The following is a 57,266-nucleotide window of genomic DNA, read 5'->3' as shown; positions in this document are numbered from 1 at the left end:
CGAATCGAACACCATGGAGAAGTTGGCCCGGCCCTGGGTCTTCGACCGCAGGTCACCGATGTAGCCGAACATCTCCGAGAGCGGAACCAGCGCCTTGACGACACGGGCACCACTGCGTTCCTCCATGGCCTGGATCTGGCCACGGCGGGAGTTCAGGTCGCCGATCACTTCGCCCATGTAGTCCTCGGGCGTGGTGACCTCGACAGCCATCATGGGCTCGAGGATCACCGGACCGGCCTTGCGGGCCGCTTCCTTGAGGGCCTGCGCACCCGCGATCTTGAACGCCATTTCCGACGAGTCGACCTCGTGGTAAGCGCCGTCCAGCAGCAGGGCCTTGACGTTGACCAGCGGGAAGCCGGCGAGCACACCGTACTGCATGGCGTCCTGGATACCGGCGTCGACCGACGGGATGTACTCGCGCGGAACGCGGCCACCGGTGACCTTGTTCTCGAACTCGTAGGTCGCGCCGTCCTCACCCGTGAAGGGCTCCAGGCCGATGATGACCCGGGCGAACTGACCCGAACCACCGGTCTGCTTCTTGTGGGTGTACTCGTGCTTCTCGACCGGCTTGGTGATGGTCTCGCGGTAGGCCACCTGCGGCTTGCCGATATTCGCCTCGACCTTGAATTCGCGCTTCATGCGGTCGACGTAGATATCGAGCTGGAGCTCGCCCATGCCGCCGATGACGGTCTGGCCGGTCTCCTGATCCAGCTTCACGTTGAAGGTGGGGTCCTCCTCCGCGAACTTCTGGATGGCGGTGCCCAGCTTCTCCTGGTCGGCCTTGGTCTTCGGCTCGATGGCCACCTCGATGACCGGATCCGGGAAGGTCATGGACTCCAGCACGATCTGGTTCTGCGGATCGCACAGGGTGTCGCCGGTCGTGGTGTCCTTCAGACCGATGACCGCGTAGATGTGGCCGGCCTGGGCCTCGGTGACCGGGTTCTCCTTGTTGGAGTGCATCTGGAACAGCTTGCCCAGACGCTCCTTCTTGCCCTTGGTCGAGTTGATGACCTGGGCGCCGGAGTCGACCTTGCCCGAGTACACCCGGACGTAGGTCAGCTTGCCGAAGAACGGGTGGGTGGCGACCTTGAACGCCAGCGCGGCGAACGGCTCGGTGACGCTCGCGTCGCGGTGCAGGATCTCCTCTTCCTTGCCCGGGACGTGACCGTCGGTGCCGCCGTCGTCCAGCGGGTTCGGCAGGTAGTCGATCACGGCGTCGAGCATGGGCTGCACGCCCTTGTTCTTGAACGCCGAACCGCACAGCACCGGGTAGAGCTCGGAGTTGACGGTCATCTTGCGAATCGCGCCCTTGATCTCCTCGATGCTGAGCTCCTCGCCGCCGAAGAACTTCTCCAGCAGCGCCTCATCGGACTCGGCGACGGTCTCCAGCAGCTCCTGGCGGTACTGCTCGGCCTTCTCGGCCAGGTCGGCCGGGATCTCGACGACCTCGTACTGCTCGCCGAGCTTGGTCTCGCCCTTCCAGACCTTGGCGTTCATCTCGACCAGGTCGACGACGCCCTCGAAGGTGTCCTCGGCGCCGATCGGCAGCTGCAGGACCAGCGGCTTGGCGCCCAGGCGGTCCTTGATGGTCTGGACGGTGAAGTAGAAGTCCGCGCCCAGCTTGTCCATCTTGTTCACGAAGCAGATGCGCGGCACGTCGTACTTGTCCGCCTGGCGCCACACCTGCTCGGACTGGGGCTCGACACCCTCCTTGCCGTCGAAGACGGCGACGGCACCGTCGAGCACGCGCAGCGAGCGCTCCACCTCGACGGTGAAGTCGACGTGACCCGGGGTGTCGATGATGTTGATCTGGTTGTCTTTCCAGAAACAGGTCGTCGCGGCCGACGTGATGGTGATGCCGCGTTCCTGCTCCTGCGCCATCCAGTCCATGGTGGCGGCGCCGTCGTGCACCTCACCGATCTTGTAGGTGATACCGGTGTAGAAGAGGATGCGTTCGGTGGTCGTCGTCTTACCGGCATCGATGTGGGCCATGATGCCGATGTTGCGGACCTTGTTCAGGTCGGTGAGCACGTCCTGTGCCACGGAAATCTTCCCCGCTCTTAGCTAGTGGGATCTTCGGGTACGACCCTGGCTTTGCTCCGGGTCATCTCTGTCTCAACGTCCGGCGCGACCATGAGGTGCCGCGCCGGACCGTGACTCGACGCCCGGGCATCGCCGGGCACCGAATCACCAGCGGTAGTGCGCGAAGGCCCGGTTGGACTCGGCCATCTTGTGGGTGTCCTCGCGACGCTTCACCGAAGCGCCCAGGCCGTTGCTGGCGTCGAGGAGCTCGTTCGCCAGACGCTCGACCATCGTCTTCTCGCGACGGGCGCGCGAGAAGTTGACCAGCCAGCGCAGCGCCAGGGTGTTGGCGCGGCCCGGACGGACCTCGACCGGCACCTGGTAGGTGGCGCCACCGACGCGGCGGGGCTTGACCTCGAGCGACGGCTTGACGTTGTCCAGCGCGCGCTTGAGGGTCACGACCGGATCGGTGCCGGTCTTCTCGCGAGCCTGCTCGAGGGCACCGTAGACGATGCGCTCGGCGGTCGACTTCTTGCCGTCCAGGAGGATCTTGTTGACCAGCTGGGTCACCAGCGGGGAGCCGTAGACCGGGTCGTTGATCAGCGGACGCTTGGGAGCGGGGCCCTTGCGCGGCATATCAGCTCTTCTCCTTCTTGGCGCCGTAGCGGCTGCGGGCCTGCTTGCGGTTCTTCACACCCTGGGTGTCGAGGGAACCGCGGATGATCTTGTAGCGCACACCCGGGAGGTCCTTCACACGACCGCCACGAACGAGCACCATCGAGTGCTCCTGCAGGTTGTGACCCTCACCGGGGATGTAAGCCGTGACCTCGACCTGGCTGGTCAGGCGAACACGGGCGACCTTGCGGAGCGCCGAGTTCGGCTTCTTCGGGGTCGTGGTGTACACGCGGGTGCACACGCCACGACGCTGCGGGCTCCCCTTGAGGGCCGCAGTCTTGGTCTTGGCGACCTTGTCGCGGCGACCCTTGCGGACCAGCTGGTTGATGGTTGGCATAGACCGGCTTTCCTTATTAGTAACCAGGTGTCTGGAACTTCATGTCTGTGTCATTCGAGCTTTCCGCCCAGTTCCCGCGACATTTCGTTGTCACGAGGTCGGGCGTGTCGTGCGCAGCTTACACGCCCTGTTCAGGGCACGCTGAAACGGTCAGCCGCTCTCGCTGGCCTACGTACTGCGCACGAACCTGCCCGCATGCTTCCGGGCACAGCGATCCACGATACCCGCCGGCGTTTCCGGGGGCAAAAACGGGGTCCCGGAGTGGTATGGAAGCGGGCAGGTAGATCGACTAGCGGGCCAGGTTCAAGGTGAGCTCCACCAGCTTGCGCGCGGCCTCGCAGGGATCCGGATGTGACCCTCCCGCACGGTAGTTCACCCACCAGCCCACGATTCCGGCATCGGCGGCCGGGGCGAAGACACCGCACGAATCGGGGTCGTTCGGCCGCCGGGTCTCCAGCGAGCGACGACCCTGCACGGTGATGTCGTTGGTCACATAGCCGAGGCGATCGTTGTTCTTCTTCTCGTTGGCCAGCGACCCGAGCTCGTACCAGCTGAGCGTCACCATGCCGCTGCCCGAGGAGCCGCCGTCCAGATCCCACATGCAGACCGCGCCGTTGAAGGACGGGTTCACGTAGGTGCCCTCGCCGACGGTCTTGCCGATGTCCTCCAGCGAGACCACCTCGCATTCCCGCAGCAGCTTGTCGAAGTTGGTGTTGATGCGCCCGCCGCCGTCGTCGGTGGTGCCACCCGCCGGGAGGGCGGTGCCCTCGATGGTCCGGCCGCAGCCGGCGAGGGTCGCGGTGAGTGCCAGGGCGGCCAGCGCCGCACCGGTGAGCCGGATGCCGCGCCGTCCGCGCGTGCGCGCCGTGCCACCGCCCGTCATGCCGCTGCCCGTCATGCCGTTGCCCCTCATCCGAGTCGCTGCACGGTCAGTTCGGCCAGTCGGCGGCTGCGATCGCACGGATTGCCGAGCCCCTCGCTGCCGAACAGGCCGTAGGAGATGGACCATTCGAAGAAGTCGTCGTCCAGCTGCACCGCCAGGTCGCACACCCGGTTGCTGGGGTCCAGGGCCTGGAAGCCGGTCTTGCCGCCGACCTCGATGGTCTCCGGATCGCGACCGACGCTGGCCACCCACGCCTTCTCGCGGTCGATGGGACTGCCGCGGTAGGAGGCGAAGGTGACGCTCGCGCCGCCGACGCCGCCGCCCTGCCAGTTGCAGCCGACGGAGTTCTTGAACACCCGGGTCACCGCGCCGAGGGCGCCGATATCGCGCACCTCGTCGTCGGTGACGTGACCGCATTCGCCCACGAAGGGGCCCAGCGTGGCCACCCTGGGCGGTGGGCGCAGCCCGGTCGGTGCATCGGATTCCTGCTTCCCCCCGCACGCCGACAGCAGCAGAGCGAAGGTCATCCCCGTGACAATCGCCGACGTCATCCGCATGGCACGAACTCTACCGACATCGCGGGATTCGGCTCGTCCGAGCGGTTCGCCACGGCGTTGCCGCATCCGTTCAGAGGTTGCCGCGGGCCTCCTGTTCGCGCTCGATGGCCTGGAAGAGGGCCTTGAAGTTGCCCTTGCCGAAGCCGAGGGAGCCGTGGCGTTCGATGAGTTCGAAGAAGACGGTGGGGCGGTCGGTGACGGGTTTGCAGAAGATCTGGAGCAGGTAGCCGTCCTCGTCGCGGTCGACCAGGATGCCGCGACGCTGGAGTTCCTCCACGGGGACGCGGACGTGGCCGATGCGGGCGCGCAGTTCCGGGTCCTCGTAGTAGGTGTCGGGCGTGGCGAGGAATTCGATGCCCTCGCGGCGCAGGCAGTCCACGGCGGTGAGGATGTCATTGGTGGCCAGGGCGATGTGCTGGACGCCCGGACCCCGGTAGAACTCCAGGTATTCGTCGATCTGGGAACGCTTGGGGCCGTCGGCGGGTTCGTTGAGGGGGAACTTGACGCGGTGGTTGCCGTTGGCGACGACCTTGGACATGAGCGCCGAGTAGTCGGTGGCGATATCGTCGCCCACGAATTCGGCCATGTTCTCGAAACCCATGACGCGGCGGTAGAACTCGACCCACTCGTCCATGCGTCCGAGCTCCACGTTGCCGACCACGTGGTCGATGGCCTGGAACAGGCGGCGCGGTGCGCCGGGGCGCGGTTCGTAACCGGAGGTGCGCGCGATATAGCCGGGCAGATAGGGGCCGGTGTAGCGGGAACGGTCGATCAGGGTGTGCCTGGTCTCGCCGTAGGTGGCGATGGCCGCGGCACGCACCGTGCCGAATTCGTCTGTCTCGTCGTGCGGTTCGACCAGCACGGTCGCGCCCTGGGCGCGGGCGTGGGCGATGCAGCGGTCCACGTCCGGGACCTCGAGCGCGATGTCGACGACACCGTCCCCGTGCCGATCATGGTGCGCCACCAGGGAACTCGCCGGATCCACCGCCCCCTTGACGACGAATCGGACGCCACCGCTGCGCAGTACGTACGCCTTGTGGTCGCGGTTGCCGGTCTCGGGACCCGAGTACGCCTCCAACCGCAGCCCGAAGGCGGATTCCAGATAGTGCGCGGCCTGGGTGGCGTTGCCCACCACCCACACGAGCGCGTCCCAGCCCAGCACCGGGAACGGGTCGGCGGCCGCGTCGTGGTCCACCAGACCGACGAGGCGACGCAATTCGTCCTCGGGCGGCAGGTCGGTGGCCGTGGGCCGATTCGGCGGTTGAACAGGTGCGGCGGTTGCCTCGATGCTCATGAAACCAGGAAAGGCCGACGGCCGCTGATGGGCAATATCGCCGATTTTCAGTAGACACCCTGGTGAATTGCGTCACCATCTTGCCGTTGGTGCTGGACAATTTGAATAGAACACCCTGCGAACGGAGATCCGCCATGGCACGCACTCCCGCCAAGCTGGACGAGCTGGACCTGGCCATCCTCACCGCCATGCACGAGCATCAGAAGGCGGGCATCCTCGAGTTGTCCCGCCGTACTCGAGTGGCCCGCGCGACCGTGCAGTCACGCATCGCCCGGATGGAGGAGGCCGGGGTCATCGCCTCCTACGACCCCCAGATCGATGTCAGCGCAGCCGGTTTCGATGTGGAAGCCTTCGTCACCCTGGAAATCGCGCAGGGTGCGCTGGAGGCGGTGGCCGCCGATCTGGCCGCCATTCCCGGCGTGCTGGAGGCGTACGCCACCACCGGTTCCAGCGATGTGCTGTGCCGTATCGGCGCGGACTCCCACGCCGGTCTGCAAACGGTGCTGCTGAGTATCGACCGCACCACCTCGGTGGTGCGCTCGCACAGCGTGATCGTGCTGTCCACGGTGGTCCCGCGCCGCACCCTGCCGCTGCTGCGCACCCTCACCCCCACCGCCACCAGTAAGGCCCCCGCCTACCGCAACGCGCACTGAGCGGCAGCGCGTCGAGCGAGGCCACCTGACCCATGCCTCGCCTCCGGCAGCACAGCGACTCCGGCTCCCCGGTCGTGGACACTGATCACGCACCGTCTCCGCATGGGCGGCGCGGCGCTGCCGGGGCGGCTGGTCAGCGGCGCAGGCGGGTGATGAGGCCGCGCACATGGGCTTCGGCGGCGGTGCGGGCCTGCGCGGGGTCGCCGGATTCGAGGGCCTCGAGGATGCGGCGGTGCTCGCGCAGGGCGGTGCTGCGGTTGCGGTCGTGGCTCCACAGGTCACCGCGGTAGAGGTGGGCCTGGGATTCGAGGCGGGCGAGTTCCTCGGCGAGGGTGGGGTTTCCGGCGCGGTCCCGGATGAAGGCGTGGAATTCCAGGTCCAGGGCGGTGTCGCGGGCCGGGTCGGCGGCACCGCGCAGATTGTCCGCCTGGGCGTCGAGCATGCCGGTGAGTTTCACCAGGTCGGCTTCGGTCAGGCGGGTGGCGGCCTCGGCGGCGGCGAGACCGTCGAGCACCGCGCGCACGGCCAGCACATCGCGAATCCGGGCGTCGTCCACCACGGCCACCCGCGCCCCCGCGTGCGGGACGTTCACGGCCAGCCCCTCGTAGATGAGCTGCTGCACGGCCTCGCGGACCGGGCTGCGGCTGACGCCGAGGCGCCCGGACAGGGCGAGCACGCTCAGCGGCGCGCCGGGTTCCAGTTCACCGGAGAGCACCAGCTGCCGCAGTTGCCGGTGTACCGAGGGGCCGAGCAGGGCGGCGCTGGTGTCGTCGGCCATGGGGGTCCTTTCTCGCTGGCTCGAAACTACATCCGCGGCCGGTAGTTGGCCCGCACCCGCTCGGCGAGGAAGTCGGCGGCGGTCACGGGCGGGTAGACGCCGCGCGGACCCTGGATGACGGCGTCGCGGTCGGCCTGCGCGAAATAGGCGATGCTGTAGCGCTCACCCTGGTACTCGTCGCGGCCCGGACTGCGCACCCGATGGAAGTTGGAGGGCAGCAGATCATCGCTCCAGCGGGTGAGCATATCGCCGATATTGCAGGTGATCAGCGAGGACGAGGGCGTGATGGAGGTCCATGCCTGTTCGTCCATCTCCTTGCCGGGGCAGACCTGGAGCCCGCCCTGCCCGTCGCGCTGGAACAGCAGGGTGAGGCAGTCGAAGTCGGTGTGCGCGCCCGCCCGCCAGCGGCCGGGCACATCGCGCAGTTCCTCGGGGACGGCGAAGTAGTGCAGCAGTCGCAGGGTGCTCTGGTACTGCTCCGATTCCGGATCGTGCGCGGCGGTGAAGTGGTCGCGCGGCAGCCCGAGCCGGTCAGCGAAACAGGACAGCACCCGCATGGCCACGCTCCAGCACCGATGCTCGAAATCCAGGATGGCGGAGACGAATCCGGGCAGTTCGGCCTCACTCGGCCACAGGCTCGCCATATGCGGTCGAGTGATCTGATAGGACTCCTTCTGGTCGGGCACGCCGATGGAGGGCCGCACCTGGCTCAGGCTCTCCCAGCCCGCATTGTCGGCCTTGACCAGCGGGTACCGCGCCTTCACCGATTCCGGCAGCGCGAAGAAGGCCGCGGCGCGGGCGAAGGCGTCGTCCAGCTGCCACTGCGGGATCCCGTGCCCGGAGAGCTGGAAGAAGCCGATCTCGGTGGCGGCGGTCCACAGCTGTTCGGTGATCTCGGCGCGACGGTTCTCGAAGTCGGTGAGGTCGATGACGCGGATCTCGCGGGCGGTCTCCGCGCCGAGTCCGCCCATGCGCTTCTCGCGGTCGACTTCGGACAGATCGTATCCGGTTGTCATGGTTGCCCTTTCGATCGGCTCAGTCGGTGGCCGCGATGCCGCGGTCCAGGAATTCGGTGGTGATCAGGTCGGCGGCGGTCAGGGTGGTGGGCACGTTCGCGCCGCCGCGGCGCAGGATGGGGGCGAATTCGTCGATGACCCGCTGCACCCGCGCGGGATCGAAACTGCCGATGACGCCGTCGGTGTCATTGCCGATCAGTCCGTTGTCGATGAGCGCCCGGGAACCGAAGGCGGCGAGTTCGGCGCTGTAGGGACTGAAATTGGCGCTCTTGTCGACCACATCGACGACCACCTCGTTCACGTGGCTGGGATCGGCACGGAAATCGGCTGTCGCCCTTTGGATCATGGGCACCAGGCGGCGCAGGCAGGGGCGCAGTTCGTCGAGTTTGTCGGCGCGCACGTTCACGGTGCGGGCGTAGCCCTCGTAGCCGACGTCGCGCAACAGCTGGTAGGCCACGGGCTTGTTCCAGGCCCGCACCTCGTGCTCGTAGACGTAGGGTTCGGAGTTGGCGAAGCCCTGCTGGGCGAAGGACGGATCGGCGACGAAGCGCGACGGCGAATTGTCGTAGGAGGCGTCGATCTGCTCGGCCCGTACCAGCCCGCGCGCCACCAGCCAGTCCGGGTACAGCTGTCCCTGCGAAACCACGATGGGCGCACCGGATGCGCCGATATCGGCGATGCCCCGCCAGTCCGGGTGCGTCGCCGGATCCCACATGAGCAGCTGCGGGCTGTAGCGCAGCAGGGTGGTGACACCGATCAGCGGCTGCTGCCCGGCCGCGGCGATGGCATGTTCGGAGTGCGCCAGGCCCAGGGTGATGGAGTCGTCGACGTACATCTGGGAGGGCACGGTCTGGAAGCCGATGGCCGGGCCGCCCGCGCGGATCTCCAGGTCCACACCGGTGTCCTTGCCGTCCACCACCAGCGGGCCGGTGACCCTGTTGTTGTCGGAGTCCACGCGGTAGCCGGGTCCGAGCAGGCCGAAGATGGGGCCGGAATCGGTTTCGGGTTCCCACTGGAGTTGGACGACGACGGTGTCGGGGCAGGTTCCGGCCAACCGCTGTTCGGCTGGGGCCGAGGGCAATTCGACGGCGGTAGTGTCGATTTCGGTGCCGGAGCAGGCGGCGAGGGTCACAACCGCGAGTGCGGTCAGCGCGGCCACGCGGGCACGGCGAAGACAGGTGTGCATGGGTTCTCCACAGGGGTGAGGATGGAATTCAGCGACCGGAAGCGTGCCAGCGGCCGACCGTGAGACGCTGCGCGGCGGTGCAGAGGGCGAAGACGGCGACGCCGAAGAGGGCGGCGAGCAGCAGTGCGGCGAGCAGGTCCTCCGATTGCAGCCGCGCCCGGTAGGTGTCGAGCAGGGTGCCGATGCCCGGCTGCCCCTTGGCGAAGAACATGTCGCCGATGATCGCGCCGGTCACCGCGAGTCCGGCGGCGGTGCGCAGGCTGGTGAGGATGGAGGGCAGCGCGGCGGGCAGTTCCAGCGACAACAGCCGGCGCAGCCGGGTGGCCCGGCCGAGGGTGAACAGTTCGCGCAGGTTGGCGTCCACGGACTGGATGCCGAACAGGGTCATGGCGATGATCGGGTGCACGGCGATGAGTACGCAGACGATGGTCCGGGCGGACATGCCGTAGCCGAACCACAGGCCGATGAGCGGCACCACGGCCAGTACCGGAATGGCCTGGAGCACAACGGCGTACGGGTACACCACGCGCTCGATCGCCCTGGCCTGGCTCATCAGCACCCCGATGGCGACGCCCAGGACCGCGGCGACCAGCAGCCCGACCAGGGCCACCCGCGCGGTCACCGCGAGTGCCCGCAGCATGGTCTCGACGGTGGCCGGGTCCAGCAGCGATTCGGTGAGCACGGCGTGCGGCGGCGGCAGCAGGAAGCGCCGCTCGGGAGCGAGCAGCAGCAGCGATACCGCGTACCACGCCCCGAGGGCGAGGCCGACGCACACCACGGGCACCAGGGCCTTGGCGAGCAGGGGACGGACGGTCGAGCGGGTCGGCGCGCCCAGCGTGCGGGTGGCCATCAGCAGGCCGCCCGCAGCGAGCTGGAGACCCGGGCGACCAGGCCGGTGAAGGCGCTGTCGAAACGCAGGTCCCGGTCGCGCGGATACGGCAGGTCGATATCGATCACCTCGTGTACGCGCCCGGGCCGGGCGGACATGACCACCACGCGCCGCGCCAGGAAGACCGCCTCGGAGACGGAGTGGGTGATGAACAGGGCGGTGAAGACGTTGTCGCGGTAGAGCCGCAACAGTTCCTCCTGCATGCTCAGCCGGGTGATCTCGTCGAGCGCGCCGAAGGGTTCGTCGAGCAGCAGCAGGCTCGGTTCCAAAGCCAGTGCGCGGGCGAGGGATACGCGCATACGCATACCGCCGGAGAGCTGGCCGGGGAGTGTGCCCGCGAAATCGGCCAGGCCGACCGCCGCCAGGGCGCGGGTGGCGCGGGCCCGGCGGGTGCCGCGGTCGACGCCGCGCAGTTCGGCGGCGAGTTCGACATTGCGCAGCACCCGCCGCCACGGCAGCAGGGTGGCCTCCTGGAAGATGAAGCCCACCGAATCCGTCTGGACCGCAATACTTCCCGATGTCGGTTGCTCCAATCCGGCGGCCAGGCGCAGCAGGGTCGACTTACCGCAGCCGGAGGGCCCCACCACGGCGACGAATTCGCCGCGCCGGACCTCCAGATCGATATCGGTGAGGGCGACGATATCGCCGGAGCCCTGGCCGTCGTAGCGCTTGCCCACCCCCGTGCAGGTGATTTCCGGAACCGGTGCGAGTGGCTCGGTGACCGAGCGCCGCTCGGTGTTCGGGGCGGTTCCGGTGTCGCGCACCGTGTCGTAGAGCACCACCGCGCTCACCTTCTTTCGATGATGTTGCGTGCAATCAAAGCGTCCCGTTCAGTTTGATCGCATCGAATTACGTGCAATTGATGTCTTGTTTCGCAGTGGTTAACTGTTATTGCATGTTCAGCAGTAGCTTGGTCAGGGCCGGTTCGTCGATGCGCGTACTGCGCCCGTCGCGCAGCACCGCCTCACCGTCCACCCAGACGGTGTCCACCACCCGCGGCGAGGCGGCGGTCAGCACCGTCGCCCCGGGATCGCGGACCGGCAGGCAGGCGAAGTCCCGGTCGAAGCGCAGCAGGGTCAGGTCCGCGCGGTCCCCCACCGCGATTCCGACCGGCCCATCCGAATCGCCCAGGGCGGCAGCGGCACCGCGGGTGGCCATCCGCATCATGTCGTCGAAGCCGAGCAGATCGGCGCGCGCGTGCGTGACCCGCTGCAGGTACGCGCCCATGCGCAGTGCCAGCAGCATGTCCTGGGTGTCATTGCTGGCCGCGCCGTCCACGCCCAACCCGACACCGATGCCCGCGGCCAACATGGCGGGGATCGGCGCCGCCCCGCTGCCCAGCCGCATATTGCTGAGCGGGTTGTACGACACCGCGACACCGCGCTCGGCGAACAGCCCGCGGCCGTACTCGTCGAGGTGACAGCAGTGCACCGCGAGGGTGCGCGGCCCCAGCAGGCCGCCGCGATCCAGATAGTCGACCGACGAGCAGGACGCGTGCGCACGGCACATGTCCTCGTCGGTGCGGGTCTCCAGCAGATGGATGGAGATGGTCTTGCCGGTGCGATCGGCGTAGTCGCGCACGGCGGCCATACCCTCGGGGGTGAGGCAGCGCGGATTCGGCACGGCGAGCGCGGTCGTGACCCGCGTGTCCGCGAGTCTGGCGTCGAGCGCGTCGATGTGCGCGAAGACCTCCGAAAACGGTTGCAGCAGGCGTGGATCCATACCCCAGCGGCGGGAGGCGTCGGCCCGGTCGGCCAGGCCCCGGCCGAAGACCACGCGAATGCCCAGCTCGTGCAGGGCGCGCAGGGCCGCGTCGTGTACGGCCGCCGAGGGATTCGGCCACATGTGCTCGACCACGGTGGTGACACCGCCGCGCAGCAGTTCCAGACCGCCCGCGAGCGCGGCGGCATAGGTCTGCTCGGGCGTGGCCGCCACCGTGAATTCGCCTACGCAGTGCAACCATTCGAGCAGCGGCAGCCCCTCCCCCGCACCGCGCAGCACGGACTGCTGGAGGTGGGTGTGGGTGTTGACGAAACCCGGGATCAGGTGGCCGCCGCTACCGTCGGCCGTGGGAAGCGACCGGCCCGCACCGGCTTTCGGCCCGATGGCGGTGACACGGCCGTGCTCGACGACCACATCCTGTCCCGACGTCCACCGAGGCCCCCCGACGGTCGCGGTGTAGACGGTGACATCGCCGATCACGACACTGTCGTTCACAACGTTGCCCGGGGCGGCTGCTGACTGCGGCACCATGCGGCATTCCTCTCGAAATGCGGCTGGTTCGCCCGCCTCGATCCGGGCGGTGCACCGCGTCCGTTGCAGCCATGAACGTGGTGCCCGAAAGCCTAACGGCGCGGTGTTTCCGCCGGGTTAAGGTTGCCGTCTGCGCGTCGAGGACTTCGCCGCACAACCGCTGTCCCGGCCAGCGAGCTCGCACGGTCGACCGCAATCCGCCCGGGGCACGTGAAGGATTGGAACCAGCCGCGCCGAGAGGGTGGCCGGGGAGCGCGTCAGGGGCGTAGATCCGCTCCCGGGGAGAGGATTTCGACGCTCGGGTGCAGCTCCGGCTCCAGGAAGGCGAGCAGCGCCTCCGCCTCGGCCGTGACCGCGTCGCGGTCGGCGCGGCTCCACTCGGTGCGGGGACTGATGCGCAGGCGGGCGGTCCCGCGCTCGGTGAAGATCTTGTAGACGGCGGCCAGGTAGCCGTCCACCAGGATCGGGGATACGGCGGCGGCGAAGGCGCGCAGCGGGGGTGCGCCGCCCTCCGGGACGATGCGGGTTCGGTCCTGATGGGAGAGGACGGCATTGTCGTACCAGCCGAGCAGGCGGACGGGGGCGGGCGTGTCCGGGTCGGCGAGTTCGGCGTCGGCGGCGTCGTAGAGGGTGCGGCCGCGCTCGTCGGTGTAGGTGCGCACGCGGTCGCCGAGCCGGTCCATCGCGGGCTTCATACCGGTGAGCTTGGACCAGGTCTGCATATCCATGGTGGTGGCGGGGCCGAAGGCGCGCAGGTAGCGCAGCAGCAGTTCCTCCAGCGGATAGGTCGGGTCCAGGGGTGCGCCGAGCCAGGGTTCGACCCGGGACCACACCGGGCGGCTGTTGTCGCGCCAGCGGCCGCGCGGCGGGGTTTGCAGGACCGGCAGCTGGTACAGCCAGGTCTGGACGATCGCCCCCGGATCGCGGTCCGGGTAGAGCTCGGCGGCGCGTTCGCGCAGGGCGGTGGCGGACATGGGTTCGTCACCGAGCACCGCCTCGCCGTCGGCGCGCACCCGCTCCGGATCGAGGCCGACCATCGCCCCGTAGTTGAACCCCTTGCGGAAGGGCACCTTCTCGAGTTCGGGTTGGATATGCGGGGCGATGCGCAACGCGTCCGTCGGGGTGACCAGGTGAATGGTGCCGCGCATCAGGGTGATTCGCACCAGGGAGCGATCCTCCAATGCCGCCGACACCGGTTTCGGGTCGAAATCGGCGATGCGGCTCCACAGCGCGACGAACGGTGGCGGGACGTCCTGGGCCTGCAGGCCGACCAGGTGTTCGCACATCTCGCCCACCGTGAGCGACGAGCGCTCCAGCAGATGTTGGCGGGCGAGCAGGGTGCGGTTGAGCACCCGATTCGACAGTTTCATGGTTTGGCTCAGCGCAGGGTGACGACGACCTTGCCGGTGGCGGTGCGCTTGTCCAGTGCCGCAACGGCTTCCGCGGCGTGGTCGAGGGCGTAGAGGACCGGTTCGGGCGGCAGGATCTTGCCGTTGGCGAGCAGCGGCTCGACCTCGGCCCACTGCTCCTGGAGGTAGCCCGGGTGGCTCATGGCCCATTCGCCCCAGGCCGCGCCGACGACCTCGACATTCTTGAGCAGCAGCCGGTTGACCTTCACGGTGGGGATCTCACCGGCCGTGAAGCCGACCACCAGCAGGCGACCGCCGGAGGCGAGGGAGCGGATGCTGTCGGTGAAGCGGTCGCCGCCGACCGGGTCCAGCACGATGTCCACGCCCCGGCCGCCGGTGAGCTCCTTGACCGCCGCCAGCCAGCCGTCGGTGAGCACCACGTCGGTGGCCCCGTTGGCGCGGGCGACCTCGGCCTTCTCCTCGGTGCTGACCACCGCGATCACCCGGCCCGCGCCCAGCGCCTGTGCCATGCGCAGGGTGGAGGTGCCGATGCCGCCGGCCGCGCCGTGCACCAGCACGGTCTCGCCCGCGGCCAGGCGACCGCGGTTGCGCAGGCAGAAGTGCACGGTCAGATCGTTGAACAGCACACCGGCGCCCGATTGCAGGGAGATGTTGTCGGGCAGCGTGAACACCATCTCGACGGGTGCGACGGCGACCTCGGCCATGGCGTTGCCGAGCAGGGTCAGCGCGACCACCCGGTCGCCGGGGGCCACGTGCGCGCCCTCGGGGGCTGCGCGGACGACTCCGGCGATCTCACAGCCCACGACGTACGGCATGGCCGGTTTCATCTGGTACAGCCCACGGGTCATGAGGACGTCGGGGAAGGCCACCCCGGCCGCGTGCACGTCGATGACGACGCCGCCGGGATAGGGCGCGGGCTCCGGAATATCGACGACCTCGATCGCCTCCGGCCCTTCCAACTTGCTCACCACGGCTGCACGCATGCGAAGTCTCCGATCTACCCGGCGTTGGATGCCTTCCGAACCTAACCGATCCACGGGCGATCCGTCCGGTTCGGTCGGATTCAGCGGCTGGCGTACTCGATCATCGCCTCGTCGGCGAGCACCTCATCGCCCCGCAGGATGGTCAGCGAGTGCGGACCGATCTCGTACCGGGTGCCGTCGGCGGGGTTGGTGACGGTGAAGCCATCGGCCGCGGGCACCGGATCATCGAGTTCGATCCGCGCACCGTCGCTGAGCCGCACGCCCTGGTAGTAGTAGCGGCCGACGCCGGTGCGGCACACCACGAATCGGGAGGCGGCGGTGTGGCCGACGGCGTAGGCAGGATCGTCGGCATTGCAGCGTGGGCCGACCGCGTCGACGAAACCCTGGCCATCGCTGCCGGACACCGAATCCGGCAGCGGTCCGAGGGGTGGGGCCGACGGCGCGGAGGTGGTGCGCGCGTCGGCGGGCGTGGTGACGACCGAGGCGGGTGCCGTGGAGGTGGGTGCGGCGGGAGTCTGTGCCACGGATGTCACGTCCAGCGGCACTCCCGGCGACGGCCGCGCCGTGACGGGCGACGTGATCGCCCCCGGCCGGTCGGGGATTCCGTCGTCGCGCAGCGCCACCCACCCCAACGCGGCCGCCAGTCCCACCACGGCGACCCCGAGCACACCGACCAGCACCGGCAACCGCGAACGCTGCCGCTCCTGCGGCGGCAGCGGCCCGGACGGATGTTCCCGCCACCCCGCCCCGCCCACCGGAACCGGGTCGCCCCCCGGAACCGGGTCGCCCCCCGCGAACCCCGATGCCCCGCCGAACCCGTGGAAGTCGGCCCCGCGGCCGGAAACCGGGCCGTCACCGCCGGAAAACGCGACGGTCCCGCCGGGTGGCGGCCCCTCCCCTCCGCGTGCCGTAACCGCGCCGCGAGCCCCCTCCGCTGCTCGTGGGTGCGCCACCGGACCGCCAGCCGTCTGATTCGCACCTGCGGAACGTGCCGCTCCACCAGACGACGCACCGCCACCGCCCGAACGCGCCACACCGCCAAACGGCTGCCCCGCACCTCCGGAACCCGCACCGAAGGGCTGCCCCGCACCTCCCGGACCCGCCACACCACCGAAAGGCTCCCCCGCACCTGCAGGTCTCGTCCCTCCGCCGGATGTCCGCGCCGAACCGGCGGGAGGCTCCGCACCCCCGTCGCCCGCCTGTCCGGCATCGGCGAGACGGGGATCGGCCGGGTGCCGGTCGACGGGGTGCCGGTCAGCGGGGTGCCGGTCGGCCGGGTGCCGGTCGGCGGGCGGGTGGTGCGGTCGGGTCGTGGGGTTCGGGTGCGGTGCCGGGAGGACCACTGTCGGTGCGGTGGGCGGCGCGGTCGTGGGGGTCCGGTCCGCATCGGCCGTCCGCAGCAGGGCGGCGCGGGCGGCGCGGGCCAGCTGTCCGGCCGAGGTGTAGCGGCGGGCCGGGTTCTTGGCCATGCCGGTGGCGATGACCTGGTCGAAGGTGGCGGGGACGCCGGGCCGGGCGCTCGGGCGGGGCGGGGGCGTCATCAGATGGGCGCGGATGGCCGCCAGGTTGCTGTCGGCCGCGAAAGGCACCTCGCCCGTGAGGGATTCGTACAGTACGCAGGCCAGCGCGTAGGTGTCGACGGCGGCTCCGAGGTGGCGGTTCCCCTGTTCGAACCGCTCGGGGGCCATGTAGGCGAAGGAACCGATGGCGCTGCCGGTGTTGGTCAGCTGCACATCCGATTCGGTGTACGCGATACCGAAATCCACCAGGTAGGCGAACATGTCGTCGGTCAGCAGGATATTGGCGGGCTTGATGTCGCGGTGCACCAGTCCGCCCTCGTGCGCGGCATCGAGCGCGGCGGCGATCTGCTCGACCACCGCGACCGCCGCGTCCGGCGCGAGCGGGCCCTCCGCCCGCAGCCGCGCCTTCAGGTCGCGCCCGCGCACCAGCCGCATGTCGATGTAGAGGACCCCGTCCACCTCACCCCAGTCGTGCACCGGGATGACGTGCGGTTCCTGCAATCTGGCTGCGGTCCGGGATTCACGCCGGAAGCGCTCCACATAGCTGGGGGTCCCGGCCAGCTCCTGGTCCAGCAGTTTCAGCGCCACCACCCGGTCCCGGACGGTGTCGTACGCCTCGTAGACCTCGCCCATGCCGCCGACCCCGAGCAGCGTACGAAGTTCGTACTGCCCGAACCGCGATCCGGCCCGCGCCCCGGCAACCACGTGCGCCTCCCCTGCCTGATGTACAACCAAACAGGCTACGGCCTGGACAGCCACCCTGTCATGCCCTGGAAAATGAGTAGGTGACTCGACGCGAGGGGCGGGCGACCGCACCGTAAAGTCGTGTCCAGCAAGCACCGCACGAGAACGCGGCACACCGGATCCGCCCCATGGATCACCGTGTCGCGCGAGGAGCACCAGTGTCACTCGATGAGCCACTCGCCCCGCTGAGTCAGGAGGGCTTGGGCTTCGCCTCGGCGTGGCCCGTCCGGGCCGGCGATGTGGATCCGTACAACCGGCTGCGTTTCGACGGCACGGCCCGCTACCTGCAGGACATCGCCTGGGAAGACTTGCACTCCGGCAGCTTCCACCGCACCGACCCGAGCTGGATCGTGCGCCGCACGGTCATCGATGTGGTCCGGCCGGTGTACTGGCCGGACCGGGTGGAGCTACGCCGCTGGTGTTCGGCCCTGTCCACCCGCTGGACCAATATGCGGGTGCGGATCACCAGCGAGAACGGCGGTCTCATCGAGACCGAGGGTTTCTGGATCAATATCAACGAATCCACCAATATGCCGACCCGCATCAGTGACGAGGGACTGGCTCAGCTGGCCCGCACCACCGATGAGCACCGGCTGCGGTGGCGACCCTGGCTGACCGATCCGATGCCGCCGGAATCCGATGTGGATCTGCCGTTTCCGCTGCGCGCCACCGATATCGACCAGTTCAACCATGTGAACAACGCCGTGTACTGGCAGGCGGTGGAGCAGTACCTGGTGGACTATCCGAAGCTGGTGGCAGCGCCGCACCGTGCGGTGATCGAATACATCGCGCCGGTGCAGGCGCGCCAGCATCTCACCGTGCGGGCCCGCTACGAGCCGGGTGATCGCACCGGGCATCCGGTGCTGCGGCTGTGGTTCGTGGTCGGCGGCATCACGACGACGACGGTGCGGATCGGTCCGCTGCCGGGCTGAGTCGAGCGTCGCCCGGCACGGCCCCACCGGGTTTCGGTGGGGCCGTGCCGGGCGTTCGGACTAGCTCTTGGCGGCTTTGAGCAGGTTTTCCAGGCTGGTGAACTTCACGCGCGGGCGGCCCGCGGTCTTGCCGGCGGTCTTCTCCGCCGCGTCGATGGCCTTCCAGCCCGCCCGATCCACCAGATCCGGCTGCCGCTGCGCCAGCAACGCCCGCAACGCCGCCCGATCCGCGCTCGGCGCGGCCAGCTTCCCGGCGGTGAAATCCTCGATCAACGCATCCACGGTCTGCGCGGAATCGACCCGGTTGGAACCGATCACCCCGCGCGGGCCCCGCTTGATCCATCCCGACACATACACCCCGGGCAACGGCGAACCATCGGCTTGCAGCACGCGCCCCCCGTCGTTCGGGATGACCCCGTTGACCTCGTCGAAGGGGATATCGGCCACCGGCTCGCCCCGATACCCGATCGACCGCAACACCAGCGACGCGTCGAGGGAACCGGTGCGGTCCGACGCGCGGGCGACGGTACGACCGTTCTCGGTGACCAGGTCGTTGTGCACGAACTCCACCGTCTCGGCCTTGCCGTCACCGGTGATGGCGGTCGGCGACACCAGATACCGGAACACGATCCGCTTGTTACCCGGCGTCGGCGTCTTGGCCGCGTACTCCTGCGCGAGGGTGTACTTCAGCTTCAGGTGCGGTTCGACGTCCGGATCATCCAGCAGCGCCCGACTCTCGGGATCCAACTCGAGATCGGCCGGGTCCACCACCACGTCCACCCCCTTCAGATGGGTGAGCGCCATGAACTCCGGGCTGCTGTAGGCCGCCTGCAACGGGCCGCGCCGCCCCAACACCACCACCTCGGTGATGGTGCTGCGCCGCAACGCGTCCAGCGCGTAGTCGGCGACATCGGTCTTGGCCAGGGCCTCGGGATCCATCGTCAGAATCCGCGCCACGTCCAGCGCGACATTGCCGTTGCCCACGATCACCGCCCGCTCCCCGGACAGATCGAACTCCCGATCCGCGTAGTCGGGGTGCCCGTTGTACCAGGCCACGAACTCCGTCGCGGAGTGGCTGCCGGGCAGGTCCTCGCCGGGCACGCCCAGCTGCCGGTCGGTCGACGCGCCCACCGCGTAGACCACGGCGTGGTGATGGGCCATCAGCTCCTCGTGGCTGATGTGCTTGCCGACCTCGACATTGAGGTAGTACTGCAGGGTGTCGCGACGGAATGCCGTCTCGAACATGTTGGCCACCAGCTTGGTGCCCGCGTGATCGGGGGCCACGCCCGCCCGGACCAGACCGTAGGGGGTGGGCAGCCGGTCGAACAGCTCCACCTCCACCTCCGCGCGCCGCAGCAACTCCTCCGCCGCGTAGCAGGCGGCCGGACCCGCCCCGATCACCGCCACCCGCAACGTGCCCAGCTCCTTGGGCGCGCGCGTCGGCGCGACGAGGGGCTCGAAGTTGGATTCCAGGGGGTGGCGCTGGAAATAGGCGGCGTTGACATCCTTGAACCGGGCCAGCGACGCGGTCAGATCGTCCTCGGAGAAAATGGCCTCCACCGGACACGCGTCCACACACGCACCACAGTCGATACAGGTGTCCGGGTCGATATACAACTGCTCAGCCGTCGCGAACTCCGGAGACTCCGGCGTAGGACGGATGCAGTCGACCGGACACTCCGGAACGCAGCTGGCGTCGTTGCAACAACGCTGCGTGATCACATAGGCCATATCTCGCAGATCCTCGAAACAGTCGCGGTGCTACTCAGCTCGGGTTCGAGCGGGGTCGGTAGAACACGTTCTAATATAGGTGTCACGCGGCATGGATCGGCACACCGGTGTGACGTCCCCTTCAGTGTGCCTCGAGTGTGACGGTGATCTCCCGTCGGGCCACGGGCGGAAATGTGAACTGTGTCTCCGCGCGTGCGATCGACGCATGACAACCGGGCTGTTTCGGCATTTCGGGCACAGTCCGCGTCCTGTCCCCGAGCGGGCACCGCAGGACTTACGGTGGTGCGCATGGCGCGGACGCTCATCCTCATGCGGCACGGCAAATCCGGCTATCCGGACGGGGTCGCCGACCACGATCGACCGTTGGCCCCGCGCGGACGGCGCGAGGCGGCACTGGCCGGGGATTGGCTGCGGGAAACGCAACCGGCGGTGGACGCGGTGCTGTGCTCGACGGCCACCCGCACCCGGGAAACCCTGTCCGCGACCGGGATCAGCGCCCCGGTGTCCTACGAGAAATCCATCTACGAGGCGTCCCCGCGCACCCTCATCGAACTCGTCCAGCTCACCGACGACGCGGTGGACACCCTGCTGGTGATCGGGCACGCCCCCGGAATGCCGTGGACGGCATGGGAGTTGGCGAGCAACCGCGACTCCGAGGCGGCGGAGCGGATGAGCCGCAAATTCCCAACGTCCGCCCTGGCGGTGCTGGAATTCGACCGGGCATGGCGGGACGCCGATCCGGGCACGGGCGATCTCCGACTCTTCCACGTGCCGCGCTGAGGGCTCAGCCGAGCAGCTTTCCCTTCCACACCACGACACCGCCGAACACCAGCAGGAGCAGCAGCGCCGGGAAGAACCCCAGCAGCCACCACACCACACCGAACACGGCGACCACGGGCAACAGCGCGATCCCGGCGATGACGGGATTCTCCCGCACCGTCTCCAGCGCCGAACGCCCCCGGATGCGATCTATGTCTTTTCCAGCCACGACACCAGCGTAGGCCCGCACGGCGGCAAGGTCAGCGCAGTCGATCCAAGTCGATCGTGAGGTCACAGGGGAAATCACCGCGGTAGGTGCCGGTCGCGCGGCCCGTGTCGACATAGCCGAACTCCTCGGTACGACAGAGCGGGAGCAGACTGACAGGTTCATCCGGGTCGACGATCCAGTAGCTGGGGATACCCGCATCGATGACACGCGCCGCAGTTCGGAACGCGGCACGACGGTCACATCGGGTCGACGTACCGTCGCCGGTTCATGCTCCGGCACGAGGCGCAGGTCGAGGTCCACGCCGGGAACGGCGACCAGATCCGATGGTAGGCAGGAGTCCAGCTGAGCTGCGATGCCGAAGGCGACGATGTTGTGCCACGGCGACGGCGACGGCAGCATGACCGGCAATCCCTCTTGCAGCTCCCAGCGAGTCTCGTCGTCCTCAGGGAGCGCGGCGTAGTCGGAGATCGTCAGCAGGCGGCGGGGATCGAGAATCATCGTCGCCTCGCCTTCCGTCGTCGGTGAGTTCGATCGTCCTGCCGGTCATTCGTTGTGACGTGGGCTACGGATGCTTTCCGGAGAATGGGGCTTGCTTGGAGTGCACTCCAGGTGGTTAGCGTCGGTGGGGTTCGACGAGAGGAGCGAGCGGTGAGTGTGGCGGCGGTGCGGTACGAGGCGGACTACGAGCTGCCGAAGTATTCGATCGGTGAGGTGTCGGAGCGGTCCGGGCTGACGCGGGACACGCTGCGGTGGTACGAGCGGATCGGGCTGATGGATTACGTGGGGCGCGATCACACCGGGCAGCGGCGATTCAGCGATCGGGACCTGGACTGGCTGACGCTCATCGGGAAGCTGCGCCGCACCGGGATGCCGGTCGCCGACATGGTCCGCTACGCGGAACTGGTACGCCAGGGTGACGAGACCTTCCCGCAGCGACTCGAGATGTTCCGCCGCACCCGCGAGGACGTGCTCGCCCGCATCGCCGAACTACAGCAGACCGTGGCCGTTCTGGACTGCAAGATCGCGCTGTACGAGGGCGATCCGACGCGAGACTGGCGGACCGTGGTCACACCGAACACACGCGAAGGGAAACACGCATGACCACCACGCGAGCACTGCCCACCACCGCCCTCGGCGAGACCCGGATCGGGGTGCAGGGCTACGGCTGCATGGGTATCAGCGAGTTCTACGGTCCCACCGATGCGGACGAAGCGCGGGCGACGCTGGAGCACGCCCTCGAGCTCGGGGTCACCCTGTTCGACACCGCCGATATGTACGGATCCGGGCACAATGAGGAGTTCGTCGGCGAATTCGTCCGCGCCCACCGCGAGAATGTGGTGCTGGCAACGAAATTCGGCATCGTGCGGAAGGCGGACGAGCCGACCTACCGGGGTATCGACAACTCCCCCGACTACATCCGGCGCGCGGTGGACGCCAGCCTGCGACGGCTCGGCATCGACGTCATCGACCTGTACTACATGCATCGGCGTGATCCGCAGGTGCCGATCGAGGAGACCGTCGGCGTGATGGCCGAACTCGTGGCGGCGGGCAAGGTGCGTCAGCTCGGGCTCTCCGAGGTGACCGGGCCGGAGCTGCGCGCCGCGCACGCGGTGCATCCGATCGCGGCCGTGCAGTCGGAATGGTCGGTGTTCTCCCGGGATGTGGAACGGGCCGTGGTCCCGGCCGCCGCCGAACTGGGCGTGACCTTCGTGCCGTACTCGCCGCTGGGTCGGGGCTTCCTCACCGGCACCGTGGCGGCGACCGGCGAACTGGCCGAAGGCGATACGCGCCGGGCGTTTCCGCGTCTGTCCGGCGAGAACGCGGTACGCAACGCGGAACTGCTGGCTCCGCTGCGGGCCGTCGCGGAGGCGCGGGGCATCACCCCGGGGCAGGTCGCGCTGGCCTGGGTGCACGCTCGGGCGCGGGTGCACAACCTGTCGGTGGCCCCGATTCCGGGCACCCGCCGCCGCGACCGATTGGCGGAGAATGTCGCCGCCGCGACGGTCGAACTGACCGCCGACGAACTGGCCACCCTGGAGCCGATCGCCGAGCGGGTCGCCGGAAACCGGTACGCGGACATGAACTTCACCTCGGCTGGCCGCGAATAGCGCACTCCACCCACACCATCCCGTTCGAACTGTGGCCGTCCCGGACACCGCGGGGGTTGACTCTCCCGCTGCGGGAGACCCGATGCTGGTCTCACCAGTGAGAAAGGGATTCAGCCATGATCACCAGCATCTTCCCCACCCTCTGCGCCGACGATGTGGCGGCGGTCCGGGACTTCTACGTGGAGCTGTTCGGCTTCCAGGTGGTGTTCGACAGCGGATGGTACGTGCAGTTGGAGGCGCCGGACGGGGCCAAGCCGCAGATCGGGGTGGTGGAGCGCGGCCACGAGAGCGTGCCGGAGGCGTACCGGGTGCTGCCGTCGGGATTCCTGGTCGCCATCGAGGTGGACGATGTGGACGCGGTGCACGCCCGGGCCGTGGAGATGGGGCTGACGATGCCGCTCGAGCTGCGCAGTGAGGACTTCGGCCAGCGTCACTTCATGACGGTCGACCCGAGCGGGGCGCTGGTCGACGTGATCACGCCCATCCCGCCGAGCGCCGAGTACGCCGAGAACTACGCACAGCCCGAGGCTCAGGCGATCTGAATGGTGTGGCCGGTGTGGTCGGCCTTGGCCCGCAGGTAGCGCAGGTTGCTGGGGGTGGCGTGCACGCCCGTGCGGACGGTGCGGCGCACGCCCACCCCCAGCGCGTCCAGCTGACGCGCCTTGTCGGGGTTGTTGGTGAGCAGGTCCAGCTCGGAAATCCCCAGCGCCGTGAGCATTTGGGCGGCGGCGGTGTAGTCGCGCGCGTCCTCGGGTAGGCCCAGCGCGGTATTGGCCTGGTAGGTGTCGAGCCCGGAATCCTGGAGCGCGTAGGCGTCGAGCTTGTTGTACAGCCCGATATCGCGCCCCTCCTGCCGCAGGTACAGCAGCACGCCGCCGGTGTCGGTGATGCGCTCCACCGCCTCGCGCAGCTGCGGACCGCAGTCGCAGCGCGCGGAGCCGAAGACGTCGCCGGTGAGGCATTCGGAGTGCAGCCGCACCAGCGGCACCCGCCGCGGGTCGGGCTCCCCCAGCACCAGCGCGAGATGTTCCCGGCCGTCGCTCAACCCGTCGAAGGTGACCGCCTCGGCGGCGGTCGCGTACCCGTCCGCGAAGGTCAGCGGAATGCGCACGCGCGTCCGCACGCCCGCGCCGACGCGAGTGCTGCTGTCCATAGCGGCTCCGAGATCGCAGTGACCGTTCGATGGACAGTGAACTCGACCGCACGCCCGGTTATTCCGGACGAAGGCCCCACCGCGCCCGGACGCGGCTCAGGCGGCGCGGCGAAAGGTCCGCCGGTAGGCGTGCGGTGAGGTGTTCAGCAGGGCGCGCATATGTTGCCGCAGCGAGTTGCCGGTGCCGAAGCCGGACCGCTCGGCCACCAGATCGATGCTCAGATCGGTGTGTTCGAGCAGCTCACGGGCGCGGTCCAGACGCTGGGCGGTGAGCCAGCGGCCCGGCGTGACACCGACCTCCGCGCGAAAGCGCCGCGTGAAGGTGCGCACGCTCATCCGCGCGTGCGCGGCCATGTCGTCCAGGGTGACGGGGGCCGCCAGCCGGTCCAGCAACCAGGCCTGGGTGGCCGCGGTGGACGCGGCGTCGGGGTTCGGCACCGGACGTTCGATGAACTGTGCCTGACCGCCGTCGCGCCACGGGGGGACGATCAGGCGGCGGGCGACCCGATTGGCGAGGGCCGCGCCGTGATCTCGGCGGACCAGATGCAGGCACAGGTCCAGGCCCGCGGCGACCCCGGCGGCGGTGAGGACGTCGCCGTTGTCCACGAACAGCACGTCCTCGTCGACCTGGACCCGGGGGTAGGCGCGACGGAACGCGGCGGAGTGCATCCAGTGCGTGGTCGCGATCCGGCCGTCCAGCAGCCCCGCCGCCGCCAGCACGTAGCTGCCCGTGCAGATGGACACCATGCGGGTCCCTGGGCGTATCCGGGCCAGCGCGGCGGCCAGCGACGCGGGCAGCGCACCGCCGTGTTCCAGCTCACCGAGGTCCTCGGCGGGCGGCACGATCACGGTGTCGGCGAGTTCGAGCGCCTCCGGACCGCGTGCCACCGCCACCGACAGCCCTTCGGCGGTCGACACCGGCTCGCCGTCCGCACTGCAGACGACCACCTCGTACAGCCCGCCCCCGCCCTCGTCCTCCGCGAAACCGAAGACCCGCGAGGGAATTCCGAGTTCGAGCACGGGTACCTGATCGAGCGCGAGGACGACGACGCGGTGCGGAACGGCCATGGCCGGATCCTGTCACATGTTGACCATCCGGCCACTACTGCGACCCGATATTCCGGCGCAATCTGGTCACCGTTCGTTCACCGACGAGAGGAGAGCAGTTGTGAGCACCGGTGACACCATGCGCGCCATGATCGTCCGGGAGTGGGGTGGGCCCGAGGTCCTCACCCTCGCCGAGCTCGCGCGTCCGGAGCCGGGCGTGGGCGAGATCCAGGTGCGCGTGCACGCGGCGGGCGTCAACCCGGTGGACTGGAAGACCCGGGCGAGCGGCGGCCTGATCGACTGGGGTACGCCGCCGATCCTCGGCTGGGATGTGTCCGGCGTGGTGTCCGCGGTCGGTCCGGGGGTGAGCCTCTTCCAGCCCGGTGACGAGGTGTTCGGCATGCCGAGCTTCCCGGCGCAGGCGGGGGCATACGCCGAGTACGTGGTCGGCCCCACCCGGCACTTCGTGCGTAAACCGCGGGAGATCGACCACATCCAGGCCGCGGCCCTGCCGCTGGCCGCCCTCACCGCGTGGCAGACGCTGGTCGACACCGCCGGTGTGCGCGCGGGACAGCGCGTCCTGATCCATGCCGCCGCGGGCGGCGTGGGCCACCTGGCCGTGCAGATCGCCAAGGCGCGCGGCGCGTACGTCATCGGAACCGCCCGCGCCGACAAGCACGACTTCCTGCGCGATCTGGGCGCGGACGAGCTGATCGACTACAGCGCAGTCGATTTCGCCGAGACGCTGCGCGATGTGGATATCGTGATCGACGGCATCGGCGGCGCGTACGGGGAACGCTCCCTGCGGGTGCTGCGGCCGGGCGGCCACCTGGTGACCCTGCCCGACGCGGATTCGGTGCCCGATACCACCGGCCGGGATGTGCGGGCGGGCTGGACCGTGGTGGAACCCGACGCCACGGGCCTGCGAGAGATCGTCGACCTGATCACCACCGGCCGTCTGCGGGTCGAGATCGACACCGTACTGCCGCTGACCGAGGCGGCGAAGGCGCATCTGCTCGGGGAGAGCGGGCGTACTCGCGGCAAGATCGTGCTCAGCGTCGCCTGAGGGATGAATCCGGCTCCCGCGGTGTGATTTCCGCCCCTCGATCCTGGTTCGCGGCGCGCGGTGGCGTGGATCGGGGAGCGCGGAGCCACCCTTCCGCATACGATGAACCGACTATGCAGTCTCCAGCGGTTCCCGCCCGGGTCTGGATCGACAAACAGTCACCGGCGATATACCAGGCCCTGAAGGGCGTCGCGCAGTCCGTTCGCACCGCCGCCGCGGCCGTCGATCTCGATCGGGCCGTGATGGAGTTGGTGAACGTGCGCGTGTCCCAGCTCAACGCCTGCCCCGTCTGCCTCGATATCCACGAGCGAGCCGCCCGGGCGGCGGGGGTCACCCCGCAGCAATTGGCGGTGCTCCCGGCCTGGCGGCGCGACCCCGAGCTGTACACCGACCGCCAGCGAGCGGCGCTGATCCTGGCCGAGAGTGTCACGAATCTTCCGGATGATGCGATCTTGGAGCGTGAGTATGCTGCTGCGCGGCAACATTTGTCGGATGACCAGATATCCGTTGTGATCTGGGCTGCGACCACGATCGGCGCGTTCAACCGAGTGTCGATTCTGAGCAAACATCCGGTGCGGGTGCGGAAGGAGAACTGAACAATGAGCGAACAGGCCGTCGTGGCCGCGGTCGTGCGCAACGACACGCAACACCGGTACGAGGTGTGGTACGGCAACTCGCTCGCAGGTTTCAGCGAGTATCGGGAACGCGACAACGACACCGTCTTCATCCACACCGAGGTGGACAGCGAGTTCAGCGGTAAGGGGCTGGGCAAGGTGCTCGCCGAGGAGGCGGTCAAGGACGTGATCGAGCGAGGGAGGGTTATCGTACCGCGTTGCCCCTTCATCAAGGGTTGGTTGGACAAGCATCCGGAGTACGACGAGCACGTCGTCGGCAAGGGCATCAAACGGTGAGCGACCTCGAGTCGCGTCCGGAGGAGTCGCTGTGCGAACCCTCCGGAAGGCCGGGGCCGCGGGCGGAGTTCTTCCCGTCCCGCGAGGTGCCCCTCGGCGGGGTGCGCGGGGTGACCGTGCACCGCAGCCTGCCACAGCGTGACCTGCCGACGGTCGGCGCGTGGTGCTTCCTGGACTACTTCGGGTCGAATTCGCCCGCGAATCCGCAGGGCCACGATATCGACCCCCATCCGCACATCGGATTGCAAACGGTCACTTGGCCTTTGGAGGGCCGCATCCGCCACCGCGACAGCGTCGGCTCGGATGTGGAGATCCGGCCCGGACAGCTGAACCTGATGACCTCCGGACGGGGTATCGCACATTCGGAGTACCGGGTGCCGGGGCATCCCTCCGGACGTGGCCTCCAGCTGTGGATCGCACTGCCGGACGAAAGTCGCGGTATCGCACCACATTTCGAACAGCATCGGGAGCTGCCCGGTTTCGAGCTGCCGGGAGTGTCCGGCACCGTGCTGATCGGATCGCTCGGCGGCGCGACCTCACCCGCCACCGCCTACACCCCGATCGTGGGCGCGGATCTGCGGGTCGACGCCGGGACCGATACGCGGTTGCCGTTGGACCCGGCGTTCGAGCACGCCGTGCTGGTGGTGGACGGCGCGCTGTCCGTGGACGGCACCTCGGTCGAGCCCGGCAGCCTGTTCTACCTGGGCAGCGATCGCACCGGAATTCGCGTGCACGACACCGCGGGAGCACAGCTGCTGCTGATCGGCGGCGAGCCGTTGGACGAGGATCTCGTCATGTGGTGGAACTTCGTGGGACGCAGTCACGAGGAGATCGAGGCGGCCCGAAATGATTGGGAGAAACACGATCTCGAACGCTTCCCGGATATCGCGGGACACACGCCGCAACAGCGCATCCCGGCGCCGCCACTGCCGGGGCTGCACCTGAAGCCGCGCAAGAGGCGGTACTGACACCATGCTTCGCTCCCGGTTCGCGCGGCGAAGACGTGGCGCTGGGTGACCGCGGGGGCCTACCTCTCGCTCATCAGCTGCGTGCCGATCACCCGGAGCAGATCCAGCTTCTCCTGGGTGTCGGTGCCGGGTTGCGGATAGTAGACGAGCAGGTGCCGGGTAGCGCTGGGGGTCAGCAGCGGCTCGCACACCAATTCGAGCAGCCCCACCTCGGGGTGGATCAGTCGTTTGACGTAGCCGGTGCCCGCACTGACCTCGTGCTCTTCCCACAGCCGCTCGAATTCCGGGCTGCGCTCGCGCAGGCGGCGGATCAGGTCGATCACCTCGGCGTCACCGGATCGCCGCGCCGCGGTCGCCCGCAGGCTCGCGACGTGGTGGCGCGAGAGCTCCTCCCAGTTGTCCTCCGGAAACTTACGGCGATCATCCGGGTCGGTGAACCACAGCCAGGGCACACAGCGGTCCAGACCGCGACGGTCCCCGAGATCGCCCACCAGCAGGATGTGCATCCGGTTCTGCACCAGCACCTCGCCCAGGTCGGAGATGACGCAGGCCGGGGTGTCGTCGAGTTTGGCGAGCACATGCAGCAGGCCGGGGCCGACGTGCGGGTCGCCGCTGCGCCGCGGCTCGTGCCCGCACAGGTGGTAGAGGTGATCGCGCTCGCCGTCGGTGAGCCGCAATGCGCGGGCCAGCGCGGCCAGCACCTGGGTGGACGGCCGTGGTGCGCGCGACTGCTCCATGCGCGTGTAGTAGTCGGTGGACACGCCCGCCAGCAACGCCACCTCGTCGCGGCGCAGGCCCGGGGTGCGCCGCCGGTTGCCGGGCGCCAAGCCCACATCCCAGGGTTGCAGCACCGAACGGCGTTTCCGCAGGAAATCGGCTAGTTGGTCACGATCCACCCCTACCACTGTGCCGGATCATCGAAAATCAGCCAGGGATCGCCGGACCCTGGATAAGCGAGTCCTGCCGCCCCGCCGGGCGCGGCCGCAGGATCGGATCATGACCAAAATCGCGAAGAATCGACTGGGCGGCACCGGGCCCGCCGTCTCCCGCCTCGGACTCGGGGCCATGGGCATGTCCGGCATGTACGGCGCGGCCGACGACGCCATCTCCATCGCCACCATCCACGCCGCGCTGGATTCGGGCGCGAACCTCATCGACACCGGCGACTTCTACGGCATGGGGCACAACGAAAGCCTCATTCGCACAGCGCTTTCCGAACGTTCGCGTGACGATGTGGTGTTGAGCGTGAAGTTCGGCGCACTGCGCGGACCCGCCGACGACTGGAACGGCTTCGACGCCCGCCCCGCCGCCGTCCGCAACTTCCTTACCTACTCCCTGCAACGGCTCGGCACCGACCACATCGACATCTACCGGCCCGCGCGACTGGACCCGACGGTGCCCATCGAGGACACCGTGGGCGCCATCGCGGAGCTGGTACAGGCCGGATACGTGCGCCATATCGGCCTGTCCGAGGTCGGCGCGGCCACCCTGAAGCGCGTCGCGGCCGTACATCCGATCGTCGACCTGCAAATCGAGTACTCACTGATATCACGCGGCATCGAAAACGAAATCTTGCCCACCGCAAGGGAACTCGGTATCGGTATTACCGCCTACGGGGTGCTGTCACGCGGCCTGCTCAGCGATTCACTGCTCGACCGGACTTCGCTGGAAGCCGACGACTTTCGCGCGCACAGCCCACGCTTCCAGGGCGAGAATCTGACCACGAATCTGCGGCTGGTGGCGGCACTGGCCGAGATCGCGGAGCGGCGCGGTGTCACGGTAGCGCAACTCGCCATCGCATGGGTGCTGGCCCAGGGCGGCGATATCGTTCCCGTCATCGGCGCGCGCCGCACCGAGCGATGGACGGAAGCCGCTGCCGCACTGGACATCCAGCTCTCCCGCGACGAACTGGCCACGATCGAGGCCGCGGTGCCCGCCGACGAGGTGGCGGGTGACCGCTACGCCGCCGAGCAGATGGCGATGCTGGACAGCGAGCGATAGTCGCGCTCTCGGCGCCGCCGCTGACTTAGACGGTGTCTCACGTCGCTGTTTTCGACTTCGCGAGCTTTTGAAGCCGGTGAGTGCGGCGGCCAGTGTCACCGAAGGCCAGGAAGTGAGTTCCCTTGCAGTCGTATCGGAGTGCGAGCCGGTGATAGCCGGTCAACCACGACATCGTCCGCTCGATCACCCACCGGTGCAGACCCAGTCGCTCGGCGGACTCGATTCCCTTGCGCGCGATACGGACCGCCATGCCCCGGCGTCGTATCCACTGACGCAGCTCAGGCTGGTCGTACGCCTTGTCCGCGTACAGCTTGTCCGGTCGGCGACGGCGCGGGCCTCGTCGCGACCGCACCGCGGGGACGGCTTTCGCCAGCGGTTTGAGCGCCTGCGAGTCGTGGGTATTGGCCGCCGGAACCGCTACCGCCAGAGGGATTCCCGCCCGGTCGGACAGCACGTGGATCTTGGAGCCGGATTTGCCGCGATCGACCGGGCTCGGCCCGGTCAGATCGCCCCCTTTTTCGCTCGCACGCTCGCCGAGTCCACCATCGCCCGCGACCAGTCGATCAGACCCTGGCTGCCGAGCTCGTCGAGCACCGCGCGGTGTAGCCGCCGCCAGAGGCCGGCTTTCGTCCACACCGTGAACCGGCAGTGCGCTGTCGGCACCGTCACCCCGAACGACGGCGGCAGCATCCGCCACGCACAACCGCTGGTCAGTACGAACACCACGGCCGTGAACACCGCCCGCTGGTCGGTCGGTGCGGTGCCTCCGCCCTGCTTGCGAGGGGCGAACTCCGGCAACAACGGCTCGACCAGCGCCCACAGCTCGTCGGGTACCAACCGCTTCGACAGTTCGTCGGTCACGGCCGAACATCATGCGGCACACCAAACCCCGACACACCGAAAACGAAACACACCAACGTGAGACACGGTCTTAAAAGGATGCAAGCTATCGAACTAGTCAGCACCGCAACCATTGATCGATCATTTTTGCACGTCGCGCGCCACTTTGATGAGGAAATCGATGGTCTTATCCACTTCCTCGCTACTGAACTCCAAGGCGCCATTCACTGTCTGGATATTACTTTTGTTGAACCGTACATCCGAGACCCACGAACCGACCTGGGTACGGTACTGATTGTCGGACGTCATCCAGACCTTTTCCTCATAGCCGTCTTCAGGCTGGAAGTCCGGATCCCCTGGCTCAATTGTGCCATGTCGGCCGGGATTGCGAACCTTGAGCGTACCAATCGTACTGTTACCGTTCTTTTCGGTTAATACACAGTACCCATTCATGCCAACTGACTCTTCAGGATCGTAGCCTTTAGAATCATCGAACCATACATTCACAATACCCAAATCGTCCCTCGCAAAAGCAAGGAACATCTGACACAATTCAATCTCTAGAAAATCGGAAGGCTGCGCGCCGATATCGATCCCTCCGCCTTCCGAGGAAGAACCACAAGCCACTACAACTGAACAGGACAGTGCTACGATGAGCGAGTGCCATACTTTCTGCATTAGTCAGAGTACTCCCTGTCCGTCTTGACGGACCAATTGGCATTTCCATCCGCAACTGTTGCATCCCGATAGTCCCCGACACTTGCGTCAGGCCACTTTCCGTTCTTCAAACCCACTGCGTTAAGGTTACTTTGTATCGCACCGAGGTTGATCTGGATTCTCGTATTAACCTTCAATGCACCGGTGATGGCGCTTACAATTGCTCGCGCTATAGCCCAAATTGAATCGACAATCTCTCCAGCCGCAGCCGCTAGGCCGGGACCAGCCATACTAGCAATGTTAGTTGAAATCGTTGCAACCAAATCCACAACATTCGTGGCCAGATCCGCGTAATAATCGATTAGATCTGTACCGATATCCTCCAACTTGCCAGCAGTAGCCTCACAAATCTCCATTACCGCGAGAAAGGCGTTCTCGTGATCCTGACGAGTGGATTCATAAGCGTCGGCTCCTGGACTCTGCCACCAAGTTGAGATATCCGCATCAGACTGTTCATCGTAGCCGTTCTTCACGTGATTCTTGATATTCCGCCAATCGGTGGCAATCTCAAGTAGCTTTACCGGCAACTGTATCGCTGCAAGGAAGTCGAGCAAGCCTGGAATGTTCTTGTCAGCATCACCCTCGAGAGCAAAGCGAACCGCCTTTATGCACTCCTCCTTATGGCCCTGCAGATACATACCCGCGGAGCCACCAACTGCCGTTCCTATTCCTGGGATGGGAATTAGGATGGTTCCGATAACTGCGCCACCACTAGAAAGCCAGTCCTGTGCATTATCGAATGCATCACTGATCTGCTTTTCGAGACCGCCAAGTTCAGGCTGCTTGCTTTGAATAGTATCGATATGCCCTTGCAGCGTCTGTTGATTCTTGGTCCTTAGCTCACCCACGTCAGCGCTACCACCTAGTAGAGCCCAGTGAAGCCGTGCACGTTTTCATCTTCCTCTTTTTTGTACACACTATGGGCCCAATTCAATGTCATTGAAATAGACGACGAGGCCGATATTCCCTCAAAGAGTCTGTCGTTGATAAACTGAGGAATACTCTTATATCCGTCGTACACGTTCGTCCACAACCCTACTTCAGCCTCAGATATCATAACATCAGACATCATCTTCTTTGCCATTTGCAGATGGAAATTGGCACTATACCAATGGCCCGAAGCTTCCTTGAGCTTTTCCATGGCCACTCTGACGCCATTGGCTGAAGGCTTTCCCATTATAGCTTCGTTCTTTCTGCCAGGAGCTGATCCCGATGGCGTTCATGTAGCTGTTCGAGCTGATCTTCTGTGTAATGCGAATAGTCTCGTCGCACGGACAAGACGGGACGCTGTGCACGCACCCTCTCGGCGCAAGTTAAAATTTCGCCCTCAAGCGAATACGGGTCACTACACCCCGACCATTGCGGCCACACTCCGATCGATTGGATAACCAAACGATTAGCCACCATGGTCACAGCTGGCTCGTCATACTCGTATACTCGACCGTGCACGGAACAGCTCCCGAGCGAGGTGATCGACCGCAATACACTCCGGTACTGGTCCCATGTCTGAGTTTCCAGCAAAGCCCCTAACTGCTTTTTTCGCGGCATCGCACAGGCATGCGACAATCGATCTGGCCATCCGCCACGTACTTCGACGGTACGTGCCAAGAGTTGAACGATGCCCCCCTCGTATGCCTTTGAGAGTTCGCGGCTGACCTCCGCCGGGGAAACACCCTGTGCCCAGTTCGTCGCGAATTCGAGCCGGACAGGCAGCAGGCCAGCGTCGAGATGCATGGTAACGAACCGAGATCCGGTCAGATTCCGTGGCCGCTCTGGTGGTGCCGAAGCAGGCTGTCTGGGTGCGTAGTACGGCTCATCGTCCCACTCATCGTCATAGCTGGAACCGCCGAAATTCACGTGCTTGATCGTCATCGCGTCTGCGAACCCCCCCTTAACATCGAGGCCCAAAGCCAGGATAATCAATGGTTGACCTTATCAGAATCCCAGTCGCTGTCCAATTCGGAGCATCAACGGACGCAGCACTTTCCGCAGAGCCACAGACCAGAACGGCAGACTCAAGGGATCGACAGGGGGAGCGTCCGGTCCCAACATAGGAATGCCGCGAACTCCTCCAGACAGCGCTCAGTGCCGACGATCGGCGAACCACCCCCGGCGCGGGGGCGAGGCGGTCGTCGTGGTCGACGTAGCGGACATCCCGCGACAGCGCAACGCTCACGCACGGACTTGGCGACGACGGGCCGCGGCGATCAGGGGCGGCGGGGGCGGATGACGGTGGTGAAGGTCGCTGTGGCAACGGCCTTTCCGGTGATGTCGGTGATCGTGACCGGGACGGCGAGTTCGATTTCGGTGCGTGACTCGATATTCGCGCGCATGGTGTCGACGGCGCCGTCCGGGAGTTCGGAGGTGGCGAGGAAGGGGCTTGCCGCGCCCTTGGCGCGGGCCAGGTATTCGATCTTCCCGTCGCGGGCGACGATGAAGGTCTCGCCCATCAGGTCGACGATGCCGGAGACGGCCGCGCCCATGGCGGCGGTCTCGGCGAAGCCGAAGAGGATGGCGGCGTGGATGTCGCCATTGTGATTGAGATGTTCCGGCCGCGCCGCCATCCGCACCACATTGCGACCGCTGGCGAAGTCCTCGGCGTCGATACCGGCGAACTGGATGAAGCCCAGCTTCTTGAAGCCATCCATCACCAGGGCGCCCATGGTCGCGCTGTCCATCGCATCTCCGATCGAATTGAAACGTGTTCTACTTTCTATACCGGGTGCGCACGGGGATGTCCATGCCGGGAGCCACCGCGCGAGCCGCGGGTGTCCAAATGTGCCAGCTGCCGAGTGGCCCGGCGGCGGCTCATGAGCGGGGCGTCGCGAAGGTGGCCGAACCGAACCGCGCCGGAGCCGGGTCAGTCGGCGGTCGGGGCGGCCAGGCCGAGTATCTCGGCGGTGCGGGTGGTGGTGCGGCGGGCCAGGGCTTCGTTGTCGACCAGGGAGCGGCCGATGGTGGGCATGAGTTCGCGCAGGCGCGGCGCCCACAGGTGGCGGTAGTGCGGGAAGCAGCGGCGCAGCACCTCGAGCATGATCGCGGGGGCGGTCGAAGCGCCGGGGGACGCGCCGAGCACGGCGGCGATGGAGCCGTCCTGGGCGGCGACGACCTCGGTGCCGAACTCCAGAACGCCGCCGCGCACCGGATCGGCCTTCACGATCTGGGCGCGCTGCCCGGCGTCGATCATGGTCCACTCGTCGCCCACCGCGGCGGGAAAGAATTCCCGCAGTGCGGAGATCTTGCGCCGCCGCGTGGACACCAACTGGCCCGCCAGCAGCCGCACCAGCCCCAGATTGCTCGCGGTCATGGCCGCGAGCGGGCCGATATTGTGCGGCCGCAGCGAGGCCGCGACGTCGAATACCGAGCCCTGCTTCAGGAACTTCGGGCTGGAACCGGCATACGGGCCGAACAGCAGCGTCTGCTGGCCGTCGATGATGCGGGTATCCAGATGCGGCATGGACATCGGCGGCGCTCCGGCCGGAGCCTTGCCGTAGACCTTGGCGTCGTGCCGCTCGACCACGGCCGGATTGTCACAGCGCAGGAACCGTCCGCTCACCGGCAGCAACCCGTAACCGCGCACCTCGGGGATTCCGGCCCGCTGCAACAGTTTCAACGCCCAACCGCCCGCACCGGCGAAGACGAAGCGGGCGTCGACCCGGGAGGTGATGCGATCATCGGTGTCATCGGTCGCGACCAGCCGCAGCTTCCAGGAACCGTCGTTGTTCTTGCGCAGTCCCCGCACCTCGTGCCGCAGGTACAGGTCCACACCGAGAGTTTCCAAGTGCGCGAACAGCTTTCGGGTCAGCGTTCCGAAATCGACATCGCTGCCGGTGATATCGCGGGTGGCGGCGACCGGTTCGCCCTTGGCGCGGCCGCGCAACAGCAGCGGCGCCCATTCCCCGATGGTCTCCGGGTCCGCACTGAACCGCATGGAACCGAAGAGCGGATGCTCCGACAGCGCGGCATGGCGGCGGCGCAGAAAATCCACATCGTCGGCACCGCGCACGAAGGTCATATGCGGTACCGGATTGATGAATTCTTGTGGTTTGTCCAGGATTCCGTCTTCCACCAGATGCGACCACAGCTGGCGGCTCAACTGGAATTGCGCATTGACCCGCAGCGCCTTCTCGATATCGACGCCACCGCCCGGTTTTTCCGAGGTGTAGTTGAGTTCGCACAGCCCCGCGTGCCCGGTGCCCGCATTGTTCCAGGCCGCCGACGCCTCGCCCGCCACCTCCGGCAATCGCTCGTAGACCGCGATGGACCAGGTCGGTTCCAGATGCCGCAGCAGAATTCCGAGCGTCGCGCTCATGATCCCGCCGCCGATCAACACCACGTCGTAAGTACCCAGCGGCCCATGCCGTCTCGTCGTCATTGCCGAAAGACTCCCAACCGATCCTCGAGCGAGCAGGGGCACGCTAACACCGGAGTTGTACGCGCGTATAGCCGGAGCGGAAGCGACAGTGATAAACCCAACAGCTGACTCTTTTGCGACGTCGGTGGGCGAATTGGCAACGCAATTCCGCACTCGAGCTGCGATTCCGGTCGCCTCCGTCTCCCGGCCGCTCCGAGCAGGGTTGCGACTCCCGCAGGCTACTTCTTCCGAGCGCGATAGGCCGCGACCGCGTTGCGGTTGCCGCAGGCGGTGCTGCAGTAGCGGCGGGAGCGGTTGCGGGAGAGGTCGAGGAGTATGCCCTCGCAGTTGTCGTCGGCGCAGACGGCGAGGCGGGAGAGCTCGTCGGCGCGGATGAGGTCGATCATGGCCATGGCGGTTTCCACGGCTATGCGGACCGGCAGCGGGGCCTCGGGTGGGACGGCGTGGATGTGGTAGTCGAGGTCGTCGTGGCGGACCAGGCGGGGGACGGCTCGATGCTCGGCGAGGATGTCGTTCACCAGGACCACCGCGCTGTCGCGATCGCTGGTGAGCAGTTGCCGCAGGAGCGGACGCAGGGCGCGGACATCCGCCAGTTCCCGCGCGTCACCGGTCCGGACACCGGTATAGCCGTGCCGCACGAAGAAGTCCGCCAGCTGCGCGGTTTCCGTCATGGTGTCCGGCTTGTCCGGCTCCGCCGCCGAGTTCACCAGCTCCACCGCCGCGGCCATGGACGCTTCGGTGTCATGAGCAAAAATCATGTTGACACATTACCAACTCGACCCTAGCGTCATTAGCCATGACGACGTTGACTCATGACACAGCCGTTCGGAATCGATTGCGCGCCGGGCTGCTGCTAGCGCTGCTGTCGGCGTCGTCGTTCGGGCTGTCGGGATCGCTGGCGCGCGGAATGATGAATGCGGGGTGGAGTTCCGCGGCAGTGGTCGCGGTCCGCGTACTGCTGGCGGCGGCGGTGCTGGCACCCGTCGCGCTGGTGCAGCTGCGCGGGAACTGGAAACTGTTGCGCGACAACGCGGCCCTGATCACCGGTTACGGATTGCTGGCCGTCGCGGGCACGCAGCTGGCCTACTTCAACGCCGTCGCCCATATGGAGGTGGGCGTGGCACTGCTCGTCGAGTACACCGCGCCGGTGGCCGTGGTGGGCTGGCTGTGGCTGCGGCACCGCCAGCGGCCCGGGGCCACCACCGTGGCCGGCGCCGCGGTCGGTCTGACCGGGTTGGTACTGGTACTCGACCTGACCTCGGGAGCCGAGACCAGCGGGGTCGGCATCGCCTGGGCGTTGGCGGCCATGATCGGCGCCGCCTCCTACTTCGTGCTCTCCGCGCACGGTGACGGCTCCCTGCCCGGCACGGTGCTGGCGGCCAGCGGACTGCTGATCGGCGGGGTGGCGCTGCTCGCCGCGGGCGCGGTCGGCATCCTGCCGTTTCGGGCGACCACCGAACCCGTTGTCTTCCAGGGCTTCACCACCGCCTGGTGGCCGCCGCTGATCTTCCTCGGCGTGGTCACGGCGGCGCTGGCCTACGTCACCGGGATCGCGGCCACCCGGCTGCTCGGCTCGCGGCTGGCCTCCTTCGTGGCGCTGTTCGAGGTGCTGGCGGCACTGGCCTTCGCCTGGGCACTGCTCGGTGAAGCGCCACGGCCGATCCAATTGCTGGGCGGCGCACTGATTCTCATCGGCGTGGTGGCGGTTCGGCGGGGCGAGGAGGAGACCGTCGAGGCCCGGTAGTCGCGATCGGCCCGGGTGCACCCGCGGCCCCGGCCTCGAGGTGACCACTATGCGTCGCCGGGGTTCCGATCCCCGCGCCGCCCGGGTAGGTTCTTCGCAGACGTCGGGGCCGAGTGGCCCGCAACCCGAGGGACGATGATGCGCCTAGCGAAAACCATTGCGCCGCTGCTGCTTTGCCTGACCACCTCGGTCGCCGCGGCCACCACCGCGACCGCCGGACCGGCACAGCCCCCACTCCGGGTGCAGGGCAGCGACCACGGTGTCGACTACACGGTGGAACTCGCGCCGGACAATCGCGCCGCCGTCGGCACCATCGCCTCGGGTCGGTTCCTGCCCACTTGGGACGGCGAGGCGATCATCGTCACCGACGACGACGGCATCCTGGCCGCCACCGTTCCGCTGACCTACGACATCGTCGGCCACACCCTGGAACTCGTCCCCAGCATTACCGACGACGGCCGCCGCCTCACCCTCACCCCGGCGGACCAGTCCCCGGTCCCGCTCCGCGATATCAACGCCCAGCAGCACTTCTTCGACGTCGTTCAGGCCAATCTGCCCGCCGTGGCCACCGGGGCCGCCATCGGCGGCGCGATCGGTTTCCTCATCGGCTTCCCCGCGGGCCTGTTCATCCTGGACTTCATCACCATCCCCATCACCACCGTGGTGGGAGCGCTCATCGGCGGCGCCGTCGGCCTCCAGCAGAGCGGCGGCGACCCGGCGGTGGAGGCCGCCCTCACCTACGCCGAATCCCTCGTCCCCGGCGCGTCGGACACCATCCGCCCCGCCTTCGACGCCCTCCCGGAACCGCAGCCGCGCTGAGTAATCCTCATGCGCCGCAGCGGAATTCGGGCGCGCTACGGCACGAAGGACAGCGACTCGATCGCCATGGAATGCTCGGTGTAGTACCAGTCCCCGGTCATCTCCATGGCGAGGTCGAAGCGCACCGCGTGCCCGCTCGCCGGCCCGGACATGATCGTCCACAGACCGTTGGGCAACCCGCTCACCGCGCTGACACTGCCGTCCGACCAGGTGAAATCGCCCGATGTCGGCACACCGAAACCCCGCCAGGGCAATTCGGCCCGGAACCGCCCCGCCGTGATCCCCGGCAGCAGCGAACTCCGGCAGTCCCACACCTCCCCCACCCGCCGCACACTCTGCCCGGCGCTCCCGGCCCCCGGAATCCGCTCGGCCGTCAGCACATCCCCGGCGTAACACCCGCCGTGTACGGTGCCGGGTACCGCGGCGGCCGGGAGGAACAGGAGCAGCGGCACCACCGCTCCACACAGCACGGCCGCGGGCAGCCTGCGACTGGCAAACACGACGCCAACCCCTCCCGTAGTGGAAGCTCGAAGTCGTGACCAGCATAAACCCATAAAACACATTCGACCCCCGTTACGAGGAACGGGGGTCGAATGGTCTCGAGCTAACAGCTCACCGGACTACCGGTAGTCACTGAAACCGTAGTCGTCCAGCGGGACCGCGGCACCGGTGGTGGTGCCGAAACCGTCCGGGGTGTAGTAGGTGTCGTCGTAGGACGGCACCGCGTACGCGGCCTGGCGGGCCTCCTCGGTGGGCTGGACCTGGATGTTGCGGTAGCGGTTGATACCGGTACCGGCCGGGATCAGCTTGCCGATGATGACGTTCTCCTTCAAGCCGATCAGCTTGTCGGAGCGGCAGTTGATCGCGGCGTCCGTGAGCACGCGGGTGGTCTCCTGGAAGGAGGCCGCCGAGAGCCAGGAATCCGTGGCCAGCGACGCCTTGGTGATACCCATGAGCACCGGGCGACCCGAGGCGGGCTCGCCACCCTCCGCGACCACGCGGCGGTTGGCGGCCTCGAACTCGGCGCGCTCCACCAGCGAACCGGGCAGGAACTCCGTCGCACCCGAATCGATGATGGTGACGCGGCGCAGCATCTGGCGGACGATCACCTCGATGTGCTTGTCATGGATGGACACACCCTGCGAGCGGTACACCTCCTGGACCTCGTGGACCAGGTGGACCTGCACCTGACGCGGACCCATCACGCGCAGCACCTCGTGCGGATCGGCCGAGCCCTCGAGCAGCTGCTGGCCCACCTCCACGTGGTCACCGTCGGCGAGCAGGCGCTCGGTGCCGTCCTCGTGCTTGAAGACCCGCAGTCGCTGACGCTTCGACAGCTTGTCGTAGAGCACCTCGTCCGAACCGTCGTCCGGAATGATGGTGATCTTGTAGAAGCGGTCGTCGTCCTCTAGGCGCACGCGGCCGGAGACCTCGGCGATGGGGGCCTTGCCCTTGGGCACACGAGCCTCGAAGAGCTCCTGCACGCGGGGCAGACCACCCGTGATGTCGTCACCCGCGACACCACCCTGGTGGAAGGTACGCATGGTCAGCTGGGTACCGGGCTCACCGATGGACTGCGCGGCGACGATACCGACGGCCTCACCGATGTCGACCAGCTTGCCGGTCGCCATGGAGCGGCCGTAGCAGGTCGCGCACACGCCGGTGCCGGTGGTGCAGGTCAGCACGGAGCGGACCTTCACCTCGGTGATACCGGCCTCGAGCAGCGCCTCCAGGGCGGGGTCGCCCAGGTCGTGGCCCTTCTCGACCACCACGTTGCCCTTGGCGTCGATCGCGTCGGCGGCCAAAGTGCGTGCGTAGGTGCTGGTTTCGACGTGCGCGTCACGAATGACGGTGCCGTCGGCCAGCTTCTCCGCGATCGGGACGACGATGCCACGCTCGGTGCCACAGTCGGTCTCGCGCACGATGACGTCCTGCGACACGTCCACCAGACGTCGGGTCAGGTAACCCGAGTCGGCGGTGCGAAGCGCGGTGTCGGCCAGACCCTTTCGCGCACCGTGGGTGTTGATGAAGTACTCCAGCACCGTCAGGCCCTCACGGAAGGAGGACTTGATCGGCCGCGGGATGAACTCACCCTTCGGGTTGGTCACCAGACCCTTCATACCGGCGAGGGTACGAGTCTGAGTGAAGTTACCGGTCGCACCCGAGTCGACGATCGTGATGATCGGGTTGTCGGCCGGGTAGTGCGCGCGCAGCGCCTGACCGACCTCTTCGGTGGCCTCCTGCCAGATCTTGACCAGGGCGTTGTTGCGCTCCTGGTGATCGAGCGCACCACGCTGGTACTTCTTCTCGATCTGATCCGACTGCGCCTCGTAGCGCTCCATGATCTCCGCCTTCTCCGGCGGAACGAGCACGTCCGACATGGAGACGGTGACACCGGAGCGGGTGGCCCAGTAGAAGCCCGCGTCCTTGAGCTTGTCGACGGTCTGCGCCACCACGATCATCGGGTAGCGCTCGGCCAGATCGTTGATGATCGCGGCCTGCCGCTTCTTCGGCATCGGCTCGTCGATGAACGCGTAGTCCGCCGGGAGCAGATCGTTGAACATGACGCGGCCCAGCGTGGTCTTGGTGATCCACGCGTCGCCCCGCTGCCAGCCGTCGGGGAACAGCTCGGCCTCGACGTCCTTCGGCGGCCGCTGATCGGTCAGGCGGACCTTGATCAGCGAACGCACGGTCAGCTCACCGCGGTCCACGGCCATCTGCGCCTCGGCGGGCGAGGAGTAGACGCCGAACTCCGGCTCGTCCTTGGTGGCCGCGCGGTACTCGCCGCGCGCACCCTCCTGCAGACGGGTCAGGTAGTACAGGCCGGTCACCATGTCCAGACGCGGCATGGCGAGCGGACGACCCGAGGCGGGCGACAGGATGTTGTTCGAGGACAGCATGAGGATGCGGGCCTCGGCCTGCGCCTCCGCCGACAGCGGCAGGTGCACGGCCATCTGGTCACCGTCGAAGTCGGCGTTGAACGCCTCACAGACGAGCGGGTGCAGCTGGATGGCCTTACCTTCGACCAGCAGCGGCTCGAACGCCTGAATACCCAGGCGGTGCAGGGTGGGCGCACGGTTCAGCATGACCGGGTGCTCGGCGATGACCTCTTCGAGGACATCCCACACCTGGGGCCGCTGCCGCTCCACCATCCGCTTGGCGGACTTGATGTTCTGCGCGTGGTTCAGGTCCACCAGGCGCTTCATGACGAACGGCTTGAACAGCTCGAGCGCCATCAGCTTGGGCAGACCGCACTGGTGCAGCTTCAGCTGCGGACCGACCACGATGACCGAACGGCCCGAGTAGTCGACACGCTTGCCGAGCAGGTTCTGACGGAAACGACCCTGCTTGCCCTTGAGCAGATCCGACAGCGACTTGAGCGGACGGTTGCCCGGACCGGTGACCGGGCGGCCGCGGCGGCCGTTGTCGAACAGCGCGTCCACCGACTCCTGGAGCATGCGCTTCTCGTTGTTCACGATGATCTCGGGCGCACCGAGGTCGATGAGGCGCTTCAGGCGGTTGTTGCGGTTGATGACGCGGCGGTACAGGTCGTTCAGGTCGGAGGTCGCGAAGCGGCCACCGTCCAGCTGCACCATGGGGCGCAGCTCCGGCGGGATCACCGGCACGGCGTCGAGCACCATGCCCATCGGCGAGTTGCCGTTGGCCTGGAACGCGGCGACGACCTTCAGACGCTTGAGGGCGCGCAGCTTCTTCTGGCCCTTGCCGGTGCGAATGGTCTCGCGCAGGTTCTCGGCCTCGGCCTCGATGTCGAAGTTCTCCATCAGCTTCTGGATGGCTTCGGCACCCATGGCACCGGTGAAGTACTCGCCGTAGCGGTCCTGCAGCTCGCGGTAGAGCACCTCGTCCACGATGAGCTGCTTGGTGGACAGCTTGGTGAAGGTGGTCCAGATCTCGTCGAGACGATCCAGCTCCCGCTGGGCGCGGTCGCGCAGCTGACGCATTTCGCGCTCGCCGCCGTCCTTGACCTTGCGGCGCACGTCGGACTTGGCGCCCTCGGCCTCGAGCTCGGCGATATCCGCCTCGAGCTTCTGTGCCCGCGCCTCGAGGTCGGCGTCGCGCTGATCGGCGACGGCCTTCTTCTCGACCTCCATCTCCGCCTCGAGGGTGGAGAGTTCGTTGTGGCGCAGTTCCTCGTCGACACCGACGATGACGTAGGCGGCGAAGTAGATGATCTTCTCGAGATCCTTCGGCGCCAGGTCGAGCAGGTAGCCCAGGCGCGACGGCACACCCTTGAAGTACCAGATGTGGGTGACCGGGGCGGCCAGCTCGATGTGGCCCATCCGCTCACGGCGCACCTTGGCGCGGGTCACCTCGACGCCGCAGCGCTCACAAATGATGCCCTTGAAGCGGACGCGCTTGTACTTACCGCAGTAGCACTCCCAGTCCCGGGTGGGACCGAAGATCTTCTCGCAGAAGAGGCCGTCCTTCTCCGGCTTCAGCGTGCGGTAGTTGATGGTCTCCGGCTTCTTGACCTCACCGAAGGACCAGTTGCGAATGTCTTCGGCGGTGGCCAGGCCGATCCGGAGTTCATCGAAGAAGTTGACGTCTAGCACGTAACTTCCTTTCCCCTGTTCGGGTTGAGAATGAGCAAAAGTCGCTAGTTCCGTTGCCCCCGAGGGTCTTCCGACCCTCGGGGACCGATCGCTCACTGCGCCAGGTCGTCGACCGTCGCAGCCTCGTTGCGGGACAGGTTGATACCCAGGTTCGCCGCGGCGCGCTCCAGGTCCTCGTCGTCGCCGTCGCGCATCTCGATGGCGGCGCCGTCGGAGGACAGCACCTCCACGTTCAGGCACAGCGACTGGAGTTCCTTGAGCAACACCTTGAACGACTCCGGAATACCCGGCTCCGGAATGTTCTCGCCCTTGACGATGGCCTCGTAGACCTTCACGCGGCCGACCACGTCGTCGGACTTGATGGTGAGCAGTTCCTGCAGCGTGTAGGCCGCGCCGTAGGCCTGCATGGCCCAACATTCCATTTCACCGAAGCGCTGACCACCGAACTGCGCCTTACCACCGAGGGGCTGCTGGGTGATCATCGAGTACGGGCCGGTCGAACGCGCGTGGATCTTGTCGTCGACCAGGTGGTGCAGCTTCAGGATGTACATGTAGCCCACGGCCACCGGGTACGGGAACGGCTCACCGGAGCGGCCGTCCAGCAGCACCGCCTTGCCGTTCTCGTCGACCATGCTCTCACCGTCGCGGTTGGGCAGGGTGGAGCCGAGCAGACCGGTCAGCTCCTCCTCGCGCGCACCGTCGAACACCGGGGTGGCGATATTGGTGTCGGCCTCCTGGCCCCACATCTCCTCCGGCAGGTTCTTGGCCCACTCCGGATTGCCCTCGACCTGCCAACCGGTCTTGGCGATCCAACCCAGGTGGGTTTCGAGCACCTGACCGATGTTCATACGACGCGGGACACCGTGGGTGTTGAGGATGATGTCCACCGGAGTGCCGTCGGGCAGGAACGGCATATCCTCGACGGGGAGGATCTTGCCGATCACACCCTTGTTGCCGTGACGGCCGGCGAGCTTGTCACCGTCCTGGATCTTGCGCTTCTGCGCCACATACACGCGCACCAGCTCGTTGACGCCCGGCGGCAGATCGTCGTCGTCATCACGGGAGAACACCCGCACACCGATGACCTTGCCCGACTCACCGTGGGGCACCTTGAGGGAGGTGTCACGCACCTCGCGGGCCTTCTCACCGAAGATCGCGCGCAGCAACCGCTCCTCCGGCGTCAGCTCGGTCTCACCCTTCGGCGTCACCTTGCCCACCAGAATGTCACCGTCACGCACCTCGGCACCGATGCGCACGATGCCCCGCTCGTCGAGGTCGGCGAGGACCTCGTCGGAGACGTTCGGGATATCGCGGGTGATCTCCTCGGCACCGAGCTTGGTGTCACGCGCGTCGATCTCGTGCTCCTCGATATGAATCGAGGTCAGCACGTCCTCCTCCACGAGACGCTGCGACAGGATGATCGCGTCCTCGTAGTTGTGGCCCTCCCACGGCATGATCGCCACCAACAGGTTCTTACCCAGGGCCATCTCACCGTTCTCGGTGCACGGCCCGTCGGCGAGCACATGCCCGGCCTCCACCCGCTGCCCCTCGTCCACGATCGGACGCTGATTCGCACACGTGCCCTGGTTGGAACGCTCGAACTTGCGCAGCCGGTAGCTGCGGCGAGTGCCGTCATCGTGCATGACGGTGATGAAATCGGCCGAAACCTCCTCCACCACACCGGCCTTGGCGTTCACGACCACGTCACCGGCGTCGACCGCGGCGCGCAGCTCCATACCGGTGCCGACCAGCGGCGCGTCGGAACGGATCAGCGGCACGGCCTGACGCTGCATGTTCGCGCCCATGAGGGCACGGTTGGCGTCGTCGTGCTCGAGGAACGGGATCATGGCGGTCGCCACCGACACCATCTGGCGCGGCGAGACATCCATATAGGTGACCTCGGCCGGGGAGACGAACTCCATCTCCTCGTTGCCGCGGCGGGCGAGCACGCGCTCCTCGAGGAAGTTGCCGTCGGCGTCGATCGGCGAGTTCGCCTGGGCGCGGACCTCGCGGTCCTCCTCGTCGGCGGTGAGGTACACGACCTCATCGGTGACGATGCCGTTGACGACCTTGCGGTACGGGGTCTCGATGAAACCGAACGGGTTGACCCGCGCGTACACCGAGAGCGAACCGATCAGGCCGATGTTCGGGCCTTCCGGGGTCTCGATGGGGCACATGCGGCCGTAGTGCGACGGGTGGACGTCGCGGACCTCGAGGCCCGCGCGCTCCCGGGACAGACCGCCCGGACCCAGCGCCGACAGGCGACGCTTGTGGGTCAGACCCGACAGCGGGTTGTTCTGGTCCATGAACTGCGACAGCTGCGAGGTGCCGAAGAACTCCTTGATCGCCGCCACCACGGGGCGGATGTTGATCAGGGTCTGCGGCGTGATGGCCTCGACGTCCTGGGTGGTCATGCGCTCACGCACGACGCGCTCCATGCGGGACAGGCCGACGCGGATCTGGTTCTGGATCAGCTCGCCGACCGTGCGCAGGCGGCGGTTGCCGAAGTGGTCGATATCGTCGACCTCGACCGGCACCTCCGCGCCGCCGGGCGCGGTCATGACCTTGTCGCCCTGGTGCAGACGGACCAGGTACTCGATGGTCGCGACGATGTCCTCGCGGGTCAGCACCGAACCCACGACCGGCTCACCGGCGTGCAGGCCCAGCTTCTTGTTGACCTTGTAGCGGCCGACACGCGCGAGGTCGTAGCGCTTCTCCTTGAAGAACAGGTTCTCCAGCAGGGTCTGCGCGGACTCCTTGGTCGGCGGCTCGCCCGGACGCAGCTTGCGGTAGATGTCGAGCAGCGCCTCGTCCTGGCCCGGAGTGCTGTCCTTCTCCAGGGTGGACATCATGATCTCGGAGAAGCCGAAGCGCTCGGTGATCTCCTCGGTGGTCAGGCCCAGGGCCTTCAGCAGCACGGTGACCGGCTGGCGGCGCTTGCGGTCGATGCGCACGCCGACGGTGTCGCGCTTGTCCACGTCGAACTCCAGCCACGCACCGCGCGACGGGATGACACGCACCGAGTGCAGCATCTTCTCGGTGGACTTGTCGATGGTCTCGTCGAAGTAGACACCGGGCGAACGCACCAGCTGCGAGACGACGACGCGCTCGGTGCCGTTGATGATGAACGTGCCCTTGTCGGTCATCATCGGGAAGTCGCCCATGAAGACCGTCTGAGACTTGATCTCACCGGTGTTGTTGTTGATGAACTCCGCGGTCACGAAGAGCGGCGCCGCGTAGGTCATGTCCTTGTCCTTGCACTCCTCGATGGAGGCCTTGACCTCTTCGAAGCGCGGGTCGGAGAAGGACAGCGACATGGAGCCGGAGAAATCCTCGATCGGCGAGAGCTCCTCGAGCACCTCCTCGAGACCGCCGGTCGGATTGACGTCGCCGCGCGCCGCCGCTCGCTCCCGCCAGTCTGACGCGCCGATCAGCCAGTCGAACGAATCGGTCTGTAGATCGAGAAGACCCGGAACCTCCAGAGGCTCACGGATCTTCGCGAAAGACACCCGCTTCGGGGCTCCGGGGACTGTGTAGAAATCACGGCCCGCCGTGGTGGCCTTGGTCTGGGTGGAGACTGCCAAGATGCGTCCTTCCAGCACCTCACGCGCAGTCGCGTGGTGGTCCGCGACCGTCGCTTGTCTGCTACGAATTCCGCTGGTCCCCACCCGAACGAAACCCGAACAGCAAGCAGCGGAAGTAACACCGGAAGGTGGAACTTTCGTCGATGCGAACAAGGTATGGACAGGAGGCAGCCAGCGCAACGTCCAAAACTACACCCAAACCTACGGGGGTGTCAAAGTACCACCCGTTGCGGGTCGCGGCGGGCTGGCGCGCCGTACCGGTTCAACTGACACGCTGTCGGTGTTCCCGGCCCACCGGGAGTCCCGTCTTCCGCTGGCTGCGATTGCCGGGTCACCGTTCGGGGCGAACCCCTGTGACAGCTGCCGCTGTTGTGAATAGCGTGACGGCTCGGACGAAACTCGTCAAGTGCGGCCGGTCCGACGCGTGGCGCGAGATCGTTTGGCGCGCTGGCAGATCACCGAAAAACCGGCCCCCACCAGGCGTGTGAATTTCCTTGACGGATCAGTTGTCGGCGATCTCGGCGGCCAGCCAGCGGCCGTCCACCTTCTGCATCCGAAGCACCACCGGACCGGAGGCGAGCGGTTCCGGGGTGCCGTCCCGGACCGCGGAGACATTGAGGTTCACCAGCAGTTCGGCGCGCTCGGGCGTGAGCAAAGTCACACCGATCGGATCGGTGGTCACCTCGGTGTCGGTCGCCGCCTGCTTGATGGTGCTGACCGTGGTGTCGATGTACTTCTCCAGATCCGCGCGCATCTGCTCGGTCAGCACCGCGCCGACGGAGTCCTTCCACTGGTCGATCTCGGCGGCCCGGTAGCCGTAGAGCGTGGACAGGGCGTGATCGGCGGCGGCCTTCACCTCATCGGTGGCCTGATTGTCGACATAGGCGAGATTGTCGTCGTCGACGCCGGGACGCAGGGCCGCCACCACGGCGAAGACGCCGAGCAGGACCGCGGCGATACCGCAGCCGATCGCGAGCCGCCAGGAACCGCCGCGCGCCGCGGCGGCACGGGACACGGTCTCCCCGCCGGGAGATGTCGAGGCGGCACTCGATGTCGCCCGCCCCGCCTTCCCGAGCCGAACCTTCGGGGTCCCGGCCTTCGCGGACGCGACCGCCGGGGCCCCCGCCGCGCGAGACGCGCCCTTCGGGGTCCCAGCCTTCGCACGGGTTTCCCCGCGCGCCGTGGCGCCCCCGCTCAGCCGATCGGAATCACCGGCGCGTGAGCGGTCGGCATCCGCCGCGGTCCGCCACGCCGATCCGGTCTGTCCCTCGCGGCCGAGGGCGCGGCGGGAGGACGAGTCCTGCGGTGTGCCGGAGGTGCGGCGCTTGGGCGTGACGCGGTTGACGGGTCGTTTGTCGGCCATGGTCGCTGCCTCCTATCGGCCCGGCGCTTGCGGTTGCTGATCCGTCGGCTGCTGGTCGGCGGACTCGGGCTGATCGCCGCCCTGCGGCTGATCGCCGGACTGCGGCTGATCGCCGGAGGATGGCTGCTCGGTGGGTGCGGGCTCGGTGGGCAGCGCGCCCGCGTCGAGCGATACCGGCTCACCCAGGTTCCGCGCCTGTTCGGCCTTCCAGGTGTCGCCTTCCTTCACCATGTCCAAATTCCACAGCTGACGGAAGGTGGCCGGTTGACCGCCGGGCCAGGCGCGGGTGATGCGCAGCACGACGAAGGCGGTGGCGCGGTCGTTCTCGCTGGCGAGCGAGGTGATGGTCGCGCCCTCCACCTCCGACCGCATGCGAGTCCGGGCCTCGGCGACCTGGGCTTTCAGCGAATCCAGATCCTTGGTCTGCTCCTCCCGGAGCGCGCCGGTGGTGGAGGACAGCATGGTCCGCAGTGATCCGTCGACGTCGTCGGGGTCGAAGGTCATGAGGTTGACCGCGGCCTGCCGGGCGTCGTTCAGGGCGGTGTCGCGAGCGTCGGCGCGACCGTTGTCCTGCACGAGCCCGCCCACGATCCAGGCGTAGCCGAACCACGCCGCGGCCACCGCGGCCACCGCGAGCAGGGCGACGGCGGCCACCGTGACGCCCGTGCGCACGGAGCGGTCGACGGATTCGCTGTCGTGTTGCTGACTCACGCCGTCACCATACTTTCCGCCGGATTCCTCACCGTTTCGGCGTCACGCCGAGCAGCGTGGCCAGTTGGGTGGCGACCGGATTGAGATTCAACTTGTCCGGATCGACCTTGGGGTTGTCGTCCCACGGCTGCGGCACGCTCGGATCGGCGAACTCGGCGCGCTCACCACCGCGCACTGCCGTCGGATTGCCTTGCGGCACCAAGCATTTGGCCTCGGTGTTGAACGGGAAGTCGTCGCGGCTGTCGTCGAAATCCGGGTTCTGCGCCCGCATCTCGTCCAGAATCCGCTGCGTGCCCTCGTAGCCGACCGTGCAGGCGGGCGGATTATTGGTCTCCAGCACCAGGCCGAAGTGGGTGGTGCCGTCGCCGGGAGCGGTCGCCGACGCACCGATGGACAGCAGCGGCAGCATCTGCAGCACCGGGCCGAGCGCGTAGAACTTCGGCGAGATGGTGAGCAGCAGGGTGCGCAGGTTCGCCAGGTCGCGGGTGAGCGCGTCACCGCTCTCCCGCAGCAGCTGCGAGATCTGACTGCCCGCGTCGGTGCCGGTGCCGATCAGCCGCCGCACGTCCGGATCGCTGGAGCGCAGCTGCGCCGAGAGCCGGTCCAGGCCGTCGCTGAACTGCCGGATGGCCGGGGACTGTTCGGCCTGGGTGGTCAGCACGGTCTGCGCGTCCCGGATGAGCTGCAGGGTCTGCGGCAGCGCGTCCACGCCGGTCTCGGTGAACCGGGCCAGCGAATCCACCAGCACCTGGAGTTCGTCGCCCTTGCCGTCGAACGCCTTGCCGAGTTCGGTGATGGTGGTGGACAGCGCCACCAGGTCGGTGGTGCTGGCGAAGTGATTCACGCTGGCGAGCAGATCCTCGACCGGGATCGGGGTCCGCGCGCCGTCGATCACGGAGCCGTCCCGCAGATACGGCGCGCCCGCGCTGCTGGGCACCAGATCCACGTACTGCTCACCGATGGCGGATCGGTTGGCCACCACGGCTTTCGCACTCTGCGGCACCTTGGGCGCGCCGGAGTCCAGCTCGAGCGTGATCAGCACGCCGTCGGGAATGATCTCCTGCTTGCCCACCCGGCCCACCGGAACGCCCCGGTAGGTGACCTCCGCGCCCGGAGACAGATTGCCCGTGGTCGCCCGCTTGTCGTCGGTGTCGACGATCCGCACCTGCACCCGGTACTGGCCGAAGCCCAGCATATTGTCCAGGCGCACGTACTTGGCGCCCACGAACACCACGCCGAGCACGGCGATCAGCCCGAAGGCGATCAGCTGGTAGCGCACCAGTTTGCTCATCGCGGACCACCCACTCCCAGCTGGTCGAGCAGTGAACCGAGCGGATCGGTCGGAATGGGCAGTCCGGCGGGGAGCTGCGGGCGCACCACGGTGGGCGGCAGCGGCAGCAGCGAGACCGTCGGCCAGCCCGGACGCGGGCCGTTGCCGTTGTAGTACGGATTGGATCCGTCCACCGGCACCGGCCGTCCGTTCGGCGGGATGTACACCGGGTCCTGTTTGCCCACACCGAGATTCGACAGCAGCGTGCCGATCTGCAGGTCCACCGACAGCCAGGTGTTGACCTGTCCGCCGAAGGCGGACTTGATGGCCTCGTCCGGGAACGGGTAGGTCGGAATGAGCGGGAACGCGGTGACCAGGTCGTCGGCTCCGCTACCCAGCGCCTGCAGGGTGGGGCGCAGCGAGTTGAGATCGCGGATCAGGTCGTCCTTGGAGTTGTCCAGGACGTCGAATCCAGCCTGGCCGACCCGGTCCAGCTGGCCGAGCAGCTGGATCAACTGCGGCCGCTGCTCCTCCAGAATCCGGATGCCGGTGGGCAATTCGTCGAGCACCTGCGAGATCTGGGTGGTCTGCCCGCTCAGGCGACTGCTCAGGGTGTCGAGCCCGTCCAGTGCGCGGGTGATGTCGTCGACCTGCCGGTTCAGTCCGTCGATCAGGGTGTTCGCCTGCTCCAGCAGATCGCGCACCGTGCTCTCGCGACCCTCGAGCGCCTTGTTCAGCTCCACCACGATGGGCTGCAACTGCGCCACGCCGCCGCCGTTGAGCAGCAGGGACAGCGCGCCGAGCACCTGTTCCACCTCGGTGGCGGTGCGGGTGTTCGCCACCGGGATGACCGCGTTGTCGGCCAGCTTGGCCGGGGCCGGGTCGTGGGTGGGCACCGACAGTTCGATGAACTTCTCGCCCAGCAGATTCGTCTGCCGCACCTCGGCGCGGGCATTGGCGGGCAGGTCCACCGAATTGCGCACCACGGCCTTGACGCTGGCGGTCCAGCCGTCCGGCGCGAGTTCGATCTTGTCGACGCGGCCCACCGCCACACCGTCCACCTTGACCGTGGACTGCGGCACCAGGTCCAGCACATCGGCGAAGCGGATATCGAGGTGCAGCGGATCGTCGCCGACGCTCGGTCCGCCGGGCAGCGGAATGCTGTACGCGCCGTCGCCGCATCCGGCCAGCAGCGTCACCGCACTCAGGGCGGTCGCCACGGCGGCGACACGACGGCCGAATGCGCTGCCGCGGCGGCGGATTCCCGATGCGAGCACGCGCGAGCGAGGGCTGTTCATCGCTGTCCACCTCCTTCCGACGGCGGGGCCTGGTCCGACGGATTGCCGGGCACGGTGCCCGGCACCGGGGCACGCTGCTGGTTCTCGCCGCTCAGGATGCCGAACGGCAGGATCAGCGACGGTGTCGTCACACCCGCGGTGATCTGCGCGGCAATGGTCTCGCAGTGATCGAGGATGGGCCGCATCTGCCGGGTGATGGCGTCGAACTTCGGGTCGCCCGGGCGCAGCTTGCCCAGATCCAGCATCTTGCAGATGACCCCGAAGGGATCCTGCAGATCGGTGAAGTTCGGGCGCATGTCGAGGGTGCCGGTCTCGCCGTTGTGCACATTGATCAGATTGCTCAGCGCGGTCGGGATGAGCGGCAGCGCCGCGGCCAGATCCTCGCGCTGGTCGGCGAGGGTCTGGGTGAGCTGGGTCAGCGCATCGGCATTGGCCTGCACCAGTTCCCGGTTGTCGTCGATGAACCGGGCCACGTCGCCGAGCGCGACGGACAGCAGGTTCAGCGCGTCACCGAGGGTGCTGCGTTCGTCGGCGAGGAAGCCAGCCAGATCGGCCAACTGTGCGTTGAACTGCCGCACCTGGGCGTCGTTGCGCGCCAGCGCGGTCACGAACACCTGCAGGTTCTTCACCGTGTCGAAGATGTCGGATCGCGAATCACCCAGCACGGCGGCGGCTTTGGACAGCTGCTCGAAGCTGTTGGCCAGCGCCTCGCCGTTTCCGGCCAGATTGGCGGAAGTGGTGCGCACCAGCTCGTTGAGCGCCCCCTCCTTGTTGGCGCCTTCGGGCCCCAGCGCGTCGGAGAGTTCGGTGATGCTCCGGTAGAGCCGGTCCACCTCGACCGGGGTGGCGGTGCGTTCTTTAGGAATGGTGGCCTCGCGCCCCATCTTCGGCCCGCCCCGGTACACCGGCGCGAGCTGGATGTAGCGGTCCGACACCACCGAGGGCGTGATCTGCGCGGCCTTGGCGTCGGCCGGGATGTCGTATTCGCGGTCGACGCTCATGACGATCTTCACCTGATCGCCCATGGGCTCGATGGAGTCCACCCGGCCCACCGGCACGCCGAGGATGCGCACATCGGAGCCCTCGTAGATGCCGATGGACTTGTCGAAGTAGGCGGTGATCCGGGTGGTGGTGAACTTGTCGAAACCCCACCACGCCACGGCGGCGATGAGCACCGCACCCGCTACGACGGCGGCGAGGATCGCCCTGCCGCGCGGGGATTCCCGCAGACCGGTCAGCACGTCGCGAGCCATGGCTAGCCTCCCATCTTCCGGATCGGTTCGCGGTAGCCGGGCACTTCCGGCAGCGCGGGCGGAATCAGGTTGGTGATCACCGCGTCGAACCAGCGGCCGGTGCCGAGCACATTGGCGTAGAGGCCGTAGAACGGCGCGGCCAGCGTCAGTGTCTTGGCGATGTCGGCCTGGTGGGCATTGAGGATGTCGATGGTCTTGCGGAGATTGGTGAGGGCGGGCCCGATCTGTTCCTCGTTGTCGTGCACCAGGGCGCTCAGTTCCGCGCCGATGGTCTTCGCACCCGTGAGCAGCTGCCGGATCGCCTGCTGCCGGATATTGAGTTCGGCCAGCAGTTGACCGCCGTTCGCGAGCAGGCGTTCGAATTCGGCATTGCGGTCGGCCAGCACCTGGCTGGTCTGCTTGGTCGCGGCGAACAGGGTACGCAGCTTCTCGTCCCGCTTGGCGATCGACTCCGAGAGCCGGGCGACGCCGTCGATGGAGCCGCGGATCTCCGGCGGGGTCGCCGAGAACGCCTCCGACAGCACCCGCATGCTCTGGGCCAGCTGTGCGGTGTCGGTCTGCTCGATGTCCTCGGCGGCGTCGCTGAAGGCGTCCACCACGTCGTAGGGGGATACCGTGCGCGACAGCGGGATTCGTTCGGAGGGGTCGGCCGCGCCGGAGCCCTTGGGGTCCAGGGTCAGGTACTTCTGGCCCAGCAGCGTCTTGATCTGGATGGAGGCGGTGGTCTCGTTGCCGATCCAGGCGTCCTGGGTGCGGAAGTCGACCAGCACGCGGTCGCCGTCGAGCCGCACATCCTGGACGGAGCCGACCTTGACGCCCGCGATGCGCACCTCGTTGCCCTGCTTCAGCCCGGCGGCCTCGGAGAATTCCGCGGTGTACTTGGTGCCCGCGCCGATGATCGGCAGCCGGTCGAGGCTGAACGCGGTCATGGTCACCAGCAGCACCATGGCCAGGCCGATCCCGCCCATGAAGGCCGGGCTGCGTGCGCCGAGTACGGTCCGGTCGTCCATCAGCGGCCTCCCTTTCCGTGGCAGCGCGGCGCCGGGTTGGTGTAGATCGGCTGGTTGATGGTGGGCATGTCGGCGGGCAGGTTCAGCTGCGGCGCGTCCTGCACACCGGGCCCGGCGACGATGTCGATGCCGCACAGGTAGAACTGGAACCAGGAGCCGTAACTCGCGGCCCGGCCCAGTTTCTCCATCTTGATGGGCAGATTGGTCAGCCCCTCGTCGACCTCGGGCTGCCGGGCGTTGAGGGTGCCGGTGAGCTGCTCGAGGCCGGCAATCGCGCCCTGCAGATTGGGCCGGGTCGGCACCAGCAGGTCCGCGGTGGCGGCGGCGAGGTCGCCCAGGGAGCTGACCGCCTGGCCGATGGTGCCGCGTTCGGCGTTCAGTCCGGAGATCAGCGCCTCGGTGTTGACGATGAGCTGATCGAGTTGTCCGTCGCGCGAGTTGACGGCCTCCAGCACCGCGTTCAGGTTCTCCACCACCGCGCCGATCACCGCGTCCTTGTCGGCGATCTTGTTGGTGAGGCTGGCGGTGCTGGCCACCAGATCCCGGATGGTGCCGGATTCGCCCTGGAAGACCTGGATGATCTCGTAGGACAGCTTGTTCACGTCATCCGGTGTCAGGGTCTGGAACAGCGGCCGGAAACCGTTGAACAGCTCGGTGAGGTTGAGCGCGGGCGTGGTGTGCTCCAGCGGGATGGTGGCACCCTCGTTGATCTTGCGACCCTGCTCCCCCGGACCCTGTTCCAGCGCGATATAGCGCTGGCCCACCAGATTTCGGTACTTGATGGTGGCCGTGGTGGAGGCGGGCAGCCAGTCGCGGTCGTTGAGTTCGAACCGCACCTCGGCCAGCCGCCGCTCCACGATGGACACCCCGGTGACCTTGCCGACCCGCACCCCGGCGATGCGCACCTCGTCGCCCGGATTGAGCGAGGTGACATCGGTGAAGCGAGCCTTGAACTCGGTGCCGCCGCCGGTGTAGTTGGCGATGGTCAGGCCCAGGATGCCGGTGGCCAGCACGGTCACCACCACGAAGGCGACGAGTTTGGTCAGGGTGGGGCCGAGGCCGCGCAGTGTGTCGGTCATCGCACGCTCACCTCACTGCCGCGCAGGGCCGGGGCCGCGATCCGGGTCACCCAACCGGGCACCTCGTCCGGCGAGACGCCGTGTGCCGCACCGTAGATCGCGCCGAGGGTCTGCTGTTCGGCGGGCGATCCGACAGAGCTGGGAGTGAACGGACCGTATACGCGGTACTGGGGTTCGGGCATGAGTCCGATGCTCTGGTCGCCGGGATTGCGGCTGGGCGGCTGGTAGGAGCCGTCGTTACCGGAGCCGTTGGTGTACTGGCCCGGATCCACGCCGAGCGGATACTCCGGGATGCACATGGCCCCACGGGGATCGAACCAGCGCGGCTCGTCCTGGTTGGGCAGGTAGCGGCCGCGCGGATTGACGATCTCCACGGACACGCGCGAGCCCGGCAGATCGGTGCCCTTGCCGAAGATGTCGTCGATGCGCGGCTTCATCTGCGCGAAGTTCGCCAGCGAGCAGGAGTAGCCGGGCGAGTACTTCGCCAGCGCCTCCAGTGCGGGCCGGGAGTCGGCGGCCACGTCGATGATGTTGTCGCGGTTGGCGATCAGGAAGTCGGCGGTGGTCGCGGCGCTCGGGGTGAGCGTGGCCAGCAGGGTGTCGATCTGTGAACGCTGCTGCACGATGGTGGCATTGGTGGTGCGCAGATTGTCCAGCGCGGAGACCAGCTGCGGGGCGGCGTCGGCGTAGGTGTCGGCGACGGTGGCGAACTGGCGCAGATCCTCCTGCAACGTGGGCAGTTCCACGTTCACCTCGGCGAAGATGCGATCGAGCCGGTCGATGGTGTTGCCGAGCTCCTCGCCCCGGCCCTGCAGCGCCTGCGAGAGCGCGCCCAGCGTGGAGGCCAGGTACTGCGGCGGCACCGCCTGCAACAGCGGCAGCAGATTGTCCAGCAGCTGGCTCACCTCGACCGCGTTGCCGGAGGTGTCCTGGTACAGGGTGACGTCCTCGGTCAGCCTGCCGGTCGGATGCTCCGGCCACACCAGGTCCACGTACTTCTCGCCGAAGAGGGTTTTCGGCAGCAGCCGGGCGGTGACATTGGCCGGGATCTGCTCGGCCCGATCCGGGTCGATGGCCAGATGCAGGGTGACCTCGCCGTCGGTGAAATCGCTGGAGCGCACCTCGCCCACCGTGATGCCGCGAACCTTCACGTCCGCGTTGCGGGTCAACGCGTTTCCGACCGTGTCGGTGATGAGGTCGACCCGCACGGTCTCCACGAACGCCTTGTTGTAGACGGCGATCGTGGTGCTGAGGAACAGCGCCATCACCACGAAGAACAGCACCCCGAGGGTCCGGGTGCGCAATGTCTCCGTGGACCGCCACAGTTGCACGCGCCTCGGATTGCTCATCCGGCCACCCGCACCGTCGTGGTCGTGCCCCAAATCGCCAGGGACAGGAAGAAATCGAGAATGTTCACCAGCACGATCGCCGCGCGCACCGCACGTCCGACGGCCACGCCCACACCCGCCGGACCGCCGGTGGCGTTGAAGCCGTAATAGCAGTGCACCAGGATGATGACGAAGGCGAATACCAATACCTTGAGGAACGAATAGAGCACGTCCTCGGGTGGTAGGAACAAACTGAAATAGTGGTCGTAGGAGCCGCTGCTCTGCCCGTTGAAATAGATGCTGATCGACCGCGACGCCAGATAGGTGCCCAGCAGACCGACGATATAGAGCGGAATGACGGCCAGGAATCCCGCGATCACCCGGGTGGTCACCAGGAACGGCACGCCCGGCACCGCCATCACCTCGAGCGCGTCGATCTCCTCGGAGATGCGCATGGCGCCCAATTGCGCGGTGAATCCACAGCCCACCGTCGCCGAGAGGGCCAGCGCCGCGACCAGCGGCGCGAGTTCACGGGTGTTGATGTAACCGGTCAGGAAGCCGGTGAGCACGCCGGAACCGAGGGCGTCGAGCGCCTTGAAGCCCTGGAGACCCACCACCACGCCGACCGACGCCGACATGAACACGATGACGCCGATGGTGCCGCCGATCACCGCGAGCGCGCCCGATCCGAAGGTCACCTCGGCCAGCAGCCGCATGACCTCCTTGCGGTAGTGCACGGCCGTGCGCGGAATCCAGGCGATGGCGCGGGTGTAGAACGACATCTGATCGCCCGCGCGGTCGATGACGTTCACCGGCGACTTGAGCACGCCGACCACCCGGCGCGCCGACCGACCGAGGGGTGTGGTGCGCTGCGCGACGACCATGGATCACGCGCCCTTGGCGGGGACGACCTGAAGATAGATCAGGGTGAGGATCAGGTTCAGGAAGAAGAGGACCAGGAATGTGATCACCACGGATTGATTCACCGCGTCACCGACTCCTTTCGGACCCCCTTTTGGATGCAACCCCTTGTACGAGGCGATGACCGCCGCGACCAGACCGAAAATGGCCGCCTTGATCTCGCCGATCCACAGGTCCGGCAGCTGCGCCAGCGCGGAGAACGACGCCAGATACGCGCCCGGCGTACCGCCCTGCAACCCCACGTTGAAGAAGTAGCCGCCGGCGATGCCGACCACCGAGACCAGGCCGTTGAGCAGCAGCGCCACCAGCATCATG

53 protein-coding genes (2 of these 53 cut by a window edge) are annotated in these 57,266 nt (G+C 67.4%); 13 read left to right on the top strand and 40 right to left on the bottom strand.

Translation table 11 applies throughout. The features are described 5' to 3' along the window. The 6 genes from fusA to hppD all read right to left on the bottom strand — a co-directional run. Positions 1 to 2,043 carry the 5' portion of an elongation factor G gene (gene fusA, locus FOH10_RS00620; RefSeq protein ID WP_039817451.1) on the bottom strand. It extends 60 nt beyond the left edge of the window, so the window shows 2,043 of its 2,103 coding nt (coding positions 1-2,043); its start codon is at positions 2,041 to 2,043; its stop codon lies beyond the left edge, outside the window. Between the two features lie 144 nt (positions 2,044 to 2,187). Continuing rightward, positions 2,188 to 2,658: a 30S ribosomal protein S7 gene (rpsG, locus tag FOH10_RS00615; protein WP_014353063.1), complete on the bottom strand. Its 471-nt coding sequence runs from the start codon at positions 2,656 to 2,658 to the stop codon at positions 2,188 to 2,190. 1 nt (position 2,659) lies between these two features. Next, positions 2,660 to 3,034: a 30S ribosomal protein S12 gene (gene rpsL / locus FOH10_RS00610; protein ID WP_011211612.1), complete on the bottom strand. Its 375-nt coding sequence runs from the start codon at positions 3,032 to 3,034 to the stop codon at positions 2,660 to 2,662. A gap of 289 nt (positions 3,035 to 3,323) precedes the next feature. After that, positions 3,324 to 3,932, bottom strand: a complete 609-nt coding sequence (locus FOH10_RS00605) for a DUF3558 domain-containing protein (RefSeq protein ID WP_143979212.1) — start codon at positions 3,930 to 3,932, stop codon at positions 3,324 to 3,326. An 11-nt stretch (positions 3,933 to 3,943) separates the two neighbouring features. Next, entirely contained in the window at positions 3,944 to 4,474 is a 531-nt protein-coding gene (locus tag FOH10_RS00600) for a DUF3558 domain-containing protein (RefSeq protein WP_029933053.1), read from the bottom strand. Between the two features lie 70 nt (positions 4,475 to 4,544). Beyond that, positions 4,545 to 5,768 (bottom strand): 4-hydroxyphenylpyruvate dioxygenase, encoded by a 1,224-nt coding sequence (hppD, locus tag FOH10_RS00595; RefSeq protein WP_143979211.1) that lies wholly within the window; start codon positions 5,766 to 5,768, stop codon positions 4,545 to 4,547. Between the two features lie 134 nt (positions 5,769 to 5,902). Here hppD and FOH10_RS00590 point away from each other — a divergent pair, with 134 nt between their 5' ends. After that, positions 5,903 to 6,421 (top strand): Lrp/AsnC family transcriptional regulator, encoded by a 519-nt coding sequence (locus FOH10_RS00590; RefSeq protein WP_029933051.1) that lies wholly within the window; start codon positions 5,903 to 5,905, stop codon positions 6,419 to 6,421. A 133-nt stretch (positions 6,422 to 6,554) separates the two neighbouring features. Here FOH10_RS00590 and FOH10_RS00585 read toward each other — a convergent pair whose 3' ends face one another. The 9 genes from FOH10_RS00585 to FOH10_RS36020 all read right to left on the bottom strand — a co-directional run bounded on the left by FOH10_RS00585 (position 6,555) and on the right by FOH10_RS36020 (position 17,121). Beyond that, complete coding sequence (locus FOH10_RS00585) at positions 6,555 to 7,199, bottom strand: GntR family transcriptional regulator (RefSeq protein ID WP_143979210.1); 645 nt, start codon at positions 7,197 to 7,199, stop codon at positions 6,555 to 6,557. A 26-nt stretch (positions 7,200 to 7,225) separates the two neighbouring features. After that, positions 7,226 to 8,215: an isopenicillin N synthase family dioxygenase gene (locus tag FOH10_RS00580; RefSeq protein ID WP_143979209.1), complete on the bottom strand. Its 990-nt coding sequence runs from the start codon at positions 8,213 to 8,215 to the stop codon at positions 7,226 to 7,228. Between the two features lie 19 nt (positions 8,216 to 8,234). After that, positions 8,235 to 9,401: a substrate-binding domain-containing protein gene (locus FOH10_RS00575; RefSeq protein ID WP_143979208.1), complete on the bottom strand. Its 1,167-nt coding sequence runs from the start codon at positions 9,399 to 9,401 to the stop codon at positions 8,235 to 8,237. Positions 9,402 to 9,429: 28 nt separating this feature from the next. Beyond that, positions 9,430 to 10,251 (bottom strand): ABC transporter permease, encoded by an 822-nt coding sequence (locus FOH10_RS00570; RefSeq protein ID WP_143979207.1) that lies wholly within the window; start codon positions 10,249 to 10,251, stop codon positions 9,430 to 9,432. Continuing rightward, on the bottom strand, positions 10,251 to 11,072 hold the full coding sequence (locus FOH10_RS00565; RefSeq protein WP_411157837.1) for an ABC transporter ATP-binding protein: 822 nt from the start codon (positions 11,070 to 11,072) through the stop codon (positions 10,251 to 10,253). Before FOH10_RS00565 ends, FOH10_RS00570 begins: the two co-directional genes overlap by 1 nt. A 106-nt stretch (positions 11,073 to 11,178) precedes the next feature. Beyond that, positions 11,179 to 12,543 (bottom strand): amidohydrolase family protein, encoded by a 1,365-nt coding sequence (locus FOH10_RS00560; RefSeq protein WP_143979206.1) that lies wholly within the window; start codon positions 12,541 to 12,543, stop codon positions 11,179 to 11,181. 257 nt (positions 12,544 to 12,800) lie between these two features. Further along, a complete protein-coding gene (locus tag FOH10_RS00555; RefSeq protein ID WP_143979205.1) occupies positions 12,801 to 13,913 on the bottom strand; it encodes a winged helix DNA-binding domain-containing protein in 1,113 nt (370 codons plus the stop codon). 8 nt (positions 13,914 to 13,921) lie between these two features. After that, positions 13,922 to 14,896: an NADPH:quinone oxidoreductase family protein gene (locus tag FOH10_RS00550; RefSeq protein WP_143979204.1), complete on the bottom strand. Its 975-nt coding sequence runs from the start codon at positions 14,894 to 14,896 to the stop codon at positions 13,922 to 13,924. 80 nt (positions 14,897 to 14,976) lie between these two features. Further along, complete coding sequence (locus tag FOH10_RS36020; protein WP_280525737.1) at positions 14,977 to 17,121, bottom strand: serine/threonine-protein kinase; 2,145 nt, start codon at positions 17,119 to 17,121, stop codon at positions 14,977 to 14,979. A gap of 197 nt (positions 17,122 to 17,318) precedes the next feature. Here FOH10_RS36020 and FOH10_RS00540 point away from each other — a divergent pair, with 197 nt between their 5' ends. Continuing rightward, positions 17,319 to 18,092 carry an acyl-[acyl-carrier-protein] thioesterase gene (locus FOH10_RS00540; RefSeq protein WP_186000666.1) on the top strand — a complete coding sequence of 258 codons (774 nt, stop codon included), beginning with the start codon at positions 17,319 to 17,321 and terminating at the stop codon, positions 18,090 to 18,092. A gap of 60 nt (positions 18,093 to 18,152) precedes the next feature. On the opposite strand, the gene FOH10_RS00535 is transcribed toward FOH10_RS00540, so the two are convergent. Then, positions 18,153 to 19,823, bottom strand: coding sequence for an FAD-dependent oxidoreductase (locus FOH10_RS00535; protein ID WP_143979202.1), 1,671 nt, complete (start codon positions 19,821 to 19,823; stop codon positions 18,153 to 18,155). 288 nt (positions 19,824 to 20,111) lie between these two features. Here FOH10_RS00535 and FOH10_RS00530 point away from each other — a divergent pair, with 288 nt between their 5' ends. Continuing rightward, positions 20,112 to 20,603, top strand: coding sequence for a SixA phosphatase family protein (locus FOH10_RS00530; protein WP_029933039.1), 492 nt, complete (start codon positions 20,112 to 20,114; stop codon positions 20,601 to 20,603). Between the two features lie 4 nt (positions 20,604 to 20,607). On the opposite strand, the gene FOH10_RS36185 is transcribed toward FOH10_RS00530, so the two are convergent. After that, entirely contained in the window at positions 20,608 to 21,309 is a 702-nt protein-coding gene (locus FOH10_RS36185) for a Uma2 family endonuclease (RefSeq protein WP_221937910.1), read from the bottom strand. A 150-nt stretch (positions 21,310 to 21,459) separates the two neighbouring features. On the opposite strand from FOH10_RS36185, the gene FOH10_RS00515 reads away from it, so the two are divergent. From FOH10_RS00515 to FOH10_RS00505, 3 genes are all read left to right on the top strand, one after another. Further along, a complete protein-coding gene (locus FOH10_RS00515; protein ID WP_052373859.1) occupies positions 21,460 to 21,912 on the top strand; it encodes a MerR family transcriptional regulator in 453 nt (150 codons plus the stop codon). Continuing rightward, positions 21,909 to 22,919 carry an aldo/keto reductase gene (locus FOH10_RS00510; protein WP_143979201.1) on the top strand — a complete coding sequence of 337 codons (1,011 nt, stop codon included), beginning with the start codon at positions 21,909 to 21,911 and terminating at the stop codon, positions 22,917 to 22,919. Before FOH10_RS00515 ends, FOH10_RS00510 begins: the two co-directional genes overlap by 4 nt. A gap of 116 nt (positions 22,920 to 23,035) precedes the next feature. After that, complete coding sequence (locus FOH10_RS00505; protein WP_143979200.1) at positions 23,036 to 23,461, top strand: VOC family protein; 426 nt, start codon at positions 23,036 to 23,038, stop codon at positions 23,459 to 23,461. Here FOH10_RS00505 and FOH10_RS00500 read toward each other — a convergent pair. Both FOH10_RS00500 and FOH10_RS00495 read right to left on the bottom strand, forming a co-directional pair. Beyond that, on the bottom strand, positions 23,449 to 24,072 hold the full coding sequence (locus FOH10_RS00500; protein ID WP_143979199.1) for a GTP cyclohydrolase II: 624 nt from the start codon (positions 24,070 to 24,072) through the stop codon (positions 23,449 to 23,451). The genes FOH10_RS00505 and FOH10_RS00500 overlap by 13 nt on opposite strands. 96 nt (positions 24,073 to 24,168) lie before the next feature. Beyond that, the gene (locus FOH10_RS00495; protein ID WP_143979198.1) at positions 24,169 to 25,140 is read right to left on the bottom strand and encodes a GlxA family transcriptional regulator; all 972 of its coding nucleotides are present in this window, start codon (positions 25,138 to 25,140) and stop codon (positions 24,169 to 24,171) included. Between the two features lie 100 nt (positions 25,141 to 25,240). Between FOH10_RS00495 and FOH10_RS00490 the strand changes: the two genes are divergently transcribed. From FOH10_RS00490 to FOH10_RS00475, 4 genes are all read left to right on the top strand, one after another. After that, entirely contained in the window at positions 25,241 to 26,185 is a 945-nt protein-coding gene (locus tag FOH10_RS00490; protein ID WP_308212905.1) for an NADP-dependent oxidoreductase, read from the top strand. A gap of 113 nt (positions 26,186 to 26,298) precedes the next feature. Next, entirely contained in the window at positions 26,299 to 26,781 is a 483-nt protein-coding gene (locus tag FOH10_RS00485) for a carboxymuconolactone decarboxylase family protein (RefSeq protein WP_039817469.1), read from the top strand. A gap of 3 nt (positions 26,782 to 26,784) precedes the next feature. Further along, positions 26,785 to 27,096, top strand: coding sequence for a GNAT family N-acetyltransferase (locus FOH10_RS00480; protein WP_029933030.1), 312 nt, complete (start codon positions 26,785 to 26,787; stop codon positions 27,094 to 27,096). Further along, positions 27,093 to 28,064, top strand: a complete 972-nt coding sequence (locus tag FOH10_RS00475) for a pirin family protein (protein WP_143979197.1) — start codon at positions 27,093 to 27,095, stop codon at positions 28,062 to 28,064. Before FOH10_RS00480 ends, FOH10_RS00475 begins: the two co-directional genes overlap by 4 nt. A 59-nt stretch (positions 28,065 to 28,123) precedes the next feature. Here FOH10_RS00475 and FOH10_RS00470 read toward each other — a convergent pair whose 3' ends face one another. Continuing rightward, a complete protein-coding gene (locus FOH10_RS00470) occupies positions 28,124 to 28,960 on the bottom strand; it encodes a helix-turn-helix transcriptional regulator (RefSeq protein ID WP_143979196.1) in 837 nt (278 codons plus the stop codon). A 100-nt stretch (positions 28,961 to 29,060) separates the two neighbouring features. On the opposite strand from FOH10_RS00470, the gene FOH10_RS00465 reads away from it, so the two are divergent. Next, on the top strand, positions 29,061 to 30,065 hold the full coding sequence (locus FOH10_RS00465; protein WP_143979195.1) for an aldo/keto reductase: 1,005 nt from the start codon (positions 29,061 to 29,063) through the stop codon (positions 30,063 to 30,065). A 37-nt stretch (positions 30,066 to 30,102) separates the two neighbouring features. Here the strand turns inward: FOH10_RS00465 and FOH10_RS00460 are convergent. The 7 genes from FOH10_RS00460 to FOH10_RS00430 all read right to left on the bottom strand — a co-directional run bounded on the left by FOH10_RS00460 (position 30,103) and on the right by FOH10_RS00430 (position 36,755). Then, positions 30,103 to 30,926, bottom strand: a protein-coding gene (locus tag FOH10_RS00460) for an IS5 family transposase (protein WP_244961502.1) whose coding sequence is annotated in 2 segments (ribosomal slippage) — positions 30,103 to 30,576 and positions 30,579 to 30,926 — 822 coding nt in all. Because the reading frame shifts where the segments join, the coding sequence is not laid out codon by codon here. A gap of 120 nt (positions 30,927 to 31,046) precedes the next feature. Further along, complete coding sequence (locus FOH10_RS00455) at positions 31,047 to 31,583, bottom strand: hypothetical protein (RefSeq protein WP_143979194.1); 537 nt, start codon at positions 31,581 to 31,583, stop codon at positions 31,047 to 31,049. Beyond that, positions 31,583 to 32,470, bottom strand: a complete 888-nt coding sequence (locus tag FOH10_RS00450) for a hypothetical protein (protein ID WP_143979193.1) — start codon at positions 32,468 to 32,470, stop codon at positions 31,583 to 31,585. Before FOH10_RS00450 ends, FOH10_RS00455 begins: the two co-directional genes overlap by 1 nt. 14 nt (positions 32,471 to 32,484) lie before the next feature. Next, a complete protein-coding gene (locus tag FOH10_RS00445) occupies positions 32,485 to 32,799 on the bottom strand; it encodes a hypothetical protein (protein WP_143979192.1) in 315 nt (104 codons plus the stop codon). Positions 32,800 to 33,829: 1,030 nt separating this feature from the next. After that, positions 33,830 to 34,300: a PaaI family thioesterase gene (locus tag FOH10_RS00440; protein WP_143979191.1), complete on the bottom strand. Its 471-nt coding sequence runs from the start codon at positions 34,298 to 34,300 to the stop codon at positions 33,830 to 33,832. A 182-nt stretch (positions 34,301 to 34,482) separates the two neighbouring features. Then, positions 34,483 to 35,997: a malate dehydrogenase (quinone) gene (mqo, locus tag FOH10_RS00435; RefSeq protein WP_143979190.1), complete on the bottom strand. Its 1,515-nt coding sequence runs from the start codon at positions 35,995 to 35,997 to the stop codon at positions 34,483 to 34,485. Positions 35,998 to 36,215: 218 nt separating this feature from the next. Next, positions 36,216 to 36,755 carry a CGNR zinc finger domain-containing protein gene (locus FOH10_RS00430; protein WP_143979189.1) on the bottom strand — a complete coding sequence of 180 codons (540 nt, stop codon included), beginning with the start codon at positions 36,753 to 36,755 and terminating at the stop codon, positions 36,216 to 36,218. A 38-nt stretch (positions 36,756 to 36,793) separates the two neighbouring features. On the opposite strand from FOH10_RS00430, the gene FOH10_RS00425 reads away from it, so the two are divergent. Then, the gene (locus tag FOH10_RS00425; RefSeq protein WP_143979188.1) at positions 36,794 to 37,741 is read left to right on the top strand and encodes an EamA family transporter; all 948 of its coding nucleotides are present in this window, start codon (positions 36,794 to 36,796) and stop codon (positions 37,739 to 37,741) included. Positions 37,742 to 37,879: 138 nt separating this feature from the next. Further along, positions 37,880 to 38,560, top strand: coding sequence for a DUF8020 domain-containing protein (locus FOH10_RS00420; RefSeq protein WP_143979187.1), 681 nt, complete (start codon positions 37,880 to 37,882; stop codon positions 38,558 to 38,560). 35 nt (positions 38,561 to 38,595) lie between these two features. On the opposite strand, the gene FOH10_RS00415 is transcribed toward FOH10_RS00420, so the two are convergent. The 13 genes from FOH10_RS00415 to FOH10_RS00355 all read right to left on the bottom strand — a co-directional run. Then, complete coding sequence (locus tag FOH10_RS00415) at positions 38,596 to 39,060, bottom strand: hypothetical protein (RefSeq protein ID WP_143979186.1); 465 nt, start codon at positions 39,058 to 39,060, stop codon at positions 38,596 to 38,598. Between the two features lie 120 nt (positions 39,061 to 39,180). Beyond that, positions 39,181 to 43,134 (bottom strand): DNA-directed RNA polymerase subunit beta', encoded by a 3,954-nt coding sequence (locus FOH10_RS00410; RefSeq protein WP_143979185.1) that lies wholly within the window; start codon positions 43,132 to 43,134, stop codon positions 39,181 to 39,183. Between the two features lie 92 nt (positions 43,135 to 43,226). Beyond that, positions 43,227 to 46,736, bottom strand: coding sequence for a DNA-directed RNA polymerase subunit beta (gene rpoB, locus FOH10_RS00405; RefSeq protein WP_143979184.1), 3,510 nt, complete (start codon positions 46,734 to 46,736; stop codon positions 43,227 to 43,229). Positions 46,737 to 47,220: 484 nt separating this feature from the next. After that, entirely contained in the window at positions 47,221 to 48,081 is an 861-nt protein-coding gene (locus FOH10_RS00400) for a hypothetical protein (RefSeq protein WP_143979183.1), read from the bottom strand. 12 nt (positions 48,082 to 48,093) lie between these two features. Beyond that, complete coding sequence (locus FOH10_RS00395) at positions 48,094 to 48,792, bottom strand: hypothetical protein (protein ID WP_143979182.1); 699 nt, start codon at positions 48,790 to 48,792, stop codon at positions 48,094 to 48,096. A gap of 28 nt (positions 48,793 to 48,820) precedes the next feature. Then, complete coding sequence (locus FOH10_RS00390; protein WP_143979181.1) at positions 48,821 to 50,083, bottom strand: MCE family protein; 1,263 nt, start codon at positions 50,081 to 50,083, stop codon at positions 48,821 to 48,823. Beyond that, the gene (locus FOH10_RS00385) at positions 50,080 to 51,360 is read right to left on the bottom strand and encodes an MCE family protein (RefSeq protein WP_143979180.1); all 1,281 of its coding nucleotides are present in this window, start codon (positions 51,358 to 51,360) and stop codon (positions 50,080 to 50,082) included. Before FOH10_RS00385 ends, FOH10_RS00390 begins: the two co-directional genes overlap by 4 nt. Continuing rightward, positions 51,357 to 52,613, bottom strand: coding sequence for an MCE family protein (locus tag FOH10_RS00380; protein WP_143979179.1), 1,257 nt, complete (start codon positions 52,611 to 52,613; stop codon positions 51,357 to 51,359). Before FOH10_RS00380 ends, FOH10_RS00385 begins: the two co-directional genes overlap by 4 nt. A gap of 2 nt (positions 52,614 to 52,615) precedes the next feature. Then, positions 52,616 to 53,623 carry an MCE family protein gene (locus FOH10_RS00375; protein ID WP_143979178.1) on the bottom strand — a complete coding sequence of 336 codons (1,008 nt, stop codon included), beginning with the start codon at positions 53,621 to 53,623 and terminating at the stop codon, positions 52,616 to 52,618. Next, a complete protein-coding gene (locus FOH10_RS00370; protein ID WP_186000664.1) occupies positions 53,623 to 54,702 on the bottom strand; it encodes an MCE family protein in 1,080 nt (359 codons plus the stop codon). Before FOH10_RS00370 ends, FOH10_RS00375 begins: the two co-directional genes overlap by 1 nt. Beyond that, entirely contained in the window at positions 54,699 to 56,051 is a 1,353-nt protein-coding gene (locus FOH10_RS00365) for an MCE family protein (RefSeq protein ID WP_143979177.1), read from the bottom strand. The genes FOH10_RS00370 and FOH10_RS00365 overlap by 4 nt, the downstream gene beginning before the upstream one ends. Then, entirely contained in the window at positions 56,048 to 56,914 is an 867-nt protein-coding gene (locus tag FOH10_RS00360) for an MlaE family ABC transporter permease (protein ID WP_029925925.1), read from the bottom strand. Before FOH10_RS00360 ends, FOH10_RS00365 begins: the two co-directional genes overlap by 4 nt. 3 nt (positions 56,915 to 56,917) lie before the next feature. Continuing rightward, a protein-coding gene (locus FOH10_RS00355; protein WP_029925926.1) for an MlaE family ABC transporter permease crosses the window boundary here: on the bottom strand, positions 56,918 to 57,266 show its final stretch. It continues 446 nt past the right edge of the window; 349 of the gene's 795 nt are visible here — the last part of the coding sequence; its start codon lies beyond the right edge, outside the window — the gene reads right to left on this strand; its stop codon occupies positions 56,918 to 56,920.

The organism is Nocardia otitidiscaviarum (assembly GCF_007362295.1).
Classification (GTDB): domain Bacteria; phylum Actinomycetota; class Actinomycetes; order Mycobacteriales; family Mycobacteriaceae; genus Nocardia; species Nocardia otitidiscaviarum.
The sequence above is the reverse complement of the archived record's forward strand: the minus strand, read 5'-3'. Positions and strand labels throughout refer to the sequence as shown.

Coding starts and splice junctions, on each gene's coding strand:
- rpsG (WP_014353063.1), bottom strand. CDS start 2,658: ATGCCGCGCAAGGGCCCCGCTCCCAAGCGTCCGCTGATCAACGACCCG.
- rpsL (WP_011211612.1), bottom strand. CDS start 3,034: ATGCCAACCATCAACCAGCTGGTCCGCAAGGGTCGCCGCGACAAGGTC.
- FOH10_RS00605 (WP_143979212.1), bottom strand. CDS start 3,932: ATGACGGGCAGCGGCATGACGGGCGGTGGCACGGCGCGCACGCGCGGA.
- FOH10_RS00600 (WP_029933053.1), bottom strand. CDS start 4,474: ATGCGGATGACGTCGGCGATTGTCACGGGGATGACCTTCGCTCTGCTG.
- hppD (WP_143979211.1), bottom strand. CDS start 5,768: ATGAGCATCGAGGCAACCGCCGCACCTGTTCAACCGCCGAATCGGCCC.
- FOH10_RS00590 (WP_029933051.1), top strand. CDS start 5,903: ATGGCACGCACTCCCGCCAAGCTGGACGAGCTGGACCTGGCCATCCTC.
- FOH10_RS00585 (WP_143979210.1), bottom strand. CDS start 7,199: ATGGCCGACGACACCAGCGCCGCCCTGCTCGGCCCCTCGGTACACCGG.
- FOH10_RS00580 (WP_143979209.1), bottom strand. CDS start 8,215: ATGACAACCGGATACGATCTGTCCGAAGTCGACCGCGAGAAGCGCATG.
- FOH10_RS00575 (WP_143979208.1), bottom strand. CDS start 9,401: ATGCACACCTGTCTTCGCCGTGCCCGCGTGGCCGCGCTGACCGCACTC.
- FOH10_RS00570 (WP_143979207.1), bottom strand. CDS start 10,251: ATGGCCACCCGCACGCTGGGCGCGCCGACCCGCTCGACCGTCCGTCCC.
- FOH10_RS00560 (WP_143979206.1), bottom strand. CDS start 12,543: ATGGTGCCGCAGTCAGCAGCCGCCCCGGGCAACGTTGTGAACGACAGT.
- FOH10_RS00555 (WP_143979205.1), bottom strand. CDS start 13,913: ATGAAACTGTCGAATCGGGTGCTCAACCGCACCCTGCTCGCCCGCCAA.
- FOH10_RS00550 (WP_143979204.1), bottom strand. CDS start 14,896: ATGCGTGCAGCCGTGGTGAGCAAGTTGGAAGGGCCGGAGGCGATCGAG.
- FOH10_RS00535 (WP_143979202.1), bottom strand. CDS start 19,823: ATGGCCTATGTGATCACGCAGCGTTGTTGCAACGACGCCAGCTGCGTT.
- FOH10_RS00530 (WP_029933039.1), top strand. CDS start 20,112: ATGGCGCGGACGCTCATCCTCATGCGGCACGGCAAATCCGGCTATCCG.
- FOH10_RS36185 (WP_221937910.1), bottom strand. CDS start 21,309: ATGATTCTCGATCCCCGCCGCCTGCTGACGATCTCCGACTACGCCGCG.
- FOH10_RS00510 (WP_143979201.1), top strand. CDS start 21,909: ATGACCACCACGCGAGCACTGCCCACCACCGCCCTCGGCGAGACCCGG.
- FOH10_RS00505 (WP_143979200.1), top strand. CDS start 23,036: ATGATCACCAGCATCTTCCCCACCCTCTGCGCCGACGATGTGGCGGCG.
- FOH10_RS00500 (WP_143979199.1), bottom strand. CDS start 24,072: ATGGACAGCAGCACTCGCGTCGGCGCGGGCGTGCGGACGCGCGTGCGC.
- FOH10_RS00495 (WP_143979198.1), bottom strand. CDS start 25,140: ATGGCCGTTCCGCACCGCGTCGTCGTCCTCGCGCTCGATCAGGTACCC.
- FOH10_RS00485 (WP_039817469.1), top strand. CDS start 26,299: ATGCAGTCTCCAGCGGTTCCCGCCCGGGTCTGGATCGACAAACAGTCA.
- FOH10_RS00480 (WP_029933030.1), top strand. CDS start 26,785: ATGAGCGAACAGGCCGTCGTGGCCGCGGTCGTGCGCAACGACACGCAA.
- FOH10_RS00465 (WP_143979195.1), top strand. CDS start 29,061: ATGACCAAAATCGCGAAGAATCGACTGGGCGGCACCGGGCCCGCCGTC.
- FOH10_RS00455 (WP_143979194.1), bottom strand. CDS start 31,583: ATGCAGAAAGTATGGCACTCGCTCATCGTAGCACTGTCCTGTTCAGTT.
- FOH10_RS00445 (WP_143979192.1), bottom strand. CDS start 32,799: ATGGGAAAGCCTTCAGCCAATGGCGTCAGAGTGGCCATGGAAAAGCTC.
- FOH10_RS00440 (WP_143979191.1), bottom strand. CDS start 34,300: ATGGACAGCGCGACCATGGGCGCCCTGGTGATGGATGGCTTCAAGAAG.
- mqo (WP_143979190.1), bottom strand. CDS start 35,997: ATGACGACGAGACGGCATGGGCCGCTGGGTACTTACGACGTGGTGTTG.
- FOH10_RS00430 (WP_143979189.1), bottom strand. CDS start 36,755: ATGATTTTTGCTCATGACACCGAAGCGTCCATGGCCGCGGCGGTGGAG.
- FOH10_RS00425 (WP_143979188.1), top strand. CDS start 36,794: ATGACGACGTTGACTCATGACACAGCCGTTCGGAATCGATTGCGCGCC.
- FOH10_RS00420 (WP_143979187.1), top strand. CDS start 37,880: ATGCGCCTAGCGAAAACCATTGCGCCGCTGCTGCTTTGCCTGACCACC.
- FOH10_RS00400 (WP_143979183.1), bottom strand. CDS start 48,081: ATGGCCGACAAACGACCCGTCAACCGCGTCACGCCCAAGCGCCGCACC.
- FOH10_RS00390 (WP_143979181.1), bottom strand. CDS start 50,083: ATGAGCAAACTGGTGCGCTACCAGCTGATCGCCTTCGGGCTGATCGCC.
- FOH10_RS00385 (WP_143979180.1), bottom strand. CDS start 51,360: ATGAACAGCCCTCGCTCGCGCGTGCTCGCATCGGGAATCCGCCGCCGC.
- FOH10_RS00380 (WP_143979179.1), bottom strand. CDS start 52,613: ATGGCTCGCGACGTGCTGACCGGTCTGCGGGAATCCCCGCGCGGCAGG.
- FOH10_RS00375 (WP_143979178.1), bottom strand. CDS start 53,623: ATGGACGACCGGACCGTACTCGGCGCACGCAGCCCGGCCTTCATGGGC.
- FOH10_RS00370 (WP_186000664.1), bottom strand. CDS start 54,702: ATGACCGACACACTGCGCGGCCTCGGCCCCACCCTGACCAAACTCGTC.
- FOH10_RS00365 (WP_143979177.1), bottom strand. CDS start 56,051: ATGAGCAATCCGAGGCGCGTGCAACTGTGGCGGTCCACGGAGACATTG.
- FOH10_RS00360 (WP_029925925.1), bottom strand. CDS start 56,914: ATGGTCGTCGCGCAGCGCACCACACCCCTCGGTCGGTCGGCGCGCCGG.